This window comes from Sphingomonas naasensis, assembly GCF_004792695.1.
GTDB classification, from domain to species: Bacteria; Pseudomonadota; Alphaproteobacteria; order Sphingomonadales; family Sphingomonadaceae; genus Sphingomonas; species Sphingomonas naasensis.
The window spans coordinates 164,375-214,984 of record NZ_SRXU01000007.1; the positions used below are offsets into that span (position 1 = coordinate 164,375).

Sequence of the window (50,610 nt, forward strand, 5' to 3'; positions counted from 1 at the left end):
CGAGCTGCGCGCGGCAGGGCTTCGACGTGATCCGCACCGTCCAGACGCTCGAGGAGCGGCTCCAGCACATCCGCATCCCGATGTCGCTGTCGGTGCTCGGCTGCGTCGTCAACGGCCCGGGCGAGGCGCGCGAGACCGATATCGGCCTCACCGGCGGCGGCAATGGCAAGCACATGGTCTATCTGTCGGGGGTGACCGATCATACCGTGTCGAGCGAGGACATGCTCGATCACATCGTCAAGCTCGTCGAGGCCAAGGCGGCCGAGATCGAGGCCGTGGAGAGCGCCGCCGCGCAAGCCGCGGAGTGAACCGTCCCGGCAGCCAGGTCGCCGCCGCGTTCGCGGCCGCTTGCGCCGGCATCGCGCTCTACGCGGTGATGGACGCGGTGATGAAGGGGCTGGTGCTCGCGATCGGCGCCTTCGCCGCGCTGTTCTGGCGACTGGTCGCGGGGACTTTGCTCTCGGGCGTCCTCTACGGCTTCTCGCGCCCCAAATGGCCGCCGCTGGCCACGATCCGCGTCCATTTCGCGCGCAGCGCCGTGGTCGCGGTGATGGCAATCGCCTTTTTCTGGGGAATCGGCCGCGTGCCGCTCGCCGAGGCGATCGCGCTGTCGTTCATCGCGCCGCTGATCGCGCTCGCTCTCGCCGCGATATTCCTCAAGGAGCAGATCGGCATGCGCTCGGTGCTGGCGTCGCTGCTCGGGCTCGTCGGGGTCGGCGTGATCCTCGCCGGACGGCTCGGCGCGACGCAGAGCGACGATGCGCTGCTCGGGATGGCCGCGATACTGCTCTCGGCGGTGTTCTACGCGATCAACCTCGTGATCGCCCGGCATCAGGCGCAGATCGCGAAGCCGCTCGAGATCGCTGCATTCCAGAATGTGTTCGTCCTCGCGATCTTCTGCGTTCCGGCACCGTTGCTGCTGCGCTTGCCCGAGGCGCAGCATCTGCCGGCGATCGCCGCCGCCGCTGGCCTTGCGATCGTCTCGCTGCTGCTGCTTTCCTGGGCCTATGCGCGCGCCGAGGCGCAGATATTGCTCACCGTCGAATATACCGCCTTCATCTGGGCCTCGCTCATGGGCTGGTGGGTGTTCGGCGAGAAGCTCACGCTTGCCACCGTGGCGGGCACCGTCCTGATCGTCGCCGGATGCCTACTCGTCGCGCGCAGGCAGCACAGCGGCGCCGCACCCGAAGCAGAGGCTGCCCTGCCATGATCGAGATCCGTCCCGCCACGCCCGCCGACGTGCCGCTGATCCTGCGGCTGGTGCGCGAGCTCGCCGAGTTTGAGCGCGAACCCGACGCGGTAAAGGCGACCGAGCCGATGCTGGAGCAGGCGCTGTTCGGCGAACGCCCCGCCGCCGAGGCGGTGATCGCCGAAGTCGACGGTACGCCGGCCGGCTTCGCGCTGTTCTTCCAGAATTTCTCGACCTGGACCGGCCGCCCCGGAATCTATCTCGAGGATCTCTACGTCACCCCCGCCGCGCGCGGCGCCGGAGTCGGCACCGCGCTGCTGCGCCATCTCGCCGGGGTCGCGCTCGATCGCGGCTGCGGTCGGTTCGAATGGGCGGTGCTCGACTGGAACCAGCCGGCGATCGACTTCTATCGCGCGATGGGCGCGGTCGGCATGGACGAATGGCGCGTCCAGCGCGTCGCCGGCGATTCGCTCGCCCGGCTGGCGGGGCGCTAGGCGATGGCCTGGGCCTGGCTGATCCTCGGCGGCCTGTTCGAAGTCGGCTTCACCACCTGCCTGCGCTTCGCCGACGGGTTCAGGAACGTCCCATGGACGCTCGGTTTCCTCGTCTCGGTGTCGCTGTCGATGCTCCTCCTCGACATCGCCGCCCGCACCATTCCGATGGGCACCGCCTATGCGGTGTGGACCGGCATCGGCGCGCTCGGTACGGTGATCATCGGCATGATCTGGTTCGGGGAACCCTTCACAGTGACGCGCTCGCTGCTCATCCTCGGCGTGGTCGCCTGCATCGCGGGCCTCAAGCTCACCGCGCACTGATGGCCGTCGACGAGGGCCTTGTCGCATGGGTGACCGAGGCGCTCGAGCCGGTCGGCAGCGTGACGATGCGCCGGATGATGGGCGGCGCGACGCTGTACATCGACGGCACGATCTTCGGAATCGTCCATGACGGCGAGCTCTGGTTCAAGGCCGATGCCGAGAGCAACGCGCTCTGGGACGAGGCGGGGCATCGCGAACGGTTCACCGTGATGTTCTCGACCGGCATGTCCGACACGATGAATTACCGCCGCGCGCCGAGCGACGTGTACGACGATGCCGATGCGATGCGCGAATGGGCTGCCCACGCCATCGCCGCCGGCATGCGCGCGCCGAAGAAGAAGCCGAAGAAGCGCTAATCCCTCTCCCCTTGTGGGAGAGGGAGGGAGCCGATGAAATCGGCGGAAGGGTGAGGGGGAGTGTGTCCTACCAGACCTCCCCCTCATCCTTCCCACTCGATTTCATCGAGTGGGCCCCTTCCTTTCCCACAAGGGGAGAAGGAGGAGTACCTATCCCCCCAGCACGTTGATCGTGAACGCGACGATGCCGAGGTTGAACACGAACGCCGCGAGGCAGTGCAAGGTCACCACCTTGCGGATCCCCCGGTCGGTGACGCTGACGTCGCTGGTCTGGAAGGTCATGCCGAGGCAGAAGGCGAAATAGACGAAGTCCCAGTAATCGGGCTCGGGCTCTTCGGGGAATTCGAGGCCGGCGGCGTCGCCGCCGTCGCCCGAGCGATAATAGAGATGCGCATAGTGCAGCGCGAAGATCGTGTTGCTGAACACCCAGCTCAACACCAGCGTCCCGACGATCAGCGCGATCGCGCGCCCATCGGGCGCATCGCCCTGCATCAGCTCGCTGGCGACTGCGACGAGGACGACGAGGCTCACTGCGAAGGTCAGGAAGAGCAGCAGCAGCCGGTTGGCGTCGTTGAGCCGCGCCGAGCGGCGCATGTCGTCCGAGCGGTGGCCGAGCAGCGGCAGCACCGCGAGCAGGAACACCACCGCCCCGGCATCGAACCCGAGCATCGCTCCGGTGCGCAGCCCGAAGGCGGGGATCGCGAAGAACAGCGCGATCGCAGTGGCGGCGAGGAACAGCAGGAAGCGCGGCGGGGCAATCAGGTTGCCGATCGCACGTGGGGGATCGGTGGTCATCAGACCAGCCTAGAGCTTGATCCAGCCGGTTGAAAGCAGCCTGTTCCCGGCGAAGGCCGGGGCCCAGTTGCCATGCCGTCGGAGAGGATGGTCTTCGCTCGCCGGGTTCGTCGATCCTGGGCCCCGGCCTTCGCCGGGGAACAGGTGCAAGCGAACCCGGCCAGTGCCTCAACCCTGCGGGGTGCTGACCCCGGTGGCGTCGACCGAAGCCTTCGCGGCGGCCTTGTTGCTGTTGTAGCGTTCGATCGCCTCGAGCGTGATGCGACGCGCATCCTCGGCGCCGCCCCAGGTGCCGACGCGCACCCATTTCTTCTTCTCGAGATCCTTATAGTGCGTGAAGAAATGCTCGATCTGCTCCATCACGATGCTGGGCAGGTCGTCCTTTTCCTCGATGTCCGAATAATAAGGGAAGGTCTTGTCGTCGGGGACGCAGACCAGCTTCTCGTCGCCGCCGGCCTCGTCCTCGAGGTTGAGCACCGCGATCGGGCGCGCGCGGACGACGCAGCCCGGCACGAAGGGCGAGCGCGCGATCACCAGCGCGTCGAGCGGATCACCATCGGGCGAGAGCGTGTGCGGCACGAAGCCGTAATTGGCCGGGTAGCGCATCGGGGTGTGGAGGATGCGGTCGACGAACAGCGCGCCGCTCGCCTTGTCGAACTCGTATTTCACCGGCTCGCCGCCGGTCGGGACCTCGATGATGACGTTGAGGTTGTTCGGCGGATCATCACCCACCGGAATCAGATCGATACGCATTTCAGACCTTGCTTGGGTTGGCGCCCGGCCCCGTCTCAGCGAGGCTCGAGCAGCTTGTCGAGGCCAGCCTCTCCCGTGGCCGTCTTAACGAGGTGCGGATAGCGAAGCCCGCCATGATAGTCGATGGCGACTTCGCGGTAGCGATCGCCGCTCTTGAGCAGCAGCTTGATCGGCTCCTTGCTGCCCTTCGCCTCCTTGACCGCCGTCTTCAATCGGTCGCCGGTATAGCCGCGGCCGTTCACCGCGACGATCTCGTCGCCGAGGTCGATGCCCGCGTTGAACGCCGGGCTGTCCCACGCAACGGTGCTGATCCCCTTTGAGCCGAGCGTCAGCCCGAGCGAATAGGCGAGGTCGACCGCCGACTTGGGCGTCGCCTTGTTGGGCTCCTCGGTATAGACCAGCTTGTAGCCGTTGCGCTCGAACCCGCCGAGCGGCGCGCGCTCCGAGACCTTGTTGACGCGCTGGTCGAGCAGCGCCCGCCAGTCATAGGGCTGGATCGCATTGAGCGTGCGGACGACGTCGTCGAAAGTGTAGGTCACTTCGCCATAATCGCCGTCGCGGCCCTGGAAGAAGGCGCGGGCGAAATCGTCGATCGACCTGGTGCCCTTCGACTGCTCGCGCAGGATCGAATCGACTTCCATCCAGATCAGCAGGCCTTCGTTGTAATAATCCTCCGAGCGCTGCCAGCTCACCCAGCCCTTGGGCTGGCGCGCGGTGATCACCGGATCGTTGGTGGTATCGCCCATCGGCCGCCACTCGCGCGCCTTGCGATTGTCGAGGCTGGCCATGATCGCCGCATAGGATTCGAGCGTGTCGGGCTTGCTCACCAGCCCCGAGCGCGTCTGGAAGACATAGCCCCAGAACTGCGTCTGGCCCTCATAGACCCAGAGCAGCGAGCCGCGCGTCGGGGTGCGGTAATCGGGTGCCCAGAGATCGGCGCCGCGGCGATATTTGCCGTCCCAGCTATGCGTGTATTCATGCGGCAGCAGATCGCGGTCGCCCGCACCATCGGCCCATTTGGTGAAATAGCCCGGCGACACGCCGTTCTCCGAGCTGCGGTGATGCTCGAGCCCGATCCCGCCCAGCTCGTCGCTGATCGAAAGCAGGAAGTGGTAGTTGTCATATTGCTGCGAGCCCATCGTCTTGACCGCCTGCTCGACGAGCCGCTTGTGCGTGTCGATCTGCTCGGGCTTGGCCTCGAGCTCCTCCGGGCTGTCGGCGAACACGTCGAGCGTCACGCGCGGGCTGAGCGCGAACGGACGGTAGTAGCGGCCGGCGAGCACCGGCGAGTCGACCAGCACTTCGTAATTGGTCTTTTCGTAGCTGTAGGTCGAACCGGTCGCCCTGGACGGGAGGCCCGATGCCGCCGACCAGCCCTCGGGATACTTCACTTTGGCCTGCACCGGGATGCGGCGGACGAAATAGCCGGCCGGGTAGAGGCTCATCGAATTGAACTGCAGGCTCATCATCGCCGGCGTCATCACGATGCGGCCCTGGTTGGGAACCGTCGCCGAGGCGAACTGGAATTCGAGGTCGAGTTTCTTCGCGCCCGCCGGCACGTCGATATGGAAGGCGAAGACGTCGACCGGGTCGCGCTTCCACGCCACCGGCTTGCCATTGGCGCTGATCTGCAGGCCGGTCAGCTTCTCGATCTCGCCGCGCGGGCCGTGCTTGCCCTGCAGCCACTTCGGATAGAGCAGCACCATATGGCCGCTCTTCACCACCGGGATGGTCTGCTTCACCCGGAAGATGCCGCGCTGGGTGTCGGTCGCGTCGATGTCGAGCAGCATCGTGCCGGGATAGGCGATGTCGCGCGCCTCGGGGATCGTGTCGACATGGGGCGCCGGCTGCGGCGCGGAGTTCTGCGCAAGGGCGGGAGCGGTGGAAGCGGTGGCGAGGAGCAAGGCGGCGTAGGACAGCGCACGGAGCATGTAGGGCGACCTCATCGGAGGAAGGGGATGGCGGCTCTTAGGCCTTTGGATTGCCGACGGTAAAGAGGCGCTCGCGCGCCGCGTCCTTCACGGCTCGCTAACCATTGCGGGCTAGATGTTTCGGCCATGTATCACGACCCCGCATTGGCCCGCGCCAAGGCCGATCCGCGTCCGCGCTCGGCGGTGAGCAGCGGCGTCGGGCTCGCCGGGCTGGCGGGGATGACCGGCTGGGTCGTCGTCGCGCACTGGTTCGGGATGAACGGGCCCTATGCCGCGCTGGTCAACGTCGCCGCCTGCGCGCTGCCGATGGTGCTCTGGTCACTCCTGGTCGACAAGGTCCACCGCAATCCCACCACCGGGATCGATTGGTCGCGCGCGCGGCCATGGCGCGAGACGCTCGATGTCTCGATCACCAAGCTCACCGGGCTGTGGCTCACCTGGGGCGCGATCGCCGCGATCTATGTGCTGAGCCGGGTGTGGAGCGAGACGCGCTACGCCAATTATCCCTTCGCGATGTCGTGCTTCCTCGCCGCGGCGCCGGTGCTGTTCGTGCTGTCGGTGCCCTATGTCCTCTGGCTCGACCGGCGGCTGACGGAGCCGCGCGACGGCGCCTGGTCGCTCGGCGCGTGGGCGATGGGCGCCGAGGGCTGGAACGCCGAGGCCATCTTCAACCATCTGCGCAGCTGGGCGGTGAAGGCGTTCTTCCTCGCCTTCATGGTCGCGATCGTGCCGCCGGGCTTCGCCGAGTTCGTCTCGATCGATCCGCGCGCGGTGCTGCGCAATCCGGTCGACCTCGCGATGTACTGCGTCACCTTCATGTTCGTGATCGACGTCGCCTTCGCCACCGCGGGCTATATCCTCACCTTCCGTCCGCTCGATTCGCACATCCGCACCGCCAATCCCTATGCGGCGGGCTGGACCGCGGCGCTGATCTGCTACCCGCCCTTCCTGCTGATGGGGGAGGGTGGTCCGCTCGACTATCACGAGGGCAGCGCCGACTGGTCGTACTGGCTCGGAAACTATCCCTGGGTGCTGCCGGTGCTCGGCGCGGTGCTGGTTGCGCTGACCGCGATCTATGCCTGGGCGACGATCGCGTTCGGGCTGCGCTTCTCCAATCTCACCCATCGCGGCATCCTGACCCACGGCCCCTATGCCTGGAGCCGTCACCCTGCCTATCTGTCGAAGAACCTCTTCTGGTGGCTCTCGACCATGCCGTTCCTCGCCACCACCGGCTGGCACGACGCTGTCCGCAACGCCGCGGTGATGGCCTGCGTCAGCGGCGTCTACTACTGGCGCGCGCGCACCGAGGAGCGCCATCTCGGCAGCGATCCGGCCTATCAGGAATATTCGGCGTGGATGGCGCGCAACGCGCCGGTTCCGCGGCTGTTTGCGCGGCTAAAATCCTCCGTCACCCCGGCCGCAGTGCCGGGGTCCACCGGGAGGACGGCGAGCAGCTAGAGCCGCTTGCCTTTCGATATAGACTTAGTGGATCCCGGCACTTCGGCCGCGATGACGAAATCCAGGTTGGCGTGAACGCGAGGCTAGAACTTCGCCTCTTCGTACACCCGGCTGATATCGCCGCCCCAATCGCCGTTGAACCGGTCGAGCAGGATTTGCGCGGGCACCCGGCCGGTGCGGACGATCTCGCGCAGCGGATCGAGGAAGCCGCTCTCATTGTCGCCCGAGGCGTTGAGCCGGCCGCGGGCGTTGAGCCCCGACGCGGCGATGTCGAGCACTTCGCCGGCGATGTCCTTGAGCTTGCCGCCGCCGGGGATCGGCGCGTCGAGCGCCAGCTTCGGCACCGCGCTCCGCAGCGCCTCGCGCTCCTCCATCGACCAGCCCTTGACCAGCTCCCACGCCGCGTCGAGCGCGGCATCGTCGTAGAGCAGCCCGACCCAGAAGGCCGGCAGCGCGCAGATCCGGCCCCAGCGCCCGCCATCGGCGCCGCGCATCTCGAGAAACTGCTTCATCCGCACTTCGGGGAAGGCGGTCGACAAGTGGTCCGCCCAATCGTCGATCGTCGGCTTGTGGCCGGGATAGGCGGGCAGCTTTCCTTCGAGAAAGTCGCGGAAGCTCTGCCCGGCGGCGTCGATATATTCGCCGTCGCGATAGACGAAGTACATCGGCACATCGAGCGCATAGTCGGTATAGCGCTCATAGCCGAAGCCGCCTTCGAAGACGAAGGGCAGCATGCCGGTGCGCGCGGGATCGGTGTCCGACCAGATATGGCTGCGGAAGCTGAGAAAGCCGTTGGGCTTGCCCTCGGTGAAGGGCGAGTTGGCGAACAGTGCGGTCGCCAGCGGCTGGAGCGCCAGCCCGACGCGGAACTTCTTCGCCATGTCGGCTTCGCTGGCATAATCGAGATTGACCTGGATCGTGCAGGTCCGCAGCATCATGTCGAGCCCGAGGTTGCCGACGCGCGGCATGTGGCTGAGCATGATCTTGTAGCGGCCCTTGGGCATGATCGGCAGCTCGGCGCGCGTCTTGTCGTGCCACATGCCGAGCCCGAGAAAGCCAACACCGAGCTGGTCGCCCACCGCCTTGACCTGCTTGAGGTGGCGCCCCGCCTCGGCGCAGGTCTCGTGGAGATTGTCGAGCGGCGCGCCCGAGAGCTCGAACTGGCCGGCCGGCTCGAGGCTGATCGTGCCGTCGGGGCCCGAGAGCGCGATCACCTTGCCGCGCTCCTCGACCGGCTTCCAGCCATAGCTGGTCAGCGCCATCAGGAGGTCGCGGATGCCGCCGGGCTCGTCATAGCTCGGCGCGTGATGGTCCCTGGTCGAAAAGACGAACTTCTCGTGCTCGGTGCCGATCCGCCAGCGGTCCCTGGGCTTCTCGCCGCGCGCGAAATAGTCGACGAGCTGGGCCCGGTCCTCGATGACCGCTGCGTTGCTGTTCGAAACGGTCTTCGTGCTCATCCGCGGGCCTTTAGCTGCGCGCGATGACCCGCGCCAGTGGCAATTTCATACCGTTCGGTCACCAATCGCCAACCGCGCCCATCCAAAGACTTACGGCCGCCGCAGCGGCGGTTTCGGCGCGCAGGATGCGCGGGCCGAGCGCGATGCCGACGGCCTGCGGATGCGCGCGGATCGCGTCGCGTTCCTCCGGGTCGAACCCGCCCTCGGGGCCGATCAGGATCGCGGCGGGGCCCGGCCGCGCGCGCATCGCCTCCAGCGCGGGAAGTCCGCCGGTCTCGTCGGCGAAGAACAGCGCCCGCTCCGCCGGCCAGTCGCGCAGCAGCGCGAGGAGCTTGACCGGCTCGACCAGCTCGGGAAGCGCAGTGCGCCCGCATTGCTCGGCGGCCTCGATCATGTGGCTGCGCAGCCGCTCGAGGTTGAGCTTGTCGACCACCGCGCGGCGGGTGAGCACCGGCGCCACCCGCTCGACGCCCAGCTCGCACGCCTTCTCGACCACCCAGTCGATCCGGCCCTTCTTGATCGGTGCGGCGCATAGCCACAGATCGGGCACCGCCTCGCGCTCGCGCAGCTTGCCCGAGACGTCGAGGACGAGGTCGCGCTTGCCGATCGCCTGCGCGACGCCGAGCCATTCGCCGGTGACGTCGTCGAACAGCTTGACCGGATCGCCGGCCTTCATCCGCATCACCTGGATCAGATAATGCGCCGGCGCCCCGTCGATGCGCAGCGGCCCGGGGGCGAGGGGGGTCTCGACGAACAGGCGCGGGGTGGATTGCGGCGGCCAGGCGGGGGTTGCGGGCATGCCGTTCCCTAACGTGCGCCACCTCTTCCGTCACCCCGGCCGAAGTGCCGGGGTCCACCGAAAGGCAAGAGGATGGGCAAGCGGCGAGAGGGATCCGCCGGCGGCAGGGTGGACCCCGGCGCTTCGGCCGGGGTGACGATCAAGGAATATCCTGCCGCGCGCCTTTATCGCCACGCGGCGGCCGGCCGCCAAAGCCGCGCAGCTTGGGCAGCTCGCTCTTCTCGAGTCTGCCGTCGTGGTTGGCGTCGAGCATCGCGAAGCGCGCCGATGCCGCCTTGGCGAACTCGGCGGGATCGACGCCGCGGTTGAGGTTGCGATCGGCGACGGTCACCGGCTCGGGATAGTCGAGATAGCCGAAGCGCGCCGCGCCCTGCTTCATGCCGAGGCTGCGATCCGCCCCGCCGCGCGGACCGTCGCCATCGCCGCCGGCCCCGCGCGGACCGTCACCGCCCGGGCCGCCACCGCCGCCCGGCGGACCGCCGCGACGCCCGCCAGGACCGCGGCCGCGCCCGCCGCCGCCACCGCCCGGTCCGCCGCCGAAGCCGCTGGTGCGGATCTCGGGCGCGAGCACGGTCTCGTAGCGTTCGATATCGTCGGGATCGATCTCGCCGTCCTTGCGCTGGTCGAGCGCCGCGAAGAAGCGCGCGGCATCGGCGAGCATTTCCTCCTCGCTCAGCTTGCCGTCGTGATCGGTGTCGGCGCCGTCGAACCAGGCGTCGTGCGGCGCGGGGCCGTCGGGCGTGCCGCGAAACGGCTCGCCCATCGGGCTGATGAACAAGGGGCCGCGCGGACGCACGCCGATCCCCGGCGGCGGGCCGTCGGGCCGCCAGTCGCCCGGCGGGGCGGCTTCCGGCGGGCCGTCCTGCGCCATCGCGCTGCCGGTTCCGGCCAGCAGGATCAGACTCCCCAACAAGATTGCACGCACGCTTCGCCTCCCGCGATTGAACCCGGCAAGCGCCCTGCAGGCGATTTGTCGCCGGAATATGCCGCAATGTTGCAATCGCCGGCTTGATCTTTGCCCGGCCAGCACGAAGGACGGTGCGATGGCCGCCGCACCCGAAATCGTCCCCGACACCGAGCATCGCGGATTGGTCGGATTGCTGCCTCCGACGCTGCGCGCCTATGCGCTGCTCGCGCGCTTCGATCGGCCGATCGGCTGGTGGCTGCTGTTCTGGCCGGGCGCGTGGTCGATCGCGCTCGCCGGCAAGGCCGTCGAATGGTGGGACATGCTCCTGTGGTTTCTGCTCGGCAGCATCGCGATGCGCGGCGCGGGCTGCGTCTATAACGACATCGTCGATCGCGATCTCGATCGCCAGGTCGCGCGCACCGCCAGCCGCCCGCTCGCCAGCGGCGCGGTGTCGCTCAAGGCGGCATGGGCGTGGCTGGTGTCGCTCTGCCTGATCGGCCTCGTCGTGCTGCTCCAGCTCAGCCTGATCGGCGCCATCGTCGCGCTCGCCAGCCTCGCGCTGGTCGCCGCCTATCCGTTCATGAAGCGGATCACCTGGTGGCCGCAGGCGTGGCTCGGGCTCGTCTTCTCCTGGGCGGCGCTGGTCGGCTGGGCGCAGTTCGGGCTCAAGCCCTGGGGCTGGCATCCGGGGCTGCTCCTCTATGCCGGCTGCATCTTCTGGGTGATCGGCTACGACACGATCTACGCGCTGCAGGATGTCGAGGACGACGCGCTGGTCGGGGTGCGCTCCTCGGCGCGCCGGCTCGGCGGCCATGTCCGCGCCGGTGTCGCGGGCTTCTATGCGCTCGCCCTGGCGCTGTGGGGGGCGGCGCTCTGGCAGCTCCGCCCCGATCCGGTCGCGCTCGCGACGCTGCTGCCGATGGCGCTGCACCTGTTCTGGCAGCTGGCCACGCTCGTGCCCGCCGACGGCGCCAATGCGCTCCATCGCTTCCGCTCGAACCGCAATGCCGGGCTGCTGATGTTCGCGGCCTGCTTCGTGGTCGGCCAGACAGTTTGACCCCGCCGCTTTGACGTCGGGGGCGCGGCTCCCTAAGTCGCTGCGATGCTGACCGAGTCCCAGGCCTGTGCGCGCGTCCACGACATCGTCGATCGGGCCCGCGCGGCGGGCGCCGACGCTTCCGACGCGGTTTTCGCCGCCGATCGCTCGCTCTCGGTGTCGGTGCGGATGGGCGCGCTCGAGGACGTCGAGCGTTCGGAGAGCGAGGAGCTCGGGCTGCGCGTCTTTGTCGGGCGCCGTTCGGCGAGCGTCTCGACCTCGGACCTCGGCAGCGAGTCGCTCGATGCGCTGGTCGAGCGCGCGCTCGCGATGGCGCGCGAGGCGCCCGAGGACAAATGGGCCGGACTCGCGCCGCAGGAGCGGCTGATGCACGGCAGCGCGCCGCTACTCGATCTCGACGACGGCGCGAACGAGCCGCCCGAGGCGCTCAAGGCGCGCGCTTTGGCCGCGGAGGAGGCGGCGCGCGGGGTGGCCGGCGTGACCAACAGCGAAGGCGCCGGCGCGGGCGCCAGCCGCGCGCTCGTCGCGATCGCCACCAGCCACGGCTTCACCGGCGCCTATGCCCAGACCAGCCACGGCCTCTCGGCCAGTGTGCTCGCCGGCAGCGGCGGCGCGATGGAGCGCGACCATGCCCATCACAGCGCGCGCCACGCGGCGCTGCTCGATGCGCCCGAAGTGATCGGCCGGCTCGCCGGCGAGCGCGCGGTGGCGCGGCTCGATCCGGTCAAGGTGCCCAGCGGCGCGATGCCGGTGGTGTTCGATCGCCGCGTCTCCGCGGGCCTCGTCGGCCACATGCTCGGCGCGATCTCGGGGGCGGCGATCACCCGCAAGACCAGCTTCCTGCTCGATTGCCTCGGCAAGCAGATCTTCGCGAGGGGCGTGACGATCTGCGACGATCCGCACCGTCCGCGCGGGCTGCGCTCGCGTCCGTTCGACGGCGAGGGGTTGCCGGTGCTGCCGCTCAAGCTGATCGATCAGGGCATGCTCGAAACCTGGCTGCTCGACAGCGCCTCGGCGCGCCAGCTCGGGCTCGAGCCCACCGGCCATGCCGCACGCGGCGGCGCCGGCGCGCCAGGCGTGGCGCCGAGCAACCTCTATATGCAGCCCGGCAGCATCCCGCCCGAGACTTTGGTCGGCGAGATCGATCGCGGCATCCTCGTCACCGAGCTGATCGGGCAGGGCGTCAACGCCGTCACCGGGGATTACAGCCGCGGCGCGGCCGGCTTCCTGATCGAGAAGGGCGAGATCACCCGCGCGGTTTCCGAGATCACCATCGCAGGCAACCTCAAGGACATGTTCCTCGCGCTCACCCCGGCCAACGACCTCGAGTTCCGCTACGGGATCAACGCGCCGACCCTGCGCATCGACGGGATGACGGTCGCCGGTGAATAAGGATCTGCTCGCCGAAGTCGCCGAGATCGCCGCCGATGCCGGCCGCTTCGCGATCAAGCTGTGGAACACCGATTTCCGCCGCTGGGAAAAGGCGCCGGGCAACCCGGTCTGCGCGGTCGATCTCGAGGTCGACGGCATGCTCCGCTATCGGCTCGGCGAGCTGCTCCCCGATGCCGGCTGGCTCTCCGAGGAGACGATCGACAGCGCCGCGCGGCTCGATGCCGACCGGATCTGGGTGGTCGATCCGATCGACGGCACGCGCGACTATCTGCGCGGGCGCCCCGGCTGGGCGGTATCGATCGCGCTGGTCGACAAGGGCCGGCCGGTGCTCGGTGTGCTCGATGCGCCGGCGCGCGAGGAGGTGTGGGTCGCCGAGGCCGGCAACGGGGCCTTCCGCAATGGCGAGCGCCTGCGCGTTGCCGCGCGGAGCGAACTCGCCGGGGCGCGCGTGCCTGCCGATCAGCTCTCGAAGGTCGATCACGACCTCGTCATGGTCGCCAAGCCCAATTCGATCGCGCTGCGTATCGCGATGGTCGCGGCGGGCGAGGCCGATCTCCTCGCCACGATCCGCTGGGGCAATGAATGGGACATCGCCGCCGCGGTGCTGCTCGCCGGGGAGGCAGGCGCGGCGGTCAGCGACGCGTTCGGACGGCCGCTGGCATTCAACACCCCCGACGCGCAGGCGTTCGGCGTGCTGGCGACCGCGCCGGGGATCCATGCCGCGGCGGTCGAGCGGTTGCGTGAGCGTGCCGAGGCGGCGGTGGGCGGGCGTTAGACGTCCGCCATATCCATAGTCGTCACCCCGGCCCAGGGTCGGGATGACGGAGCGTCGGGATCACCGCCGGGCCACCGCGATGAGCGCCGTCGACGGCACCGGCAGCACGTTCCTGCCGCCGGCGCGGCGATAGACCTCGTCGATCACCTTCTGCTGGTCGTCCGGCCCGAGCGCGCCCCAATCCTCGCTCAGCCCGAACTGGGTCTCGGGATCGAGATTGGTCATCCGCAGCAGATAGTCGCTGGTCATCGTCTCGATCGCCGGCGCGTCGAAGCCGGCGGCGACCATCTCGGCGGATAGCGTGTCGGGCTTGCCGAGCCAGGTCAGCCCCTCGGGCAGGCCGGTCCGCCATTCGCGCTCCGGAAACAGGCCGCGGACGACTTCGCCCAGCAGCAGATGCGTCGCCGCGCCCTTGCTCTGCCACGTCGCCACCACGCCGTGCCCGCCGGGCCGGGTGACCCGCGCCATCTCCGCCAGCCCCCTGCGCCAATCGGGGAACATCATCACCCCGAAAACCGAGAACACCGCGTCGAACGAAGCGTCGGGCAAGTCGAGCGCCTGCCCGTCCATCGTCCGGCCTTCGAGATTGGGCAGGCCGTGGCGCGTCACCCGTGCCACCATGCCCGGCGAGAAGTCGGTCGCCAGCACCTGCGCGCCCGCCCATGCCGCCGCCAGCGCGAGCGCGCCGGTGCCGGTGGCGACGTCGAGCAGCCGGGTCTGCGGGGTCAGCCGGATCCGCGCGAGCGCCGCTTCGGCGAACGGCGCGGTGAACGGGTGCGCAGTCTCCTCATAATGTTTCGCCATGTCGTTCCAGCGATCGGGGTCGTTCATTCGGCGCATGCCTGGCTCCTTGCGAATCACGTAACATCAAATGTATCATGATGCGCGCGACTTGCCAATCGTGGCGAGGGCGCCAAGGATCGAGCGATGCGACGCGACAGCCGGCTTTCCCGAATGCTCCACGTGCTGCTCCATATGGCGCGGCACGACGGGCCGATGACGTCGGATGCGATCGCGTCGATGCTGCGGACCAATCCGGTGGTTGTCCGCCGCACCATGGCGGGCCTGCGCGACGCGGGCTATGTCCGCTCGGAAAAGGGCCATGGCGGCGGCTGGGTGCTCGCCTGCGATCTCGACAGCATCTCGCTGCTCGACGTCCACCGCGCCGTCGGCGGGCCGCAGGTCTTCGCGATCGGCAACGAGGCGGGGCCGACGCATTGCCTCGTCGAGACGCTCGTCAACGAAGCGGTGGCCGACGCGCTCAGCGAAGCCGAGGCGCTGCTGATCGCCCGGTTTGGTGCGGTCAGCCTCGGCGAACTCGCACGCGGGTTCGACGCGCGCTACGCGGAGGCTAAAGCGCTGGCGGAGTCCAGGGGGCGAGCTTGAGGCGCGACCGCGCCTTGCCGATATAGCTGGTCAGCCGCTTGCGATACGAGGCCTCGCCGCCATCCGCGCCGATGCCATATTCCCAATAGTCGTCGACCACCCAGCCCGTCGTGGTCCGCGCGAAGACGAGCTTGAGATTGGGACTGCCGCCGCGCTTGAAGGTGAGCACGGCCTCGGCGCGATCGGCGGCGGGGAAGCGCACCGCCACGCCGATCTTCGCCCAGTTCACGTCGCCGGTGTCCTGGCACTGACAGAGCATGTCATATTCCTCGCTGCATTCGCCGAGCGAGGAGCCGTCGCCGTCGACGGCGTCGATTTTCGTCTGCATCGCCGCGCATTGCTTCCGCGTCGCGTCGAGCCGCGCGGTCTGGCGCAGCTCGGGTCCCGGAGTGGCGTCGGGGTTGGCATAGGTCGCATAGGCGGCGCGGACCATGCCGCGGATCGCGGCTTCGTCGGGCTTGGCCTGCGGCGCGGCGTGGGCGGCGGCGAGCGCCGCGACCAGCCCGAGGATCATGCCATGTCCTCGCCCTGATATTTGATCTGCAGATAGCGCCCGCGCGTCGCGAGCAGGTCGAGATCGCCCTGCGCCAGCTGCGTCGACATCTCGGCGATCTCGTCGTCGATCACCTGCAGCCCCTGCGCGAGCTGCTGGTCGGGGGTGAGCCCGTTGCGCTCGACCCGGCGCAGCGGCTCGGGCACCCGGCCATAGCCCTTGATCAGCTCGGGCAGCTGCTCGCCGACCAGCTTGCGCACTTCGCCCGCCGCCGGCGACTGCTCGTCGAGCTGGGCGAGCTGCGGGGCGAGGATCTCGAGCTTGACGCCGATCGAGTCGACCAGCCCGCGCACCGGCGAAGGCAGCGCCAGCCGCTGGCTCTCCAGCCAGCGCTCGGTGGTCACCGGCAGCGCCTTGAGCGGCACTTCGGCGAGCTTCTCGACCGTGGGCGGGGTGCTTGCCGGCAGCACCGCGAACACCATCGTCGCCACGATCAGCAGCACCGCGACGAGCAGCGCGCCCATCATGCCGAGCGGCGCCACCGCGAGCGCGAAGACGATCGCCGCGACGATGATCAGCCCGTCGGCCATGGCGATGCGCCCGACCCTGCGCACCACCTCGGCCTCGCGATGCTGCTTGCTGCGCTTCGAGACCGAGGCGTGGCGCTCGCGCGAACGCTCGAGCAGCTCGTCGCCGCGCTGGACCAGACGATCGACGTCGGTGGGCACCTTTACATCGCCTCCAGCTTGAAGGTGTCGGCCCCGCCGCCGCCCTGGTTCTGGGTGGCGCCCTCGGCGCGGGCGATATAGCCCTTCGACTTCTCGACTTCGTTCGACAGCGTGTTGACCGTGGTCTTCATGCTGTCGAGCGCCTTGAGCTTGAACGTGTCGATCGCGTCCATCGTGTCGTAGATGTTCTGGAAGGCGCGCTGGAGCGTCTCGACCGGGATCGTCGAGTTCGCGGCCTGCTCGTGGATCGCCGCGGTATTGCTCTTCAGAAGCGCGCCGGTCGAATCGATCAGCCCCGCGGTGGTGGTGTTGAGCGCGGTGATCTGGTCGAGCACCAGCTTCTGGTTGGTCAGCGCCTGCGCGACGGTCACCGCGGTGCGCAGCGCGGACACCGTCGTGGTGGACGCGCGGTCGACCCCCTTCACCAGCTCGACATTGTTCTTCTTGACGAGGTCGAGCGCAAGATAGCCCTGCACCGTCACCGCCATCTGGGTGAGCAGGTCTTGCGTGCGCTGGCGGACATAGAACAGCGCGGTCTCGCGCACCGCCTTGGCCTTGGCCGGGTCGCTATGGTCGAGCTCGTTGGCCTTGTCCTCGAGCTTGGCGTCCATCGCCTTGGACAGATAGATCATCTGCTCGAGCCGGCCCATCGAGGCCCAGAGATTGGCGCGCTCGGTGTCGATCGCGGCATTGTCCATCAGCAGCTCGTCCTTGCCGCTCGACAGGCTCTTGAGGATTCCGTTGATGTGGCTCTGCGACGATTGGTACTTGCGGAAATACTGTTTGAGCGGCGAACCGCCGAACAACTTGGCGAGGAAGCCGTCATTGCCGCCGACCAGCTTGCCGTTGCGGCCCGGATCGAGCTCCTCGACGGTCTTGCGCAGCGCGAGCAGATCGGCGCCGACGCCGCTTTCGCTGCTGATCGCGCGCACCGGGCGATCGAGGAAGCGATTGGACTGGCCCGCCGCGTCGCGGATTTCCTTCTGGCCCATCGCCGCGATCGCATCGACGCGCTTGCCGAATTCGGGCGAGTTGACGTCCTGCGCGATCAGATCGTCGATGAAGCCGTCGACGCGCTTCTCGAGCTCGGTCTTCTTGGCATCCTCCACCGGAACCAGCCCGGCGGCCTTCTCGGGCGCCACCACCTTCACCGGCTCGGGCGGGGTGAGCACCAGATCCTGTTCGGCCACTGCAGTCTCGGTTGCCATCTATAACCCTCCAAAGCTGTCGCGACCCAGCATAAGGGCATCGCGGCAGCTATCCAAGTGTGTCATGTAGATAGTACACCTACGGCGGTTCGCCAAGCTCAGCCGCGCGCCGTCCGAAGCGCGTTGCCCCACCAGAGCAGCTCGTCGAACAGATGCCCGGTCCAGCGCAGGTCCTTGTCGTCGCCGGTGAACGTCCCGTCCTGCACCTTGCCCCACACCCCCATGATGTGGACCGATGCCTCGAGCGGCGCCATCTGCAGCTCGCGGGTCACGCAGGTCAGCAGCTCGATCGAGCGCGCGCCGCCATTGCCGCCATAGCCGACAAAGGTCACCGGCTTGCGGTTCCACTCGGCATAGACGAAGTCGAGCGCGTTCTTCAGCACCGCGGGCGGCCCGTGATTATATTCGGGGCAGATCAGGATATAGCCGTCGGCGCTCGCGATCTTCTCCGCCCAGCGGATCTGCAGCGGATCGCTGTAATGGCCCTGCGCCGGCGGGTGGGCGAAGGGATAGAAGGGCAGATCCCAGTCCTTGAGGTCGATCAGCTCGCAATCGAGCCCCGCGCGCGCGGCCGCCTGCTCGATCACCCAATGGGCGACAGGCTCGGCCATGCGTCCTTCGCGGACGCTGCCCATGATGACGAGAATGCGAAGCGGATCTGCCATGTGTTTATCCCTAGCGGCCCATCCCCTTCCCGCAACGCACAAATTGCGCTAAGGGCGCCCGCGCACCGCACTTCAGCGACATCCAGGACATACGCATGAACCTCCGCAACGTGGCGATCATCGCCCACGTCGATCATGGCAAGACCACGCTCGTCGACCAGCTCTTCCGCCAGTCCGGCACGTTCCGCGACAACCAGCGCGTCGAAGAGCGTGCGATGGATTCGAACGACCTCGAGAAGGAGCGCGGGATCACGATTCTCGCCAAGCCGACCTCGGTCGAGTGGGAAGGCACCCGGATCAACATCGTCGATACCCCCGGCCACGCCGATTTCGGCGGCGAGGTCGAGCGCATCCTGTCGATGGTCGACGGCGTCATCCTGCTCGTCGACAGCTCGGAAGGCGCGATGCCGCAGACCAAGTTCGTCACCGGCAAGGCATTGAAGCTCGGTCTGCGCCCGATCGTCGTGGTCAACAAGGTCGACCGCCCCGATGAGCGCATCCAGGAAGTGCTTGACGAAGTGTTCGATCTGTTCGTGTCGCTCGACGCCAGCGACGAGCAGCTCGATTTCCCGGTGCTCTACGCCTCGGGGCGCAACGGCTATGCCAATGAGGACCCGAGCCTGCGCGAGGGCACGCTCAAGCCGCTGTTCCAGAAGATCGTCGATCACGTGCCGCCGCCCAAGGTCGAGGTCGAAGGCACGCCCTTCACCTTCCTCGTCACGCTGCTCGACCGCGACAATTTCCTCGGCCGCATCCTCACCGGCCGCGTCAATTCGGGCGTGGTCAAGGTCAACCAGCCGATCCACGCGATCGACATGGACGGCAAGGTGATCGAGACCGGTCGCGCGTCGAAGATCATGTCGTTCCGCGGCCTCGATCGCGTTCCGGTCGACGAAGCGCGCGCAGGCGACATCATCTCGCTGGCCGGTCTCACCGTCGCTACCGTGTCGAACACGATCGCCGATACCTCGGTCACCGAAGCCATCCAGGCGCAGCCGATCGATCCGCCGACGCTGTCGATGCGCTTCGCCGTCAACGATTCGCCGATGGCGGGCCGCGAGGGCTCGAAGGTCACCAGCCGCATGATCCGCGACCGTCTCGAGCGCGAAGCCGAGTCGAACGTCGCGATCAAGGTCACCGAGAGCGAGGACCGCGACAGCTTCGAAGTCGCCGGCCGCGGCGAGCTCCAGCTCGGCGTGCTGATCGAGACGATGCGCCGCGAGGGCTTCGAGCTCGGCATCAGCCGTCCGCGCGTGCTGTTCCGCGAGGACGAGAACGGCAAGAAGACCGAGCCGTACGAGACCGTCGTGATCGACGTCGACGACGAATATTCGGGCACGGTCGTCGACAAGATGAACCAGCGCAAAGGCGAGATGACCGACATGCGTCCGTCGGGCGGCGGCAAGACCCGCATCACCTTCTCGGCGCCGTCGCGCGGCCTGATCGGCTATCATGGCGAGTTCCTGTCGGACACCCGTGGCACCGGCATCATGAACCGGCTGTTCGAGAAGTACGGCCCCCACAAGGGCCAGATCGAGGGCCGCAAGAACGGCGTGCTGATCTCGAACGGCAATGGCGAGGCGCAGTCCTATGCGCTCGGTCCGCTCGAGGAGCGCGGCATCCTGTTCGTCGGGCACGGCGAGGCGCTCTACGAGGGCATGATCGTCGGCGAGAACGCCAAGACGGATGACCTCGAGGTCAATCCGATGAAGGCCAAGCAGCTCACCAACTTCCGCGCATCGGGCGGCAAGGACGACGCCGTCCGCCTGACCCCGCCGAAGAAGATGACGCTCGAGCAGGCGATCGCCTATATCGACGACGACGAGATGGTCGAAGTCACCCCGACCAAGATCCGGCTGCGTAAGCGCCACCTCGATCCGCACGAGCGCAAGCGCGCGAGCCGGGCCAAAGCTGCTGCCTGAGGGTTGGCTGGGAGTTGAAGGCGCCGGGGGAAACTCCGGCGCCTTTTCTATTGGTCGGGCGGCGGCGCGGGCCGGCGCCGGCTAGTCCAGATCGGTCTGGATCCAGGTCGGCGAGTGGTGGATGTCGATCGTCTGGAGCCGCCCCGGCCCGAGATTCTCGAACCGGTGCGGAACTCCCGCCGGGCCGAGCACGACTTGCCCCGCGCCCGCATCGAGCACGGCATCGCCGACGAAGAAGCGCGCCTTGCCCGCGACGACGATGAAGGTCTCGTCATAGGGATGCACGTGCAGCCGTGGCCCCGCGCCCACGTCGTCGGTGCCATAGGTCAGTACGGTGATCGCGCCGCCTAGCGCCGCGCCTTCGACGAACCCGCGCCACGGCCCGCCCGCCTCCGGATCGAACAGCGTCGCCTGTGCCGACGGTCGCCCGTCCGGTGCAATCGTTGCGGGATCGAAATCCTTTCGCGCCATCGGTCCTCTCCCATTTTTCGCGCCGGCCGGCGCCGCGTGCCCGGCCCTCGGCCTCCGCCCCTCCGGCCTCCGCAAAATTGCGGAGCGATTAACTACATCTCAACGCGCGCCACGCGACAAGCAGGCTCCTCGCCGCAACGAGCAGGCCGCCCATGCTGCACGCACCGATCATCCCGCCCACACCGGTCCCGCCGAAGATTCCGCCCTATGATTTCCTGCCACAGGTCTTCATCCGCGAGCTGTCCGAAACCGAAGTCGATGTCGCCGAGACGCCGTTCTTCTACAACGACGGCGGCACGCCGGCCTATCTCGCGCGGCTGCCGGACGGGGTGGCGCCGCTCACCCCGGCGCATACCGGCCCCGAAGTGTCGCGCGGCGCGGAGCATCGCGTCACCGGCACGATCGGCTTCAAGCCGACGCCGCCTTACGGCAACGAGACCCAGCTCGGCTTCGAAGGCGAGACGGTCCGCTACGAGCCGATGTGGGCGACGCGCGACGCCGCCGCGGCGTTCGGCATCACTTTGGTCGAGCCGGGGCAGGGGATCGCCATCGACAGCCCCGGCGGGCTACTGCACCAGAATCAATATGAATATGGCGTGTTCGCCGGGCATTGGTCGCCCTATCAGAACACCAATCCGACGGGCCCCGATGGCGGCAACATGCTGCTCAGCGTGGTGTGCACCGATCTCGAGCATCACGATTTCCCGCACGTCTTCGCCTCGACCGACCCGCAATTCCCGCTGGTGATCTCGGGCGGCCGCTACTGGCACCACGAACAGCGGATCTGCCTCGCCGATCTGTGGGTGCCGCAGGGCTCGGCGCTCTATATCCCGCCCAAGCCGCTGCTGCTCGGCAGCCAGTGCATCGACTTGCACAACAACCGCAATTCGGCGCGCGCCGCGTGGGGCGACATCCGCGCGCATTCGATCGTCACCCACACGCTGCTGCAGACCACCGATAGCTTCACTTATTGGTACTGGAACGCGGCGGACACCGAGCACACCCCTCTCGAGGTCTATCGTCCATGACTCTGCCGCTGCACGACAAATATTTCGACCAGTTCCGCGCGCTTCCCGAGCTCGGCGAGGATCCGGCGCTCTACAAGACGCTGCTCGAATCGACGATGGCGATCCCGTGGAAGATCGATTGGGCGACGATGCGCTTCGCCTATATCGGGCCGCAGATCGAGCCGCTGCTCGGCTGGAGCCAGGAGAGCTGGGTCTCGGTCGAGGACTGGGCCGCCCGCATCCACCCCGACGATCGCGACAATGTCGTCAATTTCTGCGTGTCGCAGTCGGTGGCAGGGGTCGATCACGAGGCCGATTACCGCGCGCTGAGCAAGGACAAGGGTCTCGTCTGGATCCGCGATGTCGTCCACGTCGTCCGCAACGAAGCCGGCGAGGTCGAGAGCCTGATCGGCTTCATGTTCGACATCAGCGAGCGCAAGCGGATCGAGCACGAGCTGATCAAGATGCAGAAGAAGCTCGAGGCGCTGTCGTTCGAGGACGGCCTCACCGGCAGCGCCAACCGCCGGATGTTCGACGAGCGGCTGCGCGCCGAGTGGAAGGCCGCGCGCGCGGTGCAGCAGCCGCTGTCGCTGGTGCTGCTCGATATCGATCACTTCAAGCAATATAACGACCTTTACGGCCATGTTCAGGGCGATTCATGCCTCGTCCAGGTCGCCGGTGCGCTCCAGCAGATCGATCTCGGCCTGCGCGGCATCGTCGCGCGCTATGGTGGCGAGGAATTCGCGCTGCTGCTTCCCGAGCGCGACGAGGGCGAGGCGCAGGCGATCGCCGAGAAATGCCGCCAGGCAGTCGAGGCGCTGCGCATCCGCCACCAGCATGCCCCGGGCGAGCACCTGACCGTGAGCGTCGGCGTCGGCACCGTCATCCCGCCAGTCGACGGCGAGGCGCGGCACTTCTGCGACGCGGTCGACAAGCTGCTCTACACCGCCAAGCAGAGCGGGCGGAATCGGGTGGTGTCCAGCTACACCGCCTGATCGTCACCGATCGGGCGAAAGCCGCGAGATGCGGTTGCCTGCACCGGTGACGGCGAGGCGCGGCTTCGCCGTGCCCGGCGCGCGCCACTGGATTTGATTGTCGGCGCCCTCGACATGGACCGCCGAGATCCTCGCCAGATCGACCGTGACGCGGTTGCCCGCGCCGGTGATCGTCAGCCGGGTGCAGGCGCCGGTGATCGTCAGCACATTGCCCGAGCCGACGATCGTCGCCGCGCCTCCGCCGCAATCGAGCGCAGCCTCTTCGTCCGCGCCGGTGAACTCGGCCTGCGCGCAGGCCGGCGCCGCCATGAACATCGCGGCAGGCGCCATTCCCCAAAGCGCGATGTTTCGAAACCCCGGCATCCCGTTCCCCTCGCTCGTTACGCAGCCGAAAGGTTACGCGCGATCCGCGAAGAGGTTCCGCCTTCGGCGCGGGAAGCTTAGGCCTTGCCCGCCCCTCGCTCGATCGCCAGCAGCGTCTCCTTCGCCGCCAGCCCGCCGGCAAACCCGGTCAGCGCGCCATTGGCGCCGATCACCCGGTGGCACGGGGCGATGATCGAGATCGGGTTGCGGCCATTCGCCGCGCCGACGGCGCGGACCGCGCTCGGTCGACCGATCTGGCGGGCGATCGCGCCATAGCTGCGCGTCTCGCCGAACGGGATCGTCAGCAGCGCGGCCCACACCGATTTCTGGAAATCGGTGCCGCGGAAATCGAGCGGCACGTCGAAGCGCGCCCGCTTGCCTGCGAAATAGTCGCCCAGCTGGCGTTCGGCCTCGCGGAGCACCGGATGATCGGGCGCTTCTTCCAGCGCGCCGAGCTTCACCCGTCCCGGGCGATCCTTCTCCCACAGGATGGCGCGGAGCCCGGCATCGCTCGCCACCAGCGTCAGCGCGCCGACGGGGGAGGGGATCGTCTTGCACTTGTCGGTCATGGCATGTCCTTTCGTCGGAAGGATCATGCCGCGCCCGCCGCGCGCATGCTTCCCGCGGCTTGCGCTCAACCCTGGCCCATCGCGAGCAGCACCTGCCATTCGGCGTCGCGCACCGGCGTGACGCTCAGCCGCGACTGGCGGAGCATCTCGAGCTCCTTGAGGCGCGGCTCGGCCTTGATGTCGGGTAGCGGCACAGGTTTGGCGAGCTTTTCGACCGGCTTGACCGCGACGCTCGCCCATTTGCCGTCGTCGCCGTCGGGCTGCCACGCGCGGGTGATCTCCATCACTCCCACCGCGGCCTTTTCGGTGTTCGAATGGTAGAACAGCGCGCGGTCGCCGGGCTGCATGTCCTTGAGGAAGTTGCGCGCGGTATAGTTGCGCACGCCGTTCCATTCGGTGCCCCCGTCGCGGACGAGATCGTCCCACGAATAGGCGTCGGGTTCGGAGCGCAGGAGCCAGTAAGCCATCGCGCGGGACTAGCCGCCTAAACGCGCGCTGAACACCCGATTCCGAACCGGTTCAGCCGTCGCGCGTTAAAGCTTTAACCTCATGCGCCGCGACTCCACCCCCGGGCCGCCCGGCGCGCGTAACGAGGAGGAGAGTGTGATGGCTAATTGGATCAACAAGGCCGTGCTCGGCACCGCGCTCGGTGCGAGCGTGCTGGTCGCGGTCGCTCCCGCCGCCGAGGCGCAGCGCTATCGCCGCTATCGCCACCATGACGATACCGGCACCGCAATCGTCGCCGGCATCGCCGGGCTCGCGATCGGCGCGGCGCTGGCGAGCGGAAACGACCGCCGCTACGACTATGACCGCCGCTACTATCGCGAGCGCGGCTACTACCCCACCGATGGCTATTATTATCGCGACTATCAGCGGCGCTATCGCGGCTGGGATCGCTGCCACACGCGGCGCGTCTGGGATCCCTATCTCGATCGCCCGGTGCGCGTGCGCTACTGCCGCTAGGCCGGTGACGGCGTGAGACGGGCGGCGCGGGCTTCGGCCCGCGCCGCTCTTCGCATCTGCGGTAGAAACGCTAGACTGGCGGCATGGGACATGATTCGCCAGCGCAACGACCGGACCCCTCCGATCCCTATCTGCGCGCGGCGCAGACCTTTCCCTCTCTGTCGGACGAAATGGCCGCGCGCGTCGCCTCGTTCGGCGCCGAGGAAGTGCTGGCCGATGGCGCGCTGCTGTTCCGCCGCGGCGATCGCAGCGTCGATTTCTTCCTGTGCCTCGATGGTGCGATCGAGATTCTCGACGCCGATGTGAAGGGGCAGGAGAGCGTGGTCCACACCCATGTGCCGCGCCAGTTCACCGGCGAGCTCGATCTGTTCAACGATCGCACGATCCTCGTCACCGCGCGGGCGAAGGGCGAGACGCGGGTGGTGCGCGTCGGGCGTGCCGAGTTCCGCCGGATGATGGCGGCCGAGCCCGATATCGGCGAGATCGTGATGCGCGCCTTCATCCTGCGCCGGGTGGGGATGCTGCTCCACGGCACCGCCGGCGTCGCGCTGGTCGGGCCCAGCCACGCCGCGGACACCGCGCGGATCGAGACCTTCCTGTCGCGCAACGGCATGCCGCACCGCCGGATCGACACCGAGCGCGACTGCGACGCGAGGGGGTTCATGGAATGCTTCGCGCTGACCGAGGCCGATCTGCCGGTGGTGGTCACCGAAGGGCGCGCGCTGCGCAATCCGAGCAACGCCCAGCTCGCCGATGCGCTCGGCCTCGCCTCCTCGGTCGATCCCGATCATGTCCATGACGTCGCGGTGGTCGGCGCGGGGCCGGCGGGGCTGGCCGCGGCGGTCTATGCCGCCTCGGAGGGGCTCGACACGATCGTGATCGAATCGGTCGCGCCCGGCGGGCAGGCGGGGACGAGCTCGAAGATCGAGAATTATCTCGGCTTCCCCACCGGGATCTCGGGCCAGGCGCTCGCCGGCCGCGCGCAGGTCCAGGCGCAGAAATTCGGCGCGCGGCTGCTCGTCTCGCGCGGCGCGGTGGGGATCGATTGCGAGAATCGGCCCTATACGATCACGCTCGACGACGGCGCGACGCTCCAGGCACGCGCGGTGGTGGTCGCCACCGGCGCGCGCTACCGCAAGCTCGATTTGCCGCGCTATGCCGAGCTCGAGGGCAACGGCATCTATTATGCCGCCACGGCGATGGAGGCGGGGCTGTGCGCCGCGCAGACCGCGGTGGTGATCGGCGGAGGCAATTCGGCGGGGCAGGCGGCGATGTACCTGTCGCGCAGCGCCGGGCACGTCCATATGCTGGTGCGCGGCGCCGGGCTGGCGGCGACGATGTCGCGCTATCTGATCGAGCGGATCGAGGCCTCGGACCGGATCACGCTCCACCCCTGGTGCGAAGTCACCGGGCTCGAGGGCGATCGGCATCTCAAGTCGCTCAGCTGGACCGATCGGCGCAGCGGCGCCACCCAGCAGCACGATGTCGGCGCCCTGTTCGTGATGATCGGCGCCCAGCCCAATACCGACTGGCTCGACGGCTGCGTCGAGCTCGATCAGGCCGGGTTCGTCAAGACCGGTTCGGGCGAGACCTTCTGCTCCTCGGCGCACGGCATCTTCGCGGTGGGCGATGTGCGTGCGGGCTCGGTCAAGCGCGTCGCTTCCGGGGTGGGCGAGGGCTCGGTGGTGGTCTCGGCGATCCACCGTTATCTTGAAAGCCTCGAGCAATAGCGGCAAAGGGCGCCCCATGAGTGATACGCCTCCCGACCGCCTGTCGGTCAATCCGAACAGCCCGCATTTCCAGCGCGAAGTGCTCGAGCGCGGCATCGGCATTCGTTTCAAGGGCGTCGAGCGCCACGATGTCGAGGAATACAGCATCTCCGAAGGCTGGATCCGCGTCGGGCTCGGCAAGAAGGTCGATCGCAAGGGCCAGCCGCTGACGATCAAGCTCACCGGCCCGGTCGAGGCCTGGTTCGAGCGCCCGGCAGAGGGCGAGGCCGCCGGGGACGAAGCCGAAGGCTGATCGTCGCCGACGATAGTCGCCGTGCCTATGCAGGCCGGAGCGTCGGCGGTGGGCGATTCGCGCGAACCCGAAGCTCCGGCCTTCGGTCTCGATGGCTCGGTCAGCCCAGCGCCGCCACGATCGCGCGGCCGACCTGCGCGTGCAGCGGCCGGGTCTGGCCCTGTGGCAGCGTGCTTCCTGTGAAATAGCTCGCGACGACCAGCGGCGCGCCGCGCGGCCGCCACAGCACCGCGACCTGATTGTCGGTGCCGTGCCCGCCGGTACCGGTCTTGTCGCCCGCCTGCCAGCCCTCGGGCAGCGCCGCGCGGATGCCGTTGAGGCCGGTGCGGGTGGCCTTCAGCCACGCGATCAGCTGGGCGCGGCTCGTGGGGGCGAGCGCACCGCCCAATACCAGCCGCCGGGCGAGATCCGCCATCGCGTCGGGCGTGGTGGTGTCGCGCATGTCGCCGGGCGCGCCTTCGCCCATCGCGGTCTCCCAGCGGTCGAGCCGGGTCACCGGATCGCCGAACGCGCGCAGCCGTCGCGTGAAGCCGGCGGGGCCGCCGATCGTGCGAAGCAGCAAATTGGCGGCGGTATTGTCGCTCACCGTGATCGTCGCGTGGCAGAGCTCGCCGACGCTGGCGCTGCCGCCGGCGCGCTTCTCGCTGAAGGGCGAGTTGCTGACGATGTCCGCCGCCGCGACGGGGATGCGGCGCGCCAGCGTCTCGCGCTTCGCCTCGACCTGTTTGAGGATCGCCGCGCCGAGCGCGAGCTTGAACGTGCTGCACATCGGGAAGCGCTGATCGGCGTGCAGGCCGAAGCGTTCGCCCGAGCCGGTGTCGATCACCGCGAGGCCGAGCTTGCCGCCGCTCGCGCGCTCGACGGCGAGGATCGCGTTGCGGAAATCGGGGCCGAAGCGTGCGGGCGCAGTTTTTCTCGGGGCTGCGGCCACCGATGTCGCCGCGACCGCGCAGCCGCTCGCCCAGAGGAATGTACGTCGATCCATGTGATGTCTCCCTTCCGCGCAGTGGATGCCGCTACGCAAGCGAGATGCGCAAAGGATCAAATCTCGGCGGAGCCATGAATCGAATTCATGGCAGCCGCCTAATCGGCGAACGCCGCGCGCGCCGCGTCCTCGAACGCCTTGAGCGCCAGCATGTGCGGGAAGGGGCCGTGGCTGATCCGCGCGACGCCCGCCGCGGCGACGTCCTTCGCCGACGGTGCGCCGGGAAAGGCCATGAAGTTCACCGGCAGCGGCGAGGCGGCGCAGACTTGCGCGAGCAAGTCGAGATTCGCCAGCCCGGGGACGAAGAAGCCGCTCGCGCCCGCTTCGGCATAGGCATGCGCACGTTCGATCGCAGCGTCGGTCTTGGCCTGATCATGCGTATCGGGTTTCGCCTGCAGGAAGATGTCGGTGCGCGCGTTGAGGAAGAAGTCTGCGCCGGCGCCGCGCCGCGCCGCCGCGATTCGCTGCGCCTGCACCTCGATCGGGTGGATGCCCTCGCCGCCGATCACCTGATCCTCGAAATTGCATCCGATCGCGCCGGTGGCGGCGAGCGCGGCGAGGTTGGCGGCGAGCGTCGCGCCGTCCTGCGCATAGCCGCTCTCGAAATCGATCGTGACCGGCAGGTCGACCGCCGCGACGACGCGTTCGGCATTGGCGAGCGCGAGTTCGAGCGACAGATCCTCGCCGTCGCCGACGCCGTGCGCGGTGGCGACCGAGGCGCTGCCCGTGGCGATCGCCCTGGCACCGGCCTGCGCGGCGACCCTCGCCGATCCGGCGTCCCAGACATTGAACAGGATCAGCGGATTGCCGGGGATGTGCAGCGCCGCGAAAGACTCGAACCTCGCCATGGAATGCCTCCTGATGTTCGCTTATTGTTCTAGTCGCGAAACCAGCGGGAGGCTAGCGGGATCTGGCGATAAAATGGCGTCCCCCTCCGCTTTGTGGAGGGGGAGAGCCGGTCAATGCACGCTTGCTGCGTAGCCGCGGGCCGGCGCGCCGCGGCGCGCGGCGGCGGCGACGCGGAAGCGCGCGGCGCTGTCGACCAGCGCGCCGATCTCGCTGGTCAGGCTGCGCGCGGTGGCCGAGGTCTGCTCGACCATCGCGGCGTTCTGCTGGGTGGTCTCGTCGATCGTCTTGATGCTGCGGGTGATCTGCTCGATCCCGGCCGCCTGGTTCTGGTTGTCGGCGGCGATCCCGCCGAGCATGCCATGGACCTGCCCGACATCCTCGGAGATGCCGCTCAGCGCGCTGTCGACCTTCTCGACCGCGTCGACCGCCTCGCCGATGTCCGACTGAGTGACGCTGAGCTGGTCGCGGGCGCGCTTGGCCTCTTCCTCGGCGCGCATCGCCAGCGCCGAGACGAGGTCGGCGACCACCGCGAAGCCGCGGCCCGCTTCACCCGCACGCCCCGCTTCCACGGCGGCGTTCATCGCGAGGACGCGCGTCTGGAAGGCGATCTTGTCGAGCCCCTCGATCACGTCGTCGATGCCCTTGGCGCTTTCCGACACGCGGCCCATCGCCTGGACCACGGCATCGGCGACGGCGCGGCTGTCGCGCACCGTCGCGATCGCCTGATCGGCGCGCGCGACGACCGATTCGGCCGCGGCGGCGGTGGCCTTGAGCCGCTGGTCCATGCGGACCACGGCTTCGTTGGTCGCCTCGAGGCTGTGCGCGGCCGCCTCGGTGCGGCGCGCGAGGTCCTCGGAAGCCGTGGCGATCTCGTCCGAGCCGAGCCGGATCGTGTCGGCGCCCTGGCCGACCGCGCCGATCAGCGCGCTGAGGCTGGTGACCATCGCGTCGAAATGGCCTTCGAGCGCGGCATAGGCGGCGGGCAGCGGGCTGCGGATGCCGCGGGTCAGATCGCCCTCGGCGAGCGCCTCGAGGCTGGTGCTGATCGTCGCGATCACCGCTTTGAGCTCGTCGGCCTGCGCGGCGCGCTCGGTCGCGGTCGCCGCCTCGACCCGGGCACGCTGCGCGGTCTCGGCGTTGAGCGCGTCGATCAGCCCCGCCATCTTGGCAGCGAGGAAGGCGAGCGCGACGGTCTCGGCGATCAGCACCACCGCGTGGAGCAGGATGCGGCCGATGCCGCCGCCGCCGAGGAACACCCAGTCGGGCACCAGCATGCCGAGCAGCAGATGGTGGACCGCGACCACCGCGGCGCCGGCAATCAGCGCGCGCCAGTCGCAGAGCACCGCGGTGGCGGCGAGCGCGGCGAAGAAGATCATGTGCAGGTCGACCTGCCAGGGCTGGCCCTGGAACAGGAACAGCATCACCGCGGGCTGCGCGACGATCGTCATGGTGACGATCATCCGCGAGGCGGGATCGTTGCGGCCGTTGAAGGCGAGCCATGCCGGCCACGCCGGCAGCGCCAGCGCGAGCAGCACGCCGGTCGCGCTCTCGGAGATGCCGAGCAGCATGCCGCCGGCCAGCGAGGCGAAGGCCATCGCCGCCATGATCGCGGCGAGCAGCCGCAATCCGGTGCGGCGCATCGAATCGAGCGAGAGTTCGGTCATGACGTGCTGGCTTCCGGGAAGGGGCCGCACAGGCGCGGGCGGCCGCTGAACAACAGGACCCCGCGCGCCATGGCGGCGGGGAGCAGGCGCGCGCGGGCGCCCTCGACATAGAAGGAGCCGGGCAGCGGCCCGATCGCGACGCGGGTGGCGCCGCTCGCGTCGATCAGCGCCTCGACCGATCCGGCGCCGCCGGGCCCGAGCGGCACGAGCAGCATCAGCCCGTGCGCGGGCGGGGTGAAGGCGAGCAGCCCGGTGGCGAGCAACAGCGCCGCCTGGACCGCCACGCCGAGGCGCAACGATCGCGGCGGGTCGCTCGATTCACAGGGATCAGCGGCGCGCATCCCTTCATTTTAGGAGGCGCGGCGTGGGTTGGGTCCGCTTTGGAGCGAAATTCCGACCGTCATCCCGGCGCAGGCCGGGGTCTCAGGCCGTATCGCGCCCTCGCCCGTCATCCCGGCTTTCGCCGGGATGACGGGTTGGGCGGTGTTTAGTGGACGAAGCGCGCCACCACGTCGCGATACGAGCGGCTGACCTTCACCGATGCGCCCGAATCGAGCACGAGGAAGCATTCGCCGTTGGTGTGCGGCTTGACCTGACGGACGAGGTCGAGATTGACGATCGTCGAGCGGTGGACGCGCTGGAAGCGCCGCGGATCGAGCCGCTTCTCGAGATCCTTCATCGTCTCGCGCAGGATCAGCGTGTTGTCGCCGGTATAGATGCACATGTAATCGCCGGCGGCGTCGATCCGCTCGATCGTGTCGACGTCGACGCGGAAGATCTGGCCGCGATCCTTGATGTTGATCAGCTTCTCGAAGCGGTTCGAGGCCATTTCGGTGCTGCTGTCGGAGGTGGCGATCTCGTCGGCCGCCTCGGGGGCGACTTCGGCGAGCACTTCCTTCAGTTTCTCGACTTCCTCGACGCCGCGCTTCTCGGTCAGCCGCTGGCGGACGCGCTCGATCGTGTCGGCGAGCCGGGCGGGTTCGACCGGCTTCATCAGATAGTCGACTGCCTGCGCCTCGAAGGCGCGGATGGCATGATCGCTATAGGCAGTGACGAAGACGAACAGCGGCGGTTCGACTTCCATCAGCCCCTGGACCACCGAGAAGCCGTCGAAGCCGGGCATCTGGATGTCGAGGAAAACGAGGTCGGGTTTGTGGGTCTTGATTGCGCGGATGGCCTCGCGGCCGTTGGAGCATTTGTCGATGATTTCGACATCCTCATGCTCCTGCAATCGGAGCTCGAGCCCCTGGATCGCCAGGGGTTCGTCGTCAACGAGGATGGTGCGGATGGTCATGCGGCCTCTCGGTTCGGTTCCTCAAGCTGGAACGGTATTTCGATCTCAACGCTGAAACCTTCCCCGGGTTTCGTTCTCGTCTCGAAACGATGATCAGAGCCGAAGGCTTGCGCCAACCGCTCCCGGATATTGGCGAGCCCCACGCCGGTTGAGAGAGTCGGCCGGGGTTTGCTTTCGATCAATCCTGGGCCGGTGTCGGATACGGCGATCTGCACTCGTTCTCCGGTGAGCCGAGCGGTGACGGTGATATCGGCGCCCTCCTCCTGCGGCGTGACGGCATATTTGATCGCATTCTCGACCAGCGGCTGGAGCAGCAGCGACGGCAGCCGCGCTTTCGACACGCGCGGATCGACGTCGAAATGAGTGCGCAGCCGCTCGTCGAATCGCATCTTCTCGATCTCGAGATAGAGTTTGAGCGTCTCGACTTCCTGGCTGAGCGTGACGTGCGCGGTCGGCTCGTTGGCGAGCGTGTAGCGCAGGAACGACGACAGCCGGCTGAGCATCACATTGGCGCGCTCGGTCTGCTTGAGCAGCACCAGCGTCGAGATCGAGTTGAGCGTGTTGAACAGGAAATGCGGGTTGAGCTGGTAGCGCAGCATCGCCAGCTGCGCCGACGAGGCCTGGTTCTCGAGCAGCTGCATCTGATCGATCTGTTGCTCGACGATCAGGTAGAAATTGATCCCGAAATAGAGCGCCGACCAGCCCGCGAGCACGGTGAAGTTGAGGAAGACATAGCCGAGCACCCGGCTGAGCGTGACGCCGGGCTCGGCCGCGGTGAACGAGAAGGTGAACGCCTCGAGCACCGCATAGACCAATGTGGCGGCGCCGAGCGTCGCGAAAGTCAGCAGGATGCCGGTGATCCGCGGCAGCCGGCGGTAATAGCCGTAAAGCGTCGAGAGCAGCAGCGTCAGGCAATAGCCGACGATCGCCTCGATGATGTTCTTGATCAGTCCCTCGACCGAAAGCCCGTTCGAGATCGACGAGACCATGCGCAGCAGCAGATAGCCGCTCCACCCCGCGGCCTGGAGTACCCAGAAGGCACGGCTCTTGTCCTCGAAGAAAGGGCGCGCGAACATACCCGGCTTGGCGGGCGATCGCGACATCAGCCGCTCCGCGGTTTGCACTGTCTTGGCCACGCGGCCCCTCTAACATTCAAGACGAGACGCGGCAAAGAGGCGCGCTGGATGAGCCGGACCCGTTTCGCGTCCGCCCGCGATCGCGGGTTTCCAAATCCTCCCTCGCGCAGCGGGGGAGGGGGACCACGAAGTGGTGGAGGGGGCCTCTCCGCGGGCGACGTCGCTTGAGGACAGGCCCCCCTCCGTCATGCTGTCGCATGCCACCTCCCCCGGTTTCCGGGGGAGGATTTTCCGACCTCAGCAGCCGACGCCGGCCGCCTTTTTCAGCATCCCGCCCAAGCCTTTGGGCTTGCACTTCTTCGGCGCTTCCTGCGGTTGCTGCTCGCCGGCTTCCTCGCCGCCGCGGCCGCTCATGATGTCGGACATGCTCGGCATGCCAGGCATGAACGTCGCCATCGAGCGATAGCGGACGCGCGCGGTCCATTTGGGCTTCCACGCGATCTTCGGGTCCCTCGGCCGCTCGGGGAAGGCGAAGTTCGCCTCGGGGCCATAGGCATAGAGAAAGCCCATCAGCATCCCGCCAGCGGCCTGCTTGACCTCGGCGGGAACCGTGCAGCTGGTCTGCGATGGCGGCATCACCACCTTCTGGCCGATCAGCCGGGTCACCGTCGCCGGGGCGAGCCAGCTCCACAGCCCGCCGCCGAATTCCTGCGTCGCCGACGAGCTCCACCACACCATGTCGCCGCCATTCTGGCCCATGTCCTTCCCGCCCATCATCCAGGCGTGATAGCCGGTGGCGTTGCCGAGGCCCTGCCAGCTGAGCCCCAGCGAGCCGTCGGCATTGGCGCTCGAGCGCGTGCGCAGCCCGGCCATGAAGTCCTGATCGAGCCCGAAGGCGATCTCGGGGCTGTAGCTGCCGGCGATGCGATGCTGGCCGATCAGCGAGGATTGGCCGCTGATGCTCTTGCTCTTCTGGCCGTTGGGCCAATGGCCATAGGTGCGGCTATTGGCGAGCGTCGGGCCGGGGTCGGCGGGCACGCGGGTCGAGAACAGCCCCGGCGGCATCGCGCCCTTGGCCAGCTTGGTGAAGTCGATCACCACCGGCTGGCCCGGCCCCGCCTTGGCGCCGCAGCCCCAATAGAGCAGCAGCCGGCCCTTGGGGCGCTGGAAATTGTCGGGCAGCTCGCCGGTTTCGCGGGTCGGCGTCTCGAGCGGCACCGAAGCGCCGAGCTTCGCGCCCGCGGGCATGAAATGGTCCGCCCTCGGCGCGCCGGTGGGGGCGAGCCGCGAGCCGAGCCGGAGCGTCAGTTCGTGCTGGTCGCCTTGGCCCATCATCCCGGCGATCGTGCCGGCGTCCATCACATAGCGCGCCTCGGGCGCGGCATCGCCGCTCTGCGCGATCACCGCGCTGCCCCCGACGAGCGCAGCCAACATCGTCCCCGCGGCGAGCAGCCGCGTTCTTACCCTGTGCATGTGAAACCTCCCCGCGGGCAGCTCCCGGCCCGAAAGTGCGCGGCATTACGCCAGCGCAACGAAACTGTGCTATGAAAACAATACACCGCCCCATGCGTGCCAGTTATGTCCGAGAATGGGACAAGTCGGCGCGTGAGACCGGTGCGACCCGAGAGGCTCAGCGAGCGTTATGGCAATGTTATGATCCAGCATAGGCCAAGGATCAAGCCATGAGAATCCTGTCCGGTCTTGTCGTTCTTTGCGCGTTTTCGCTTCCCGGGGCGACCGCGGCGCAGTCGTGGCGCGATCGCGAGTGGCGTTCGTTGCGTGTCGACGTGTCGGCACTCGATCTCTCCACCCCGGCCGGGATGGACGTGCTTGCGGCGCGGATCGGCCGCGCGGTGAATCGCATCTGCGGCAGCGACCGCGCCTGCCGCGACGAAGCCTGGGCGAGCACCGAGGGTCAGGTCGCCCGGGCGGTCGACCGCGACGTCTGGATGCGCCGCATGGCCGAGGCGCGGATCGCCCAGCGCGAGGCGTGCCGCTGGCGCGGCTGCGCGGCGCCGGTCGCGGCGGGCTATCGCGTGGCGCCGTCCCTGCCGCCCGCCGGCGGAGTCACCGTGGTGATCGTCCAGAACGCCGCGCCGCCGGTGGTGCATCGCTATTAGCGGCGATTGAACCTTCGCCCGGCCAGCGCGTCGATGCCTTCGCCCGGCCCGGGCGTCCGCGCCGTCTCCGATCCCGACGGCGCATGACGGAGGATATTCATGCCGGTTCGCAAGATCGCCATCGCCGACGCCGTCTTCGCGCGCTCGCCGGGCCAGGATGCAGACGTGTTCGCGGGAAACGTGGTCGACCAGCGCCAGGGCGGCCCGGTGACCATCGGCTATGGCCGCTACGGCCCCGATCAGAGCATCGACGAGACGCTCGCGGTCGACGATGTGATGATCGTGCTCGAGGGCAGGCTGTCGGTGTCGAGCGCCGCCGGCACGGTCACGGCCGGCCCGGGGGAGATCGTCTATATGCCGAAGGGCGAGCGCGTGACGATCCGCTCGCATGCGGAAGGGGCGGTGACCGCCTATGTCACCTATCCGCACTGGCAGACGGCGCGGGCCTGACGAGATCGGCCTCCGATCCGCGTCCGGGGTCGCGGCGTCCGCCGGATGACGATCCGGGGAAAAGAAACGGGCCCGGAGTCGCCTCCGGGCCCGCTCTTTTCCGACGTGGCGAAACCTATTTCGCGTCGACCTTCACCGCCTTCTTGCCGCCGCCTTTCTTGGGCTTGGGTGCCGCCGGGATGGTCTCGAAGACCAGCACGCCGTCCTTGAGCTTGACGTTGACCTCGCCGCCATGGACGAGCTTGCCGAACAGCAGCTCCTCGGCGAGCGGCTGCTTGATCTTCTCCTGGATGAGGCGGCCCATCGGGCGCGCGCCATAGAGCTTGTCATAGCCGCGATCGGTGAGCCAGGTCTTCGACTCGTCGTCGAGCTGGATGTGGACGCCGCGGTCCGCCAGCTGGAGCTCGAGCTGGAGGATGAACTTGTCGACCACCCGGCTGACCACCGCGGGCGGCAGATAGTCGAACGGCACGATCGCATCGAGGCGGTTGCGGAATTCGGGGGTGAAGAGCTTCTTCACTGCCTCTTCCTGCACGTCCTCGCGGCTGCTCTCGCCGAAGCCGATGCTCTCGCGCGCCATGTCCGACGCGCCGGCATTGGTGGTCATGATCAGGATCGTGTTCCTGAAATCGACCGTCTTGCCGTGGTGGTCGGTGAGCTTGCCGTTGTCCATCACCTGCAACAGGATGTTGAACAGGTCCGGATGCGCCTTCTCGATCTCGTCGAGCAGCAGCACCGAATGCGGCTGCTGGTCGACCGCGTCGGTGAGCAGACCGCCCTGATCATAGCCGACATAGCCCGGAGGCGCGCCGATCAGGCGGCTCACCGAATGGCGCTCCATATATTCGGACATGTCAAAGCGCTGGAGCGGGATGCCGAGCAGCTCGGCGAGCTGCTTCGCCACTTCGGTCTTGCCGACGCCGGTCGGGCCCGAGAACAGATAATTGCCGATCGGCTTGTCGGGATCGCGCAGACCCGCGCGGCTGAGCTTGATCGCCGAGCTGAGCACTTCGATCGCCTTGTCCTGCCCGAACACGACGCGCTTGAGATCGGTGTCGAGATTGGCGAGCACGCGGGTGTCGTCGGTCGACACGCTCTTCGGCGGGATGCGCGCCATCGTCGCGATGACCTGCTCGATCTCCTTGGGCGTGATCACCTTCTTGCGCTTCGACGGCGCCACCAGCATCTGCATCGCGCCGACCTCGTCGATCACGTCGATCGCCTTGTCGGGCAGCTTGCGGTCGTTGATGTAGCGCGCGCTCAGCTCCACCGCCGACTTGATCGCGTCGGGGGTGTATTTCACCGAATGGTGCTGCTCGAACGCCGAGCGCAGCCCCGCGAGGATCTTGACCGTATCCTCGACCGACGGCTCGTTGACATCGATCTTCTGGAAGCGCCGGAGCAGCGCCCGGTCCTTCTCGAAATGGTTGCGGAACTCCTTGTAGGTGGTCGACCCGATGCAGCGGATCGAGCCGCCCGACAGCGCCGGCTTCAGGAGGTTCGACGCGTCCATCGCGCCGCCGCTGGTCGCGCCCGCGCCGATCACCGTGTGGATCTCGTCGATGAACAGCACCGCGTGGGGCAGCTTCTCGAGCTCCGAGACGACTTGCTTGAGCCGCTCCTCGAAATCGCCGCGATAGCGCGTGCCCGCGAGCAGCGCGCCCATGTCGAGCGAGTAGATCACCGCTTCCTTGAGCACGTCGGGGACCTGGCCCTCGACGATCTTGCGCGCGAGCCCTTCCGCGATCGCGGTCTTGCCGACGCCTGGATCGCCCACATAGAGCGGGTTGTTCTTCGAGCGGCGGCACAGGATCTGCACGGTGCGATCGACTTCGGCCGAGCGCCCGATCAGCGGATCGACCTTGCCGTTCTTCGCCTTCTCGTTGAGATCGACGGTGAACTGCTTGAGCGCGCTCTCGCCCTTGCCCGATTTGCTGTCGGACTTGGTCGCCTTCTCTTCCTCGGCGCCCTTGGGCGTGCTCGTCTCGCTGGTCGTCGCGCCCTTGCCGACGCCGTGCGAGATGAAGCTCACGGCGTCGAGCCGGCTCATGTCCTGCTGCTGGAGGAAATAGACGGCATAGCTCTCGCGCTCGCTGAACAAGGCGACGAGCACGTTGGCGCCGGTCACTTCGTCGCGGCCCGAGGACTGGACGTGGAGGATCGCGCGCTGGACGACGCGCTGGAAGCCGCTGGTCGGCGACGGGTCGGTCGCCGAATCGACCTTCAGCGCCTCGAGCTCGGTGTCGAGATAATGCGCGACGGTGTTCTTGAGCTCGCCCAGATCGACGCCGCACGCGCTCATCACCTTGCTCGCATGCTCGTCGTCGACGAGCGCGAGCAGCAGATGCTCGAGCGTCGCATATTCGTGACGGCGCGAGCTCGCGGCTTCGAGCGCCTTGTGCAGGGTCGATTCGAGGGCGGAGGCGAAACTAGGCATTCAGGTACAACTCCAGTGGGCCCGAAAGGATACAAGGCCCGTTTCCGACAATGTCGGTATCGGCAGGCCCCGCATCAAGCGCAGCGGCCAGGCACCGGAGATGTTGGCGTACGGACCAGCTCCGGTGCACGTCACGCTCATCTCTTAAATAGAGCGTCCGCGCTTGCGCGGTGGTTAACGGCGCGTTGAATTTTACTTTTGCAGCGCGCAATTTCGCTTTCGAGCAGCGCGATGCGCTCGCCCAGCTCTTCGACCGAAAGCGGGTCGAGGTCCTGCTTGCCCAGCTGGACCACGAGATCGTCCTTGCGACGCGGCAGATTTTCGTCGGCGTCCATGCCGCGAACGTTGACCGTGGCAGGGGCGATGTCAATAAGACGTCGGGTTTGCAGCGAGGGCGAAAAGCGATCAACCGATGAGCGTCCCCGAAACGATGCTGGCGATCGATCCCGACCAGCCCGGAGGTCCCGAAATTCTCGTTCCCGTCCGTCGCCCGGTTCCGGCGCCGGGCGCGGGCGAGGTGCTCGTCCGCGTCGCCGCGGCCGGGGTCAACCGCCCCGATCTGATGCAGCGCATGGGAGTCTATCCGCCGCCGCCCGGCGCGCCGCGGATCCTCGGGCTCGAGGTGGCGGGAACGATCGTCGCGGTCGGCGCCGAGGTCGCGCACGAGCTGGTCGGCCAGCGGGTCTGCGCGCTGGTCGGCGGTGGCGGCTATGCCGAATATGTCGCGGTGCCGGTCGGCCAGTGCCTGCCGGTGCCGGCTTCGCTGTCGATGGTCGAGGCGGCGGCGATCCCCGAGACGCTGTTCACCGTGTGGACCAATGTCTTCGAGCGCGCCTATGCCGCCGATGGCGATTGGCTGCTCGTCCATGGCGGCACCAGCGGGATCGGGATGATGGCGATCGCGCTGGCGCGGCTGTTCCGGCTGACCGTGCTCGTCACCGCCGGCTCCGACGCCAAATGCGATGCCGCGCGCCGCGCGGGCGCCGCCGAGGCGATCAATTATCGCAGCGAGGATTTCGTCGCCCGGGTCAAGGACATCACCGGCGGCCGCGGCGTCGATATCGTGCTCGACATGGTCGGCGGCGATTATGTCCCGCGCAATCTCGAATGCCTCGCCGAGGAGGGGCGGCACGTCTCGATCGCGATCCAGCGCGGCGCCGAGGCGACGATCCCGCTCTGGCAGGTCATGCGCCGCCGGCTCGTCCTCACCGGATCGACGCTGCGCGCACGCGACGACACCTTCAAGGCGCTGGTCGCCGACGAGCTGGCGCGGACGGTGTGGCCGCATGTCGAGCAGGGGCGGCTCAAGCCGGTGATCGATTCGACCTTCCCCCTCGCCGACGCCGCCGGCGCGCATCGCCGGATGGAATCGGGCGATCATATCGGCAAGATCGTGCTGAGCGTGGAGTAAGCTGTTCCTCCCTCGCTTTAGCGGGGGAGGTGGCAGGCGCAGCCTGACGGAGGGGGCATCTCCGCTGGCGACGTCGCTCGGGGAGAGGCCCCCTCCGTCGCCTTCGGCGCCACCTCCCCCGCTGAAGCGAGGAAGGATTTATTAGCTTTACCCCACCGCGCGCAGCGGCTCGCGCTGCCCGGCCGCGAGCCGCTCGGCGGCCGGCAGGAACTCGGTCTCTTCCCATTCGCGGCGGGCGGCCATCATCCGGATCTGGCCGCGCACCGCGAGGCGATATTCGCGCGGATCGGCGAGGATCGCCTCCATCGTCCACTGGCCCATATGCGCGATGCCCGATTGGCGCATCGCCAGCAGGTCGCTGGTGTAGCGCCGCGCCAGCGCGCGGTCATAGGGGTCGCCGCTCGCGCCCAGCGGCATCAGCGCCAGCCGGGCCTCGTTGCCGAGATGCCGCGCGACGGCCTGCGCCATCTCGCGGCGCGCCGCGATCAGCGCGGTGATGCGCGGCGGCTCGCTGCTCGCGATCTCGATCAGCTTCTCGCCGATCCTGAACAGCTCGCGATGGTCCTCGTAGAGATCTTGCACAGTCATCCGGTCGCTCCTGCGAGTCTTATAGCAGGACGCGCCCGCCGGCTGGCCTCGCGGCAAGACTTTGTTAAGTTGCGGCCGAATCGGGGGGAACGATGCTGCGGAATGTCTTTGGGGGCGCGCTGATCGCCGTGCTGGCGGTCATCCTGTTGATGTCGAATCGCGATTGGGTGCTCAGCGATCAGCACCGCGCCGTCGCCGATGTGGCGGCACTGCCCGAGGGGCAGGGCGAGGTCCTTTCCAATCTCGAGATGCTCGTCAGCCGCTACGGCGTCCATGTTCCGCGCGCGCCCACCAAGGCCGAGCGGCTCTATCAGCTACTCGTCCTCGCCGGCCGCGCCCCGCCCGCGCGGATCGATCCGGGCTATCAGCGTCCGCGCTTCGGCTATTCGGTGCGGGAGTGGAGCTTCCTCGGCATGCCCTTCGCCTCGTATTCGGAATATGGCTTCGTGCTCTATTCGAACAATCGCTGGGAGCTGGTCGAGACGCCGCTGATCGATGCCGGGAACGAGCAGCTGATGCAGGAAGTCGGCCGCGATCTCCGCAAGGGCTTCTTCTTCCCGTTCTGGGCGCGTGCCTGGGGCTGGCTCTACGTCGCCGCGGTGGCGCTCTATGGCTGGCTCTATCACCGCGCGATCGTGCGGCAGCGCGAAGCGCTCGGCATCCTCTAGGCGCGCCAGTAACCATCAATCACCGACCGATTTCGCTAGGGCAGCCCGTAATCCAGTCCTAGAATTGCGCTCGAATCGGGGGATGGGACGTGCTTGGTTTTATTGGCGCATCGGAGAATGTCGTGTTCGTCACGGCGATCGTCCTGATGCTGCTGATCGGCGTCGTGCAGCTCATCGGTCTGGGCGATCATGCCGGCGGCCATTTCGACGCGCATCTGCACGCCGATGCCGATTTCAATCTGCTGAGCTGGCTCGGCATCGGCCGGCTGCCGTTGCTGATGCTGATCGTCCTGTTCCTCACCGTCTTCGGCGTCGGGGGGCTGATGGTGCAGCAGGCGATGGTCGATTGGACCGGCGCGCCGCTTGAGGCGTGGATCGCGGTGCCGGCGGTGGCGCTCGCCGCGCTGCCGGTCACCGGGTTCGCCGCGCGCGGGCTCGCGCGCATCCTGCCGCGGGATCACACCACCGCGGTGCCGCTCGAGGCGCTGATCGGGCGATCGGCGCAGGTCGTCACCGGCCGTGCCACGCTCGGCTCGCCCGCGCGCGCCCGCGCCGAGGATCATCACGGCCAGGCGCATTACGTCATGGTCGAGCCCGATCGCGGCGGCCAGACCTTCGAGGAGGGCGAACAGGTGCTGCTCGTCCGGCGCGAGGGCGAGCTGTTCCGTGCCATCTCCCGCGGCGATTTCCATTTGCCGCGTCTCGAAAGCTGAATCGATGAACGATCTCGTGCCCCAAGGAGCAATTTCGATGCTTCCCTATCTGATCTATGCCGGTGTCTCGCTCGCGGCGCTGCTCATCCTCGGGCTCACCCTCGCGCGGCTCTACAAGCGCGCCTCGAAGGAGATCGGCTTCGTCCGCACCGGCTTCGGCGGCGAGAAGGTGGTGATCAACGGCGGCGCGCTGGTGCTGCCGGTGTTCCACGAGACGATGCCGGTCAACATGAACACCGTCCGCCTCGCGGTCGAGCGCAAGGCCGGCGACGCGCTGATCACGCTCGATCGCCTGCGCATCGACGTGAAGGCCGAATTCTACGTCCGCGTGAAGCCCGACGCCCAGGCGATCGCCACCGCGGCGCAGACGCTCGGCCTGCGCACGATGCACCCCGATGCCTTGAAGGAACTGGTCGAGGGCAAGTTCGTCGACGCGCTGCGCTCGGTCGCCGCGGGGATGACGATGGCGCAGCTCCACGAGCAGCGCAGCGAGTTCGTCCAGAAGGTCCAGCAGGTCTCGTCGGTCGATCTGGCGATGAACGGGCTCGAGCTCGAATCGGTGTCGCTGACCGGTCTCGACCAGACCTCGATCGAGCATTTCAACGCCAACAACGCGTTCGACGCCGAGGGCCTGACCAAGCTCACCGAGCAGATCGAGCTGCGCAAGAAGGCGCGCAACGACATCGAGCAGGACACCCGCGTCCAGATCGAGACCAAGAATCTCGAGGCGCAGCGCCAGTCCTTCCTGATCGGCCGCGATACCGAGTTCGCCCGGCTCGAGCAGGAACGCGAGGTCGAGATGCGCCGCGCTGCGCAGGCAGCCGAGGTCGCGCGCGAGCAGTCGCTGCGCCAGCAGGAGGCCGATCAGGCGCGGATCGAGGCCAAGAAGCTCGTCGACGCGCAGCAGATCGAGGCCGATCGCGCCGTGCAGGAGGCGCGGATCGCGCAGACCCAGGCGCTCGAGCTCGCCCGGCAGGAGCAGCAGATCGCGGTGCAGAACAAGAGCCGTGAGGAGAGCCAGGCCAAGGCCAAGGCCGATGAGGCGCGCGCCGAGGCGGTGGTCGCCGAGGAGCGCGTCGGCACCGCCCGCGAGGCCGAGGTCGCCGAGCGCCAGAAGCGGATCGAGCTGATCGACGCCGCCCGCGAGGCCGAGCGCGCGGCGATCGGGATCAAGGTCCAGGCCGAGGCCGAAAAGGCCGCCGCCGCCGACCGCGCCGAGGCGTCGCGTCTCGCCGCCGAGGGCGAGGCGGAGGCCGCCAAGCTGCGCGCCGACGCCGATCGCGTCCGCTTCGAGGTCGAGGCGGCGGGCCAGCGCGCGGTCAACGAGGCGGCGAACATCCTGTCGTCGGATCAGGTCTCGCTGCAGACCAAGATGGCGCTGCTCAAGGTGCTCCCCGAGATGATCCGCGAGGCATCGAAGCCGCTCGAGGCGATCGATTCGATCAAGATCGTCCAGGTCGACGGGCTCACCGGGCGCGGCGGCAGCGCGATGGCCGGCGCCGCGAACGACGGCGACGGCGAGCGCAACCTCGCCAACGCGGCCGTCTCGGCGGCGCTGCGCTATCGCGCGCAGGCGCCGGTGATCGACGGGCTGATGAAGGAGCTCGGCTTCGACGGCAGCTCGCTCGACACGCTGGTGGCGAGCGCGGCCGCCGATATCGCGGCGCCCGCGCCGCCCCAGCCGCCGGTGCAGGCCGCGGAATAATCACCCTGCCGATCCTCCCCCTCGCGGGGAGGATCGTTCGGGTCGCGATAAGCCGACCTTATCATCCGCGGCCGGCTATTTGTTTGACGGCGCCCGGACCGGCGGCGAAAGCCGCGGCACCAGCAGAGGGGGAAGCGTCATGGGTCCGATCGTCCTGCACGAATATGCGCTGTCGGGGAATTGCTACAAGATTCGCCTCACTGCGGCGCATGTCGGGATGCCGCTCGCGCGGCGGGAGTACGACATCCTCGAGGGCGAGACGCGCACCGCGGCGTTCCTGCGCGAAGTGAACGCCAATGGCCGCATCCCGGTGCTCCAGCTCGGCGACGATTTCCTGCCCGAGAGCAACGCCGCGGCATGGTATCTCGCCGACGGCAGCGATCTGATCCCCGCCGATCGCTTCGAGCGCGCCGATATGCTGCGCTGGCTGTTCTGGGAGCAATATAATCACGAGCCCAACATCGCGACCGTGCGCTTCTGGCGGACGCTCGTCGGCGAGGACAATCTCAGCGAGCTCCAGCGCGCCCAGCTGCCCGCCAAGGTCGCCGCGGGCGAGGCGGCGCTGGCGCTAATGGACGCGCATCTCGGCCGGCGCGCCTTCTTCGTGCTCGACCGGCTGACCCTCGCCGACATCGTCCTCTACGCCTATACCCATGTCGCGGAGGAAGGCGGGTTCGATCTCCGGCCCTATCCCCATGTCCGGGCGTGGCTGGCGCGCGTGGCGGCGCAGCCCGGGCACGTCGCGATCACCGACTAGCGCGCCCGCCGGACCCATAACGGCGGGGCATGGGGCGAGTAATGCACGATCTCGCAGATGTCGCTTCTGTCCAATCCGCCGGGCCGATTCGGGCGTAGACGAGTCGGGCGATCCGAGGTTCCGCGAGGGGGGCCTCAGGAGCCCGGCCGGCATCCGGCCGGGCTCCGTTCGCCGATATTGTCAGGGCAGGGTTGCTGACACGCCACAGGGCGCGGGGATGTCCCGCGTCGCGGCAGGATCGTGGACGACTGGACTGGGAGATCTGGAAGGTGCGCAAATCCGTCTATGGCGGCCCCCGGGCATTGGCGCCCGGCGCGGCCCGGCACGAAATGGCCCGCTGGCTGGCGGGCGCCCGCGAAGTGATCCGGGTGCTCTTCCCCGAAGAGGTCGCGAGCCACAAGCCGCGCCTGCGCGGCGATCGCTGAGCGGTCGCCTCAAACCGCGCCGATCGCCGAAATCGGCGCCAACGATTCCGATTGTAACATTCGCCCGGCATAGGCGCCTGCAGGACAAGGCTCCCGCGGGGGAATGATCATGGCAACGATCACCAGGCTTCCGTTCGACGCAGCGCATTTCGCCGATTTCCACGCCACGCAACCGGCGATTCCCGAGCGGATCATCGGCGGGCGCCGGCAATATCGCACGATCTGGATCTCGGACGTCCATCTCGGCACGCGCGGCTGCAACGCGGCGATGCTCATCGATTTTCTCGACCATGTCGACAGCGAGACGATGTATCTCGTCGGCGACATCATCGACGGCTGGGCGCTGCGCAAGCGCTTCTACTGGCCCGATGCGCATAACGACATCGTCTGGCGCGTGCTCAAGCGCGCCAAGCGCGGCACCCGCATCGTCTACATCCCCGGCAATCACGACGAGATGTTCCGCCAGTTCTCGGGGCTCCATTTCGGCGGAGTCGAGATCACGCGCCAGGCGATTCACGAGACCGCCGACGGCAAGCGCCTGCTCGTCCTCCATGGCGACGAGTTCGATGCGATCACCCTCTCGCACCGCTGGCTCGCGCATCTCGGCGATGCCGCCTACGAGGCGATGATGGCGCTCAACCGCTGGCTCAACGGCGTCCGGCGGATGTTCAACCTGCCCTATTGGTCGCTGAGCAAATACGCCAAGCAGAAGGTCAAGAACGCGGTCTCGTTCATCTCGAAGTTCGAGGAGGTGGTCGCGCACGAGGCGGCGCACCGCAACATCGACGGCGTCGTCGCCGGGCATATCCACAAGGCGGAGATGCGCACGATCGAGGGCGTGCGATATTACAATGACGGCGATTGGGTGGAGGGTTGCACCGCGCTCGTGGAGCATTACGACGGCACTATGGAAATTCTCCATTGGGCCGAGGAGATGGCGGCGCGCGATGCGCCCGAATCCGAGGTCAGACTAGAGGCGGCGTGACGAAGGCGGCGGAGGCCGACGAGGTGCGCATCGCAATCGTAACCGATGCCTGGGAGCCCCAGGTCAACGGCGTCGTCCGCACGCTTCAATCCGTCCGGGCGGTGCTCGAGGCGCAGGGGCACCGGGTCGAGGTGATCTCGCCCGATCGCTTCTATTCGCTGCCGTGCCCCACCTATCCCGAGATCCGCCTCGCGCTCGCCAGCACCGGCAGCGTCGGCGCGATGCTCGAAGCGTTCCGGCCGAACGCGATCCACCTCGCCACCGAAGGCCCGCTCTGCGTCGCCGCACGGCGCTGGTGCCTGCGGCACGACATGCCGTTCACCACTGCCTATCACACCCAGTTCCCCGATTATGTCTCGGCGCGCTCGGGCGTTCCCGCCGAATGGATCTGGCGCTACATCCGCTGGTTTCACGCCCCGAGCCAGGCGATCCTCGCCTCGACACCGTCGATCCGCCAGTCGCTGGTCGATCACGGGCTCGCCCATGTGAAGCATTGGGGGCGGGGGGTCGATCTCGCCAATTTCCATCCCGGCCTCGCGCCGCATCCGGCGATGCAGGGTCTCGCCGGGCCGATCCAGCTCTATGTCGGCCGCGTCGCGGTCGAGAAGAATCTCGAGGCGTTCCTGAAAACCGATCACCCCGGCACCAGGGTCGTCGTCGGCGACGGGCCGGCGCGCGCGACGCTCGAGGCGCGCTTCCCGCAGACGATGTTCCTCGGCCCGATGTTCGGCGCCGAGCTCGCCTCGGCCTATGCCGCCGCCGATGTCTTCGTCTTTCCGAGCAAGACCGACACGTTCGGGCTGGTGATGATCGAGGCGCTGGCCTGCGGCGTCCCCGTCGCCGGCTATCCGGTGACCGGCCCGATCGACGTGCTCACGCCCGAGACCGGCGCGATGGACGCCGATCTCACCGTCGCGATCGCCGCGGCGCTCACCCGCGATCGCGAAGCCTGCGCCGCCTATGGCCGCAGCTTCACCTGGGAAGCGAGCGCCCGCCAGTTCCTCGCCGCGCTCTATCCGATGGACGGGCAACAGGCGGCGGCCTGACGCAGCCACGGTCCCCGCCGCGCCCGCCCGTAATTGCCATCCCCGCGCATATCTGCGATACCGTGCAGCAATAAGCCCAATCCAGGTCATGGAGGGTCGCGCGCAAACGGGAGGCGTTGGTGCGATCCGGGGACGAACAATGGCAGCGCCGCATGATGCCGTTCATGGCGGTCGCGGTCGTTTTTGCGGCACTCTTCTTCGCGGTGATCCTCGTGGCGCGGTTTTCCGCGATCGCGACGACCTTGCAGGATCCTCCCCAAGCCGAGATCGCCATTCCATGGACGAGCGCCGAGGCGGGGCCGAAGAGCTGGCAGGAGCAGAAGCAGCTCGCCCAGCTCCAGGCCAATTTCGCGCTCGAGCGGGAGATCATCGCGCGCCGCTATCGCCAGGCCGCCGCCGCGCAGTCGCTCCGGCTCTGGACCCGGCTGATGGGCTTTTTGACCGGGATGCTCATGGCGATCATGGGCTCGGCCTTCGTGCTCGGCAAGCTCGCCGGCCCCGACAACGACATCAGCGGCGCCGCCAGCGGCGCGTCGATCAGCATCAAGACCGCCTCGCCCGGGGTCATCCTCGCGGTGCTCGGCACGATCCTGATCGGCATGACGATCACCACCACGGTGCGGACCGATGTTCGCGATTCGGCGATCTATTTCGGAACGCCGGGCGAGGAGCCGCGCGAGCCGGTCGCGCTCGATCTCGCCGATCCGCAGGCCGACGCGGACGTCCCGCCTCGGCCCGGGCCGGCAGGGGAGGGGACGAAATGAAACACGTCGCACTTGCTCTCGCCGCGGCGGGGCTGCTGTCCGCGTCGCCCGCCGCCGCGCTGCAACGCGAGCTCGATCGCGCCTATGCGCTCCTCCAGGGCGGCAGCTACAAGAGCGCCCAGGCCGCGGCGCGTGCCTATATGCAGGCCAACGGGCCGCGGTTCAGCGCGGCGATGATCATCGCGATCGCGCAGTGCATGCAGCGCCCCCATCGCTCCGAGAACGCGCAGCCCTTCCTGCAAATCCGCCGGGATTACAGCGTTCCCGCCGCGAAGAATCGCGAGATCGACAAGCTGATCCGGGATTGCACCAGCCCCAGGCCGCGCCCCGTCCCGCAAGAAGCGGGGGTGAGCACCGAGGCGTTGACCGTGCAGCTCGACACGCGCGCCGCGCGGCCCGGCGCCGGCGAGCCGCCGCCGACCCGTCCGCCGGTCCGCATCATCCGTTCGCCGGTGAGCCCGACGCTCGACCTGTCGCGGGGGACGACGCTGGTCCACCCCGCGGCCGCCGGCCAGTGCCGCCAGGGCTTTGTCTCGCGCGGTGCCTTTGCCGGGGATCGCGTCTGCGTCTCGCCGGCGACGCGCGAGCAGGTGCGGCAGGATAATGGCGCGGCGCGGGCGCGGATCGATCCGCGCGGCGCCTATGGACCCAACACCTGCATCCAGGGGTTCGTCTGGCGCGGCGCGCGCCCTTCCGATCTGGTCTGCGTGACGCCCGCCCAGCGCGATCAGGCGGTGCGCGACAATCGGGCGGCGGCGGGGCGCCGGGCGCAATGACCCGCACGCTGCCGGCGTCGATCCGGCCCGGATGCCGGTCCGCCGGCGGAATTGCGAGGTTGCCCTTGGAGGGAACAGGTATTAAGTCAGCCCGGTGACCGGCCGCCCGTGATGGGCGGCCCTTATTGTTTCTGGAGACGAAAAGTGGCCCAGCCGCTGATGCCGCATGCGACCGCTTCCTGGCTGGTCGACAATACTTCGCTCTCGTTCGAGCAGATCGCCGAGTTCTGCGGTCTCCACATCCTCGAGATCCAGGCGATCGCCGACGATACCGCCGCGACCAAGCTCACCGGCCGCGATCCCGTCCGCGCGCACGAGCTGACGATGGAGGAGATCGAGAAGGGCCAGGCCGATCCCGATTACAGCCTCAAGATGCTCAAGGGCCCCGAGCAGATCCGCCGCACCAAGGGCCCGCGCTACACGCCGGTCTCGAAGCGCCAGGACAAGCCCGATGGCATCGCGTGGATCCTGCGCAACCATCCCGAGATCTCGGATGGCGCGATCAGCAAGCTGATCGGCACCACCCGCACCACGATCGCGGCGATCCGCGATCGCAGTCACTGGAACATCGCCAACATCACCCCCAAGGACCCGGTGACGCTGGGTCTCGCCTCGCAGCGCGAGCTCGACGCGCTCGTCGCCAAGGCGGCCAAGGCCGCGGGCATCGAAGCGCCGACCGACACGCGTCTGGAAGGCGATCGCGAGGCGCTGCTCGAGCAGCTCCGCGCCGAGCGCACCGCCGCGGCGAACGCCGCCGAGGCGGGCGAGGCAGGCGTCGAGACCGGCCCGATCGAGCACACCGCCGAGACGCTGTTCCGCAGCTGATCGGCCCGTCCGGCCGCCCTCGCACGGGGCCGGGCATCCCCGCGAAAGCGGGGGGCCATCTCCCGGGCGTGCGGCGAAATGCGCCGGCGCGCCTGCCAGAGCAGTCGGTGCGCGTCCCCGCTTTCCCGCTTTCGCGGGGATGACGAAGGTCGCGCGTGCGGGTTAGTCTTCGGTCTTGCGATTCGGCGATGCGACCGACGCGAGCGCAGGGGAGATGCTGCATGTGTGACGATCTGACCGAAGCCGACAATCAGCGCTTCCTCGGGGACGCGATATCGCGTCGCGGCTTCGGCGCCGCGGCCGCGGCGGTCGGCATCGGCGTGCTGCTGCCCAGCCCGGCGAACGCGCTGGCGGTCAAGGGCCGCGAGGTCGCGATCACCACCCCCGACGGCACCATCGACGCGTATTATGTCGCGCCGGCCAGCGGCAAGCACCCCGCCGTGCTGGTCTGGCCCGACATTTACGGCCTGCGCCCCGCGTTCCGGCAAATGGCCGATCGGCTCGCCGAGTCGGGCTATGCGGTGCTCACGGTGAACCCCTTCTATCGCTCGACCACCGCGGCCGCGCTCGCCGCGAGCGGCGACAAGGCGGCGGTCCGTGCCAGGGCCGGCGAGGCGCGCAAATTGCTGACGCCCGAGGCGACGATCCGCGACGCGACTGCGCTGGTGGCGTTCATCGACAAGCAGCCCGAAGTGAACCCGAAGCGCGGAATCGGCAGCACCGGCTATTGCATGGGCGGTCCGCTGGTGGTGCGCACCGCCGCGGCGGTCCCGGGCCGGATCCGCGCCGGCGGCTCGTTCCATGGCGGCGGGCTCGCCACCACGGCGCCGGACAGCCCGCATTTGCTCATCCCCCAAACCAAAGCGAGCTTCCTGATCGCGATCGCCGAGAATGACGATGCCCGCGCGCCCGGCGACAAGGATACGCTCCGCGCCGCGTTCGCCGCCGCCAAACGCCCCGCCGAGATCGAGGTCTATCAGGGCGCGATGCACGGCTGGTGCCCGCCCGACAGCGACGTCTACAACCAGGCGCAGGCCGAGCGCGCCTGGGGCCGGCTGCTCCATCTGTTCGAGACCGCGCTGTAGCGGATTGACGCGCGGCGTGCATTTCGTTCACATTATGTTCTGAAGCGCATGGAGTCGAGACGATGGCGGACGAACTGGTTTTCTACACCAACCCCCAGTCGCGCGGGCGCATCGCCCGCTGGATGCTCGAGGAGACCGGCGCGGACTATCGCACCGAGGTCATCGATTATGCCGCGCGGATGAAGAGCGCCGAATATCTGGCGATCAATCCGATGGGGAAGGTCCCCGCGATCGTCCATGCCGGCAAGGTCGTCACCGAGGGCGCGGCAATCTGCGCCTATCTCGCCGAAGCCTTTCCCGAGGCGGGGCTGGCGCCGCGGCCCGACGAGCGTGCCGACTATTATCGCTGGCTGTTCTTCGCCGCCGGCCCGGTCGAGCAGGCGGTGACCAACAATTTCGCCAAGTTCGATCCCTCGCCCGAACAGGCGCGCTCGTTCGGCTACGGCACCTACGCGACGACGGTCGACGTGCTCGAGCAGGCAGTCTCGGCGCATGATTATATCGCCGGGGATCGCTTCACCGCCGCCGATGTCTATGTCGGCTCGGCGGTGGGCTGGGGCGTGCTGTTCGGCACCTTGCCCAGGCGCGACGCCTTCACGGCCTATTTCGAGCGTCTCAGCGGCCGCGAGGCCTATCGCCGCGCGGCGGCGAAGGACGACGCGCTGGTCGAGGAGAAGACGCCGGCCTGATCCGCGAATTCACGCGGTCATCGGTGGCACGAGCGCGATGAGCAAGGTCGTCGTGGTCGCGGCTGAGATGCAGAAGAGCGCGATCATCGTACGGAGCCGGATCAAATAAGTGACGTCTGACATTTTCCACGCATCCTGAACGCGAACATGGGAATGCGACCGCGTGTCGAGCGTCTTGTCGGCTCGTCATCGCGGTGGCGCCTTACTGCGTGGCGGCGCGGTCAGCCATGATCGAGCGCGCGGATTCCTTGATCGAAACGCCGGAAGGCGGGCCGGGCTTGCAATGTAGGAGTTGGGCTGCTGCCCTGTCCGCCGGCCCGGCGCCGGCCGGCCGCGCTCTTTGACGCCGTCGATCTTCCTACCGATCCGCGCAACTATATTTCCTGCCCGCGCAACGGGAGAGTCGTTCTATCGCGACTCTTGCGACTCTAGGCCGGCGAAATCCTACAAATCGCCCCGGGGGAATTCCTACCGGCGCGAGGCCATCCGCGCCGCCAGCTGCGCCATCACCGCATCGCGGTCGGCAGCGTCGGTCGCGCTCCAGCGCGCGATCTCGTCGAGCGTGCGGCCGCAGCCGATGCACCAGCCGCTGGCGGAGTCGATCTTGCAGATGCCGGTGCAGGGCGACGGGATCGGGGCCGGTCCGGCGTTCGCCGGTCCGTTCACGCCCCGAGCGTGTAGTTCAGGAAGTCGGGGACGGGGCCGTTCCAGCCGTCATCGGGCTCTTCCTGCGCCTGGCGGCGCTGCGGCGCGCGGTCGTCGCTGCGCCCGCGACCGCGGCCGCCGCGTTCGCGGCGCGGCGTCTCCTCGCGACGCGGCTCG

General features: G+C 68.2%; 57 protein-coding genes (1 of these 57 running past the window's edge). 31 read left to right on the forward strand and 26 right to left on the reverse strand.

Annotated features, from left to right (window positions below):
* The 5 genes in view from ispG to E5A74_RS16195 are tightly spaced (at most 3 nt apart) and all read left to right on the forward strand, a layout consistent with a single transcriptional unit that may run on beyond the window.
* Positions 1-308, forward strand: partial view of a flavodoxin-dependent (E)-4-hydroxy-3-methylbut-2-enyl-diphosphate synthase gene (gene ispG / locus E5A74_RS16175; protein ID WP_135986657.1) — the 3' end only. 817 nt of this gene lie to the left of the window's left edge; the window shows 308 of its 1,125 coding nt (coding positions 818-1,125); its start codon lies beyond the left edge, outside the window; it ends in the stop codon at positions 306-308.
* Positions 305-1,210 (forward strand): DMT family transporter, encoded by a 906-nt coding sequence (locus E5A74_RS16180; protein ID WP_135986658.1) that lies wholly within the window; start codon positions 305-307, stop codon positions 1,208-1,210. The genes ispG and E5A74_RS16180 overlap by 4 nt, the downstream gene beginning before the upstream one ends.
* Positions 1,207-1,683 carry a GNAT family N-acetyltransferase gene (locus tag E5A74_RS16185; protein WP_135986659.1) on the forward strand — a complete coding sequence of 159 codons (477 nt, stop codon included), beginning with the start codon at positions 1,207-1,209 and terminating at the stop codon, positions 1,681-1,683. The genes E5A74_RS16180 and E5A74_RS16185 overlap by 4 nt, the downstream gene beginning before the upstream one ends.
* A gap of 3 nt (positions 1,684-1,686) precedes the next feature.
* Positions 1,687-2,004 (forward strand): DMT family transporter, encoded by a 318-nt coding sequence (locus E5A74_RS16190; protein ID WP_135986660.1) that lies wholly within the window; start codon positions 1,687-1,689, stop codon positions 2,002-2,004.
* On the forward strand, positions 2,004-2,360 hold the full coding sequence (locus E5A74_RS16195; protein WP_135986661.1) for a TfoX/Sxy family protein: 357 nt from the start codon (positions 2,004-2,006) through the stop codon (positions 2,358-2,360). The genes E5A74_RS16190 and E5A74_RS16195 overlap by 1 nt, the downstream gene beginning before the upstream one ends.
* A 150-nt stretch (positions 2,361-2,510) precedes the next feature.
* Here E5A74_RS16195 and E5A74_RS16200 read toward each other — a convergent pair whose 3' ends face one another.
* The 3 genes from E5A74_RS16200 to E5A74_RS16210 all read right to left on the reverse strand — a co-directional run bounded on the left by E5A74_RS16200 (position 2,511) and on the right by E5A74_RS16210 (position 5,839).
* Entirely contained in the window at positions 2,511-3,155 is a 645-nt protein-coding gene (locus E5A74_RS16200) for a DUF1345 domain-containing protein (protein WP_206365892.1), read from the reverse strand.
* A 168-nt stretch (positions 3,156-3,323) separates the two neighbouring features.
* Positions 3,324-3,908 (reverse strand): inorganic diphosphatase, encoded by a 585-nt coding sequence (gene ppa / locus E5A74_RS16205; protein ID WP_135986662.1) that lies wholly within the window; start codon positions 3,906-3,908, stop codon positions 3,324-3,326.
* A gap of 35 nt (positions 3,909-3,943) precedes the next feature.
* Positions 3,944-5,839, reverse strand: coding sequence for a M61 family metallopeptidase (locus tag E5A74_RS16210; protein ID WP_135986663.1), 1,896 nt, complete (start codon positions 5,837-5,839; stop codon positions 3,944-3,946).
* A gap of 126 nt (positions 5,840-5,965) precedes the next feature.
* On the opposite strand from E5A74_RS16210, the gene E5A74_RS16215 reads away from it, so the two are divergent.
* Positions 5,966-7,297: a methyltransferase family protein gene (locus E5A74_RS16215; protein ID WP_206365893.1), complete on the forward strand. Its 1,332-nt coding sequence runs from the start codon at positions 5,966-5,968 to the stop codon at positions 7,295-7,297.
* A gap of 83 nt (positions 7,298-7,380) precedes the next feature.
* Here the strand turns inward: E5A74_RS16215 and E5A74_RS16220 are convergent, their stop codons facing one another.
* The 3 genes from E5A74_RS16220 to E5A74_RS16230 all read right to left on the reverse strand — a co-directional run bounded on the left by E5A74_RS16220 (position 7,381) and on the right by E5A74_RS16230 (position 10,478).
* Complete coding sequence (locus E5A74_RS16220) at positions 7,381-8,754, reverse strand: glutamate--cysteine ligase (RefSeq protein ID WP_135986664.1); 1,374 nt, start codon at positions 8,752-8,754, stop codon at positions 7,381-7,383.
* Between the two features lie 58 nt (positions 8,755-8,812).
* Complete coding sequence (locus E5A74_RS16225) at positions 8,813-9,553, reverse strand: 16S rRNA (uracil(1498)-N(3))-methyltransferase (RefSeq protein ID WP_135986665.1); 741 nt, start codon at positions 9,551-9,553, stop codon at positions 8,813-8,815.
* Positions 9,554-9,692: 139 nt separating this feature from the next.
* Positions 9,693-10,478: an EF-hand domain-containing protein gene (locus E5A74_RS16230; RefSeq protein ID WP_240699852.1), complete on the reverse strand. Its 786-nt coding sequence runs from the start codon at positions 10,476-10,478 to the stop codon at positions 9,693-9,695.
* Positions 10,479-10,596: 118 nt separating this feature from the next.
* Between E5A74_RS16230 and ubiA the strand changes: the two genes are divergently transcribed.
* The 3 genes from ubiA to E5A74_RS16245 are packed head-to-tail and all read left to right on the forward strand — an operon-like array spanning position 10,597 to position 13,684.
* Positions 10,597-11,517 (forward strand): 4-hydroxybenzoate octaprenyltransferase, encoded by a 921-nt coding sequence (gene ubiA / locus E5A74_RS16235; protein ID WP_135986666.1) that lies wholly within the window; start codon positions 10,597-10,599, stop codon positions 11,515-11,517.
* Between the two features lie 45 nt (positions 11,518-11,562).
* Positions 11,563-12,909, forward strand: coding sequence for a TldD/PmbA family protein (locus tag E5A74_RS16240; protein WP_135986667.1), 1,347 nt, complete (start codon positions 11,563-11,565; stop codon positions 12,907-12,909).
* Entirely contained in the window at positions 12,902-13,684 is a 783-nt protein-coding gene (locus E5A74_RS16245; RefSeq protein WP_135986668.1) for a 3'(2'),5'-bisphosphate nucleotidase CysQ, read from the forward strand. The genes E5A74_RS16240 and E5A74_RS16245 overlap by 8 nt, the downstream gene beginning before the upstream one ends.
* Before the next feature lie 60 nt (positions 13,685-13,744).
* Here E5A74_RS16245 and E5A74_RS16250 read toward each other — a convergent pair whose 3' ends face one another.
* Positions 13,745-14,524, reverse strand: coding sequence for a class I SAM-dependent methyltransferase (locus E5A74_RS16250; protein ID WP_135986669.1), 780 nt, complete (start codon positions 14,522-14,524; stop codon positions 13,745-13,747).
* 87 nt (positions 14,525-14,611) lie between these two features.
* Here E5A74_RS16250 and E5A74_RS16255 point away from each other — a divergent pair, with 87 nt between their 5' ends.
* Positions 14,612-15,070 carry an Rrf2 family transcriptional regulator gene (locus tag E5A74_RS16255; RefSeq protein WP_135986670.1) on the forward strand — a complete coding sequence of 153 codons (459 nt, stop codon included), beginning with the start codon at positions 14,612-14,614 and terminating at the stop codon, positions 15,068-15,070.
* On the opposite strand, the gene E5A74_RS16260 is transcribed toward E5A74_RS16255, so the two are convergent.
* The 4 genes from E5A74_RS16260 to E5A74_RS16275 all read right to left on the reverse strand — a co-directional run bounded on the left by E5A74_RS16260 (position 15,036) and on the right by E5A74_RS16275 (position 18,164).
* The gene (locus E5A74_RS16260) at positions 15,036-15,584 is read right to left on the reverse strand and encodes a hypothetical protein (RefSeq protein WP_135986671.1); all 549 of its coding nucleotides are present in this window, start codon (positions 15,582-15,584) and stop codon (positions 15,036-15,038) included. The genes E5A74_RS16255 and E5A74_RS16260 overlap by 35 nt on opposite strands.
* Positions 15,581-16,291 (reverse strand): MraY family glycosyltransferase, encoded by a 711-nt coding sequence (locus tag E5A74_RS16265; protein WP_135986672.1) that lies wholly within the window; start codon positions 16,289-16,291, stop codon positions 15,581-15,583. The genes E5A74_RS16260 and E5A74_RS16265 overlap by 4 nt, the downstream gene beginning before the upstream one ends.
* 2 nt (positions 16,292-16,293) lie before the next feature.
* On the reverse strand, positions 16,294-17,499 hold the full coding sequence (locus E5A74_RS16270) for a toxic anion resistance protein (RefSeq protein ID WP_135986673.1): 1,206 nt from the start codon (positions 17,497-17,499) through the stop codon (positions 16,294-16,296).
* Between the two features lie 98 nt (positions 17,500-17,597).
* The gene (locus E5A74_RS16275) at positions 17,598-18,164 is read right to left on the reverse strand and encodes an NADPH-dependent FMN reductase (protein ID WP_135986674.1); all 567 of its coding nucleotides are present in this window, start codon (positions 18,162-18,164) and stop codon (positions 17,598-17,600) included.
* A 95-nt stretch (positions 18,165-18,259) separates the two neighbouring features.
* Between E5A74_RS16275 and typA the strand changes: the two genes are divergently transcribed.
* Positions 18,260-20,086 (forward strand): translational GTPase TypA, encoded by a 1,827-nt coding sequence (gene typA, locus E5A74_RS16280; RefSeq protein ID WP_135986675.1) that lies wholly within the window; start codon positions 18,260-18,262, stop codon positions 20,084-20,086.
* An 81-nt stretch (positions 20,087-20,167) separates the two neighbouring features.
* Here the strand turns inward: typA and E5A74_RS16285 are convergent, their stop codons facing one another.
* Entirely contained in the window at positions 20,168-20,557 is a 390-nt protein-coding gene (locus E5A74_RS16285; protein ID WP_135986676.1) for a cupin domain-containing protein, read from the reverse strand.
* Positions 20,558-20,709: 152 nt separating this feature from the next.
* On the opposite strand from E5A74_RS16285, the gene E5A74_RS16290 reads away from it, so the two are divergent.
* Positions 20,710-21,585: a hypothetical protein gene (locus E5A74_RS16290; protein ID WP_135986677.1), complete on the forward strand. Its 876-nt coding sequence runs from the start codon at positions 20,710-20,712 to the stop codon at positions 21,583-21,585.
* Positions 21,582-22,559 (forward strand): GGDEF domain-containing protein, encoded by a 978-nt coding sequence (locus E5A74_RS16295; protein ID WP_135986678.1) that lies wholly within the window; start codon positions 21,582-21,584, stop codon positions 22,557-22,559. The genes E5A74_RS16290 and E5A74_RS16295 overlap by 4 nt, the downstream gene beginning before the upstream one ends.
* A gap of 3 nt (positions 22,560-22,562) precedes the next feature.
* Here the strand turns inward: E5A74_RS16295 and E5A74_RS16300 are convergent, their stop codons facing one another.
* From E5A74_RS16300 to E5A74_RS16310, 3 genes are all read right to left on the reverse strand, one after another.
* A complete protein-coding gene (locus E5A74_RS16300; RefSeq protein WP_135986679.1) occupies positions 22,563-22,922 on the reverse strand; it encodes a DUF3060 domain-containing protein in 360 nt (119 codons plus the stop codon).
* 77 nt (positions 22,923-22,999) lie between these two features.
* Positions 23,000-23,491 (reverse strand): methylated-DNA--[protein]-cysteine S-methyltransferase, encoded by a 492-nt coding sequence (locus E5A74_RS16305; protein WP_135986680.1) that lies wholly within the window; start codon positions 23,489-23,491, stop codon positions 23,000-23,002.
* A 65-nt stretch (positions 23,492-23,556) separates the two neighbouring features.
* Complete coding sequence (locus tag E5A74_RS16310) at positions 23,557-23,958, reverse strand: EVE domain-containing protein (RefSeq protein WP_135986681.1); 402 nt, start codon at positions 23,956-23,958, stop codon at positions 23,557-23,559.
* A gap of 139 nt (positions 23,959-24,097) precedes the next feature.
* On the opposite strand from E5A74_RS16310, the gene E5A74_RS16315 reads away from it, so the two are divergent.
* From E5A74_RS16315 to E5A74_RS16325, 3 genes are all read left to right on the forward strand, one after another.
* Complete coding sequence (locus tag E5A74_RS16315) at positions 24,098-24,454, forward strand: hypothetical protein (protein ID WP_135986682.1); 357 nt, start codon at positions 24,098-24,100, stop codon at positions 24,452-24,454.
* Positions 24,455-24,537: 83 nt separating this feature from the next.
* Positions 24,538-26,184, forward strand: coding sequence for an FAD-dependent oxidoreductase (locus E5A74_RS16320; protein ID WP_135986683.1), 1,647 nt, complete (start codon positions 24,538-24,540; stop codon positions 26,182-26,184).
* 16 nt (positions 26,185-26,200) lie between these two features.
* Complete coding sequence (locus tag E5A74_RS16325) at positions 26,201-26,476, forward strand: DUF3297 family protein (RefSeq protein WP_135986684.1); 276 nt, start codon at positions 26,201-26,203, stop codon at positions 26,474-26,476.
* Positions 26,477-26,576: 100 nt separating this feature from the next.
* On the opposite strand, the gene bla is transcribed toward E5A74_RS16325, so the two are convergent.
* The 7 genes from bla to E5A74_RS16360 form a co-directional block, all read right to left on the reverse strand.
* On the reverse strand, positions 26,577-27,461 hold the full coding sequence (gene bla, locus E5A74_RS16330; protein WP_135986685.1) for a class A beta-lactamase: 885 nt from the start codon (positions 27,459-27,461) through the stop codon (positions 26,577-26,579).
* A gap of 98 nt (positions 27,462-27,559) precedes the next feature.
* Positions 27,560-28,309: an isocitrate lyase/PEP mutase family protein gene (locus tag E5A74_RS16335; RefSeq protein ID WP_135986686.1), complete on the reverse strand. Its 750-nt coding sequence runs from the start codon at positions 28,307-28,309 to the stop codon at positions 27,560-27,562.
* Positions 28,310-28,420: 111 nt separating this feature from the next.
* Complete coding sequence (locus E5A74_RS16340) at positions 28,421-29,974, reverse strand: methyl-accepting chemotaxis protein (protein WP_135986687.1); 1,554 nt, start codon at positions 29,972-29,974, stop codon at positions 28,421-28,423.
* Positions 29,971-30,315, reverse strand: a complete 345-nt coding sequence (locus E5A74_RS16345; RefSeq protein ID WP_135986688.1) for a hypothetical protein — start codon at positions 30,313-30,315, stop codon at positions 29,971-29,973. Before E5A74_RS16345 ends, E5A74_RS16340 begins: the two co-directional genes overlap by 4 nt.
* Before the next feature lie 146 nt (positions 30,316-30,461).
* Positions 30,462-31,268 (reverse strand): LytR/AlgR family response regulator transcription factor, encoded by an 807-nt coding sequence (locus tag E5A74_RS16350; RefSeq protein ID WP_135986689.1) that lies wholly within the window; start codon positions 31,266-31,268, stop codon positions 30,462-30,464.
* On the reverse strand, positions 31,265-32,371 hold the full coding sequence (locus tag E5A74_RS16355) for a sensor histidine kinase (protein WP_135986690.1): 1,107 nt from the start codon (positions 32,369-32,371) through the stop codon (positions 31,265-31,267). The genes E5A74_RS16350 and E5A74_RS16355 overlap by 4 nt, the downstream gene beginning before the upstream one ends.
* Positions 32,372-32,641: 270 nt before the next feature.
* The gene (locus E5A74_RS16360) at positions 32,642-33,817 is read right to left on the reverse strand and encodes a hypothetical protein (RefSeq protein ID WP_206365894.1); all 1,176 of its coding nucleotides are present in this window, start codon (positions 33,815-33,817) and stop codon (positions 32,642-32,644) included.
* A gap of 209 nt (positions 33,818-34,026) precedes the next feature.
* Between E5A74_RS16360 and E5A74_RS16365 the strand changes: the two genes are divergently transcribed.
* Complete coding sequence (locus E5A74_RS16365) at positions 34,027-34,464, forward strand: UrcA family protein (RefSeq protein WP_135986691.1); 438 nt, start codon at positions 34,027-34,029, stop codon at positions 34,462-34,464.
* A 99-nt stretch (positions 34,465-34,563) separates the two neighbouring features.
* Positions 34,564-34,914 carry an AraC-like ligand-binding domain-containing protein gene (locus tag E5A74_RS16370; protein ID WP_135986692.1) on the forward strand — a complete coding sequence of 117 codons (351 nt, stop codon included), beginning with the start codon at positions 34,564-34,566 and terminating at the stop codon, positions 34,912-34,914.
* Positions 34,915-35,029: 115 nt separating this feature from the next.
* Here E5A74_RS16370 and clpA read toward each other — a convergent pair whose 3' ends face one another.
* Both clpA and E5A74_RS16380 read right to left on the reverse strand, forming a co-directional pair.
* A complete protein-coding gene (gene clpA, locus E5A74_RS16375) occupies positions 35,030-37,351 on the reverse strand; it encodes an ATP-dependent Clp protease ATP-binding subunit ClpA (protein ID WP_135986693.1) in 2,322 nt (773 codons plus the stop codon).
* A 137-nt stretch (positions 37,352-37,488) separates the two neighbouring features.
* Positions 37,489-37,686, reverse strand: a complete 198-nt coding sequence (locus tag E5A74_RS16380) for a DUF1192 domain-containing protein (protein ID WP_135986694.1) — start codon at positions 37,684-37,686, stop codon at positions 37,489-37,491.
* Positions 37,687-37,763: 77 nt separating this feature from the next.
* Here E5A74_RS16380 and E5A74_RS16385 point away from each other — a divergent pair, with 77 nt between their 5' ends.
* Positions 37,764-38,762 carry an NAD(P)H-quinone oxidoreductase gene (locus E5A74_RS16385; protein ID WP_240699853.1) on the forward strand — a complete coding sequence of 333 codons (999 nt, stop codon included), beginning with the start codon at positions 37,764-37,766 and terminating at the stop codon, positions 38,760-38,762.
* A gap of 147 nt (positions 38,763-38,909) precedes the next feature.
* Here the strand turns inward: E5A74_RS16385 and E5A74_RS16390 are convergent, their stop codons facing one another.
* Complete coding sequence (locus tag E5A74_RS16390; RefSeq protein ID WP_135986695.1) at positions 38,910-39,350, reverse strand: hypothetical protein; 441 nt, start codon at positions 39,348-39,350, stop codon at positions 38,910-38,912.
* Positions 39,351-39,442: 92 nt separating this feature from the next.
* Here E5A74_RS16390 and E5A74_RS16395 point away from each other — a divergent pair, with 92 nt between their 5' ends.
* The 12 genes from E5A74_RS16395 (at position 39,443) to E5A74_RS16445 (ending at position 49,788) form a co-directional block, all read left to right on the forward strand.
* Complete coding sequence (locus E5A74_RS16395) at positions 39,443-40,018, forward strand: hypothetical protein (RefSeq protein ID WP_135986696.1); 576 nt, start codon at positions 39,443-39,445, stop codon at positions 40,016-40,018.
* A gap of 89 nt (positions 40,019-40,107) precedes the next feature.
* Positions 40,108-40,731 carry a YqiJ family protein gene (locus E5A74_RS16400; RefSeq protein ID WP_135986697.1) on the forward strand — a complete coding sequence of 208 codons (624 nt, stop codon included), beginning with the start codon at positions 40,108-40,110 and terminating at the stop codon, positions 40,729-40,731.
* 37 nt (positions 40,732-40,768) lie between these two features.
* The gene (locus tag E5A74_RS16405) at positions 40,769-42,436 is read left to right on the forward strand and encodes a flotillin family protein (protein WP_240699854.1); all 1,668 of its coding nucleotides are present in this window, start codon (positions 40,769-40,771) and stop codon (positions 42,434-42,436) included.
* Positions 42,437-42,575: 139 nt separating this feature from the next.
* The gene (locus tag E5A74_RS16410) at positions 42,576-43,193 is read left to right on the forward strand and encodes a glutathione S-transferase family protein (protein WP_135986699.1); all 618 of its coding nucleotides are present in this window, start codon (positions 42,576-42,578) and stop codon (positions 43,191-43,193) included.
* A gap of 269 nt (positions 43,194-43,462) precedes the next feature.
* A complete protein-coding gene (locus tag E5A74_RS20955) occupies positions 43,463-43,618 on the forward strand; it encodes a hypothetical protein (protein ID WP_166745630.1) in 156 nt (51 codons plus the stop codon).
* 109 nt (positions 43,619-43,727) lie between these two features.
* Positions 43,728-44,603 carry a UDP-2,3-diacylglucosamine diphosphatase gene (locus E5A74_RS16415; protein WP_135986700.1) on the forward strand — a complete coding sequence of 292 codons (876 nt, stop codon included), beginning with the start codon at positions 43,728-43,730 and terminating at the stop codon, positions 44,601-44,603.
* Between the two features lie 23 nt (positions 44,604-44,626).
* Positions 44,627-45,649, forward strand: a complete 1,023-nt coding sequence (locus tag E5A74_RS16420) for a glycosyltransferase family 4 protein (RefSeq protein ID WP_135986729.1) — start codon at positions 44,627-44,629, stop codon at positions 45,647-45,649.
* A gap of 119 nt (positions 45,650-45,768) precedes the next feature.
* Positions 45,769-46,413 carry a hypothetical protein gene (locus tag E5A74_RS16425; protein WP_135986701.1) on the forward strand — a complete coding sequence of 215 codons (645 nt, stop codon included), beginning with the start codon at positions 45,769-45,771 and terminating at the stop codon, positions 46,411-46,413.
* Entirely contained in the window at positions 46,410-47,189 is a 780-nt protein-coding gene (locus tag E5A74_RS16430; protein WP_135986702.1) for a hypothetical protein, read from the forward strand. Before E5A74_RS16425 ends, E5A74_RS16430 begins: the two co-directional genes overlap by 4 nt.
* 144 nt (positions 47,190-47,333) lie before the next feature.
* Positions 47,334-48,014 carry a DUF1013 domain-containing protein gene (locus tag E5A74_RS16435; protein ID WP_135986703.1) on the forward strand — a complete coding sequence of 227 codons (681 nt, stop codon included), beginning with the start codon at positions 47,334-47,336 and terminating at the stop codon, positions 48,012-48,014.
* A gap of 221 nt (positions 48,015-48,235) precedes the next feature.
* On the forward strand, positions 48,236-49,099 hold the full coding sequence (locus tag E5A74_RS16440; RefSeq protein ID WP_135986704.1) for a dienelactone hydrolase family protein: 864 nt from the start codon (positions 48,236-48,238) through the stop codon (positions 49,097-49,099).
* A gap of 62 nt (positions 49,100-49,161) precedes the next feature.
* On the forward strand, positions 49,162-49,788 hold the full coding sequence (locus E5A74_RS16445) for a glutathione S-transferase family protein (protein ID WP_135986705.1): 627 nt from the start codon (positions 49,162-49,164) through the stop codon (positions 49,786-49,788).
* A 468-nt stretch (positions 49,789-50,256) separates the two neighbouring features.
* On the opposite strand, the gene E5A74_RS16450 is transcribed toward E5A74_RS16445, so the two are convergent.
* The gene (locus E5A74_RS16450; RefSeq protein ID WP_135986706.1) at positions 50,257-50,454 is read right to left on the reverse strand and encodes a DUF1289 domain-containing protein; all 198 of its coding nucleotides are present in this window, start codon (positions 50,452-50,454) and stop codon (positions 50,257-50,259) included.
* Positions 50,455-50,610: the final 156 nt, after the last annotated feature.

Coding starts and splice junctions, on each gene's coding strand:
- E5A74_RS16185 (WP_135986659.1), top strand. CDS start 1,207: ATGATCGAGATCCGTCCCGCCACGCCCGCCGACGTGCCGCTGATCCTG.
- E5A74_RS16190 (WP_135986660.1), top strand. CDS start 1,687: ATGGCCTGGGCCTGGCTGATCCTCGGCGGCCTGTTCGAAGTCGGCTTC.
- E5A74_RS16195 (WP_135986661.1), top strand. CDS start 2,004: ATGGCCGTCGACGAGGGCCTTGTCGCATGGGTGACCGAGGCGCTCGAG.
- E5A74_RS16200 (WP_206365892.1), bottom strand. CDS start 3,155: ATGACCACCGATCCCCCACGTGCGATCGGCAACCTGATTGCCCCGCCG.
- ppa (WP_135986662.1), bottom strand. CDS start 3,908: ATGCGTATCGATCTGATTCCGGTGGGTGATGATCCGCCGAACAACCTC.
- E5A74_RS16210 (WP_135986663.1), bottom strand. CDS start 5,839: ATGCTCCGTGCGCTGTCCTACGCCGCCTTGCTCCTCGCCACCGCTTCC.
- E5A74_RS16215 (WP_206365893.1), top strand. CDS start 5,966: ATGTATCACGACCCCGCATTGGCCCGCGCCAAGGCCGATCCGCGTCCG.
- E5A74_RS16220 (WP_135986664.1), bottom strand. CDS start 8,754: ATGAGCACGAAGACCGTTTCGAACAGCAACGCAGCGGTCATCGAGGAC.
- E5A74_RS16225 (WP_135986665.1), bottom strand. CDS start 9,553: ATGCCCGCAACCCCCGCCTGGCCGCCGCAATCCACCCCGCGCCTGTTC.
- ubiA (WP_135986666.1), top strand. CDS start 10,597: ATGGCCGCCGCACCCGAAATCGTCCCCGACACCGAGCATCGCGGATTG.
- E5A74_RS16240 (WP_135986667.1), top strand. CDS start 11,563: ATGCTGACCGAGTCCCAGGCCTGTGCGCGCGTCCACGACATCGTCGAT.
- E5A74_RS16250 (WP_135986669.1), bottom strand. CDS start 14,524: ATGCGCCGAATGAACGACCCCGATCGCTGGAACGACATGGCGAAACAT.
- E5A74_RS16255 (WP_135986670.1), top strand. CDS start 14,612: ATGCGACGCGACAGCCGGCTTTCCCGAATGCTCCACGTGCTGCTCCAT.
- E5A74_RS16260 (WP_135986671.1), bottom strand. CDS start 15,584: ATGATCCTCGGGCTGGTCGCGGCGCTCGCCGCCGCCCACGCCGCGCCG.
- E5A74_RS16270 (WP_135986673.1), bottom strand. CDS start 17,499: ATGGCAACCGAGACTGCAGTGGCCGAACAGGATCTGGTGCTCACCCCG.
- E5A74_RS16275 (WP_135986674.1), bottom strand. CDS start 18,164: ATGGCAGATCCGCTTCGCATTCTCGTCATCATGGGCAGCGTCCGCGAA.
- typA (WP_135986675.1), top strand. CDS start 18,260: ATGAACCTCCGCAACGTGGCGATCATCGCCCACGTCGATCATGGCAAG.
- E5A74_RS16285 (WP_135986676.1), bottom strand. CDS start 20,557: ATGGCGCGAAAGGATTTCGATCCCGCAACGATTGCACCGGACGGGCGA.
- E5A74_RS16290 (WP_135986677.1), top strand. CDS start 20,710: ATGCTGCACGCACCGATCATCCCGCCCACACCGGTCCCGCCGAAGATT.
- E5A74_RS16295 (WP_135986678.1), top strand. CDS start 21,582: ATGACTCTGCCGCTGCACGACAAATATTTCGACCAGTTCCGCGCGCTT.
- E5A74_RS16300 (WP_135986679.1), bottom strand. CDS start 22,922: ATGCCGGGGTTTCGAAACATCGCGCTTTGGGGAATGGCGCCTGCCGCG.
- E5A74_RS16305 (WP_135986680.1), bottom strand. CDS start 23,491: ATGACCGACAAGTGCAAGACGATCCCCTCCCCCGTCGGCGCGCTGACG.
- E5A74_RS16310 (WP_135986681.1), bottom strand. CDS start 23,958: ATGGCTTACTGGCTCCTGCGCTCCGAACCCGACGCCTATTCGTGGGAC.
- E5A74_RS16315 (WP_135986682.1), top strand. CDS start 24,098: ATGGCTAATTGGATCAACAAGGCCGTGCTCGGCACCGCGCTCGGTGCG.
- E5A74_RS16320 (WP_135986683.1), top strand. CDS start 24,538: ATGGGACATGATTCGCCAGCGCAACGACCGGACCCCTCCGATCCCTAT.
- E5A74_RS16325 (WP_135986684.1), top strand. CDS start 26,201: ATGAGTGATACGCCTCCCGACCGCCTGTCGGTCAATCCGAACAGCCCG.
- bla (WP_135986685.1), bottom strand. CDS start 27,461: ATGGATCGACGTACATTCCTCTGGGCGAGCGGCTGCGCGGTCGCGGCG.
- E5A74_RS16335 (WP_135986686.1), bottom strand. CDS start 28,309: ATGGCGAGGTTCGAGTCTTTCGCGGCGCTGCACATCCCCGGCAATCCG.
- E5A74_RS16340 (WP_135986687.1), bottom strand. CDS start 29,974: ATGACCGAACTCTCGCTCGATTCGATGCGCCGCACCGGATTGCGGCTG.
- E5A74_RS16345 (WP_135986688.1), bottom strand. CDS start 30,315: ATGCGCGCCGCTGATCCCTGTGAATCGAGCGACCCGCCGCGATCGTTG.
- E5A74_RS16350 (WP_135986689.1), bottom strand. CDS start 31,268: ATGACCATCCGCACCATCCTCGTTGACGACGAACCCCTGGCGATCCAG.
- E5A74_RS16355 (WP_135986690.1), bottom strand. CDS start 32,371: ATGTCGCGATCGCCCGCCAAGCCGGGTATGTTCGCGCGCCCTTTCTTC.
- E5A74_RS16360 (WP_206365894.1), bottom strand. CDS start 33,817: ATGCACAGGGTAAGAACGCGGCTGCTCGCCGCGGGGACGATGTTGGCT.
- E5A74_RS16365 (WP_135986691.1), top strand. CDS start 34,027: ATGAGAATCCTGTCCGGTCTTGTCGTTCTTTGCGCGTTTTCGCTTCCC.
- E5A74_RS16370 (WP_135986692.1), top strand. CDS start 34,564: ATGCCGGTTCGCAAGATCGCCATCGCCGACGCCGTCTTCGCGCGCTCG.
- clpA (WP_135986693.1), bottom strand. CDS start 37,351: ATGCCTAGTTTCGCCTCCGCCCTCGAATCGACCCTGCACAAGGCGCTC.
- E5A74_RS16380 (WP_135986694.1), bottom strand. CDS start 37,686: ATGGACGCCGACGAAAATCTGCCGCGTCGCAAGGACGATCTCGTGGTC.
- E5A74_RS16385 (WP_240699853.1), top strand. CDS start 37,764: ATGAGCGTCCCCGAAACGATGCTGGCGATCGATCCCGACCAGCCCGGA.
- E5A74_RS16390 (WP_135986695.1), bottom strand. CDS start 39,350: ATGACTGTGCAAGATCTCTACGAGGACCATCGCGAGCTGTTCAGGATC.
- E5A74_RS16395 (WP_135986696.1), top strand. CDS start 39,443: ATGCTGCGGAATGTCTTTGGGGGCGCGCTGATCGCCGTGCTGGCGGTC.
- E5A74_RS16405 (WP_240699854.1), top strand. CDS start 40,769: ATGCTTCCCTATCTGATCTATGCCGGTGTCTCGCTCGCGGCGCTGCTC.
- E5A74_RS16410 (WP_135986699.1), top strand. CDS start 42,576: ATGGGTCCGATCGTCCTGCACGAATATGCGCTGTCGGGGAATTGCTAC.
- E5A74_RS16415 (WP_135986700.1), top strand. CDS start 43,728: ATGGCAACGATCACCAGGCTTCCGTTCGACGCAGCGCATTTCGCCGAT.
- E5A74_RS16430 (WP_135986702.1), top strand. CDS start 46,410: ATGAAACACGTCGCACTTGCTCTCGCCGCGGCGGGGCTGCTGTCCGCG.
- E5A74_RS16440 (WP_135986704.1), top strand. CDS start 48,236: ATGTGTGACGATCTGACCGAAGCCGACAATCAGCGCTTCCTCGGGGAC.
- E5A74_RS16445 (WP_135986705.1), top strand. CDS start 49,162: ATGGCGGACGAACTGGTTTTCTACACCAACCCCCAGTCGCGCGGGCGC.